50 protein-coding genes, 1 pseudogene and 1 riboswitch (1 of these 52 running past the window's edge) are annotated in these 56,957 nt (G+C 65.4%); of the genes and pseudogenes, 23 read left to right on the forward strand and 28 right to left on the reverse strand.

What is annotated here, in order from left to right; genetic code table 11:
* The first annotated feature begins 280 nt into the window (after positions 1–280).
* Positions 281–486: riboswitch (cobalamin riboswitch) on the forward strand.
* 124 nt (positions 487–610) lie between these two features.
* The 6 genes from IEV62_RS14950 to IEV62_RS14975 are packed head-to-tail and all read left to right on the forward strand — an operon-like array spanning position 611 to position 7,875.
* Complete coding sequence (locus IEV62_RS14950; protein WP_229733222.1) at positions 611–2,515, forward strand: TonB-dependent receptor plug domain-containing protein; 1,905 nt, start codon at positions 611–613, stop codon at positions 2,513–2,515.
* Positions 2,515–3,411 carry an ABC transporter substrate-binding protein gene (locus tag IEV62_RS14955; RefSeq protein ID WP_188448906.1) on the forward strand — a complete coding sequence of 299 codons (897 nt, stop codon included), beginning with the start codon at positions 2,515–2,517 and terminating at the stop codon, positions 3,409–3,411. The genes IEV62_RS14950 and IEV62_RS14955 overlap by 1 nt, the downstream gene beginning before the upstream one ends.
* Positions 3,408–4,370 (forward strand): FecCD family ABC transporter permease, encoded by a 963-nt coding sequence (locus IEV62_RS14960; RefSeq protein WP_268234245.1) that lies wholly within the window; start codon positions 3,408–3,410, stop codon positions 4,368–4,370. The genes IEV62_RS14955 and IEV62_RS14960 overlap by 4 nt, the downstream gene beginning before the upstream one ends.
* A complete protein-coding gene (locus IEV62_RS14965; protein ID WP_188448908.1) occupies positions 4,361–5,149 on the forward strand; it encodes an ABC transporter ATP-binding protein in 789 nt (262 codons plus the stop codon). The genes IEV62_RS14960 and IEV62_RS14965 overlap by 10 nt, the downstream gene beginning before the upstream one ends.
* 56 nt (positions 5,150–5,205) lie before the next feature.
* Entirely contained in the window at positions 5,206–6,819 is a 1,614-nt protein-coding gene (locus tag IEV62_RS14970) for an MFS transporter (protein ID WP_188448910.1), read from the forward strand.
* Between the two features lie 27 nt (positions 6,820–6,846).
* The gene (locus IEV62_RS14975; protein ID WP_188448911.1) at positions 6,847–7,875 is read left to right on the forward strand and encodes an alanine racemase; all 1,029 of its coding nucleotides are present in this window, start codon (positions 6,847–6,849) and stop codon (positions 7,873–7,875) included.
* Positions 7,876–7,971: 96 nt separating this feature from the next.
* Here the strand turns inward: IEV62_RS14975 and IEV62_RS14980 are convergent, their stop codons facing one another.
* From IEV62_RS14980 to IEV62_RS14990, 3 genes are all read right to left on the reverse strand, one after another.
* Positions 7,972–11,232 (reverse strand): TonB-dependent receptor domain-containing protein, encoded by a 3,261-nt coding sequence (locus IEV62_RS14980; RefSeq protein WP_188448913.1) that lies wholly within the window; start codon positions 11,230–11,232, stop codon positions 7,972–7,974.
* A gap of 187 nt (positions 11,233–11,419) precedes the next feature.
* On the reverse strand, positions 11,420–12,604 hold the full coding sequence (locus IEV62_RS14985) for an acetyl-CoA C-acetyltransferase (protein WP_188448915.1): 1,185 nt from the start codon (positions 12,602–12,604) through the stop codon (positions 11,420–11,422).
* Between the two features lie 27 nt (positions 12,605–12,631).
* Positions 12,632–13,636 carry an alpha/beta fold hydrolase gene (locus IEV62_RS14990; protein WP_229733224.1) on the reverse strand — a complete coding sequence of 335 codons (1,005 nt, stop codon included), beginning with the start codon at positions 13,634–13,636 and terminating at the stop codon, positions 12,632–12,634.
* Between the two features lie 94 nt (positions 13,637–13,730).
* Between IEV62_RS14990 and phaR the strand changes: the two genes are divergently transcribed.
* Positions 13,731–14,291: a polyhydroxyalkanoate synthesis repressor PhaR gene (gene phaR, locus IEV62_RS14995; RefSeq protein ID WP_188449010.1), complete on the forward strand. Its 561-nt coding sequence runs from the start codon at positions 13,731–13,733 to the stop codon at positions 14,289–14,291.
* Between the two features lie 939 nt (positions 14,292–15,230).
* Here phaR and IEV62_RS18270 read toward each other — a convergent pair.
* Together IEV62_RS18270 and IEV62_RS15005 are read right to left on the reverse strand one after the other, a co-directional pair.
* Positions 15,231–15,626 (reverse strand): annotated as a pseudogene (locus IEV62_RS18270) (retropepsin-like aspartic protease); the annotation flags it as partial.
* Between the two features lie 178 nt (positions 15,627–15,804).
* Positions 15,805–17,331: a TadA family conjugal transfer-associated ATPase gene (locus IEV62_RS15005; protein WP_188448919.1), complete on the reverse strand. Its 1,527-nt coding sequence runs from the start codon at positions 17,329–17,331 to the stop codon at positions 15,805–15,807.
* A gap of 144 nt (positions 17,332–17,475) precedes the next feature.
* Here IEV62_RS15005 and IEV62_RS15010 point away from each other — a divergent pair, with 144 nt between their 5' ends.
* Positions 17,476–18,651: a glycosyltransferase family protein gene (locus tag IEV62_RS15010; protein WP_188448921.1), complete on the forward strand. Its 1,176-nt coding sequence runs from the start codon at positions 17,476–17,478 to the stop codon at positions 18,649–18,651.
* A gap of 331 nt (positions 18,652–18,982) precedes the next feature.
* Here IEV62_RS15010 and IEV62_RS15015 read toward each other — a convergent pair whose 3' ends face one another.
* From IEV62_RS15015 to IEV62_RS15040, 6 genes are all read right to left on the reverse strand, one after another.
* A complete protein-coding gene (locus IEV62_RS15015) occupies positions 18,983–19,237 on the reverse strand; it encodes an ATP synthase F1 subunit epsilon (RefSeq protein WP_188448923.1) in 255 nt (84 codons plus the stop codon).
* A gap of 176 nt (positions 19,238–19,413) precedes the next feature.
* A complete protein-coding gene (atpD, locus tag IEV62_RS15020; RefSeq protein ID WP_229733226.1) occupies positions 19,414–20,943 on the reverse strand; it encodes a F0F1 ATP synthase subunit beta in 1,530 nt (509 codons plus the stop codon).
* Positions 20,944–20,946: 3 nt separating this feature from the next.
* A complete protein-coding gene (locus tag IEV62_RS15025; protein ID WP_188448925.1) occupies positions 20,947–21,630 on the reverse strand; it encodes a hypothetical protein in 684 nt (227 codons plus the stop codon).
* Positions 21,631–22,512 (reverse strand): F0F1 ATP synthase subunit gamma, encoded by an 882-nt coding sequence (locus IEV62_RS15030; protein ID WP_188448927.1) that lies wholly within the window; start codon positions 22,510–22,512, stop codon positions 21,631–21,633. It abuts the gene before it with no gap.
* 90 nt (positions 22,513–22,602) lie between these two features.
* Positions 22,603–24,132, reverse strand: a complete 1,530-nt coding sequence (atpA, locus tag IEV62_RS15035) for a F0F1 ATP synthase subunit alpha (protein WP_188448929.1) — start codon at positions 24,130–24,132, stop codon at positions 22,603–22,605.
* Positions 24,133–24,135: 3 nt separating this feature from the next.
* Entirely contained in the window at positions 24,136–24,690 is a 555-nt protein-coding gene (locus tag IEV62_RS15040; protein ID WP_188448931.1) for a F0F1 ATP synthase subunit delta, read from the reverse strand.
* Between the two features lie 298 nt (positions 24,691–24,988).
* Here IEV62_RS15040 and IEV62_RS15045 point away from each other — a divergent pair, with 298 nt between their 5' ends.
* Both IEV62_RS15045 and IEV62_RS15050 read left to right on the forward strand, forming a co-directional pair.
* Complete coding sequence (locus tag IEV62_RS15045) at positions 24,989–26,680, forward strand: methyl-accepting chemotaxis protein (protein WP_229733228.1); 1,692 nt, start codon at positions 24,989–24,991, stop codon at positions 26,678–26,680.
* 58 nt (positions 26,681–26,738) lie between these two features.
* Positions 26,739–27,422, forward strand: coding sequence for a dienelactone hydrolase family protein (locus IEV62_RS15050; protein ID WP_188448935.1), 684 nt, complete (start codon positions 26,739–26,741; stop codon positions 27,420–27,422).
* On the opposite strand, the gene IEV62_RS15055 is transcribed toward IEV62_RS15050, so the two are convergent.
* The 3 genes from IEV62_RS15055 to IEV62_RS15065 are packed head-to-tail and all read right to left on the reverse strand — an operon-like array spanning position 27,419 to position 28,323.
* Positions 27,419–27,637, reverse strand: coding sequence for a helix-turn-helix domain-containing protein (locus tag IEV62_RS15055; protein WP_188448937.1), 219 nt, complete (start codon positions 27,635–27,637; stop codon positions 27,419–27,421). The genes IEV62_RS15050 and IEV62_RS15055 overlap by 4 nt on opposite strands.
* A 3-nt stretch (positions 27,638–27,640) precedes the next feature.
* The gene (locus IEV62_RS15060) at positions 27,641–28,141 is read right to left on the reverse strand and encodes a DUF2975 domain-containing protein (protein WP_188448938.1); all 501 of its coding nucleotides are present in this window, start codon (positions 28,139–28,141) and stop codon (positions 27,641–27,643) included.
* Positions 28,138–28,323, reverse strand: a complete 186-nt coding sequence (locus IEV62_RS15065; RefSeq protein ID WP_188448940.1) for a hypothetical protein — start codon at positions 28,321–28,323, stop codon at positions 28,138–28,140. The genes IEV62_RS15060 and IEV62_RS15065 overlap by 4 nt, the downstream gene beginning before the upstream one ends.
* Before the next feature lie 291 nt (positions 28,324–28,614).
* Between IEV62_RS15065 and IEV62_RS15070 the strand changes: the two genes are divergently transcribed.
* From IEV62_RS15070 to IEV62_RS15085, 4 genes are all read left to right on the forward strand, one after another.
* The gene (locus IEV62_RS15070) at positions 28,615–29,526 is read left to right on the forward strand and encodes a hypothetical protein (RefSeq protein WP_188448942.1); all 912 of its coding nucleotides are present in this window, start codon (positions 28,615–28,617) and stop codon (positions 29,524–29,526) included.
* A gap of 67 nt (positions 29,527–29,593) precedes the next feature.
* Positions 29,594–30,637: a bifunctional DNA-binding transcriptional regulator/O6-methylguanine-DNA methyltransferase Ada gene (ada, locus tag IEV62_RS15075; RefSeq protein ID WP_188448944.1), complete on the forward strand. Its 1,044-nt coding sequence runs from the start codon at positions 29,594–29,596 to the stop codon at positions 30,635–30,637.
* Position 30,638: 1 nt separating this feature from the next.
* Positions 30,639–31,106 (forward strand): DUF1203 domain-containing protein, encoded by a 468-nt coding sequence (locus tag IEV62_RS15080; protein ID WP_188448946.1) that lies wholly within the window; start codon positions 30,639–30,641, stop codon positions 31,104–31,106.
* A gap of 52 nt (positions 31,107–31,158) precedes the next feature.
* The gene (locus tag IEV62_RS15085) at positions 31,159–32,037 is read left to right on the forward strand and encodes a CPBP family intramembrane glutamic endopeptidase (protein WP_229733230.1); all 879 of its coding nucleotides are present in this window, start codon (positions 31,159–31,161) and stop codon (positions 32,035–32,037) included.
* Between the two features lie 2 nt (positions 32,038–32,039).
* Here the strand turns inward: IEV62_RS15085 and IEV62_RS15090 are convergent, their stop codons facing one another.
* The 3 genes from IEV62_RS15090 to IEV62_RS15100 all read right to left on the reverse strand — a co-directional run bounded on the left by IEV62_RS15090 (position 32,040) and on the right by IEV62_RS15100 (position 37,381).
* A complete protein-coding gene (locus IEV62_RS15090) occupies positions 32,040–33,572 on the reverse strand; it encodes a S1C family serine protease (protein WP_188448948.1) in 1,533 nt (510 codons plus the stop codon).
* Positions 33,569–35,110, reverse strand: a complete 1,542-nt coding sequence (locus IEV62_RS15095; RefSeq protein ID WP_188448950.1) for a hypothetical protein — start codon at positions 35,108–35,110, stop codon at positions 33,569–33,571. Before IEV62_RS15095 ends, IEV62_RS15090 begins: the two co-directional genes overlap by 4 nt.
* Before the next feature lie 102 nt (positions 35,111–35,212).
* A complete protein-coding gene (locus IEV62_RS15100; RefSeq protein WP_188448952.1) occupies positions 35,213–37,381 on the reverse strand; it encodes a primosomal protein N' in 2,169 nt (722 codons plus the stop codon).
* 232 nt (positions 37,382–37,613) lie between these two features.
* Here IEV62_RS15100 and IEV62_RS15105 point away from each other — a divergent pair, with 232 nt between their 5' ends.
* Entirely contained in the window at positions 37,614–38,498 is an 885-nt protein-coding gene (locus tag IEV62_RS15105) for a tyrosine recombinase XerC (RefSeq protein WP_188448954.1), read from the forward strand.
* A gap of 39 nt (positions 38,499–38,537) precedes the next feature.
* Here the strand turns inward: IEV62_RS15105 and IEV62_RS15110 are convergent, their stop codons facing one another.
* The 6 genes from IEV62_RS15110 to rsmI all read right to left on the reverse strand — a co-directional run bounded on the left by IEV62_RS15110 (position 38,538) and on the right by rsmI (position 43,034).
* The gene (locus tag IEV62_RS15110; protein ID WP_188448956.1) at positions 38,538–39,215 is read right to left on the reverse strand and encodes a type 1 glutamine amidotransferase domain-containing protein; all 678 of its coding nucleotides are present in this window, start codon (positions 39,213–39,215) and stop codon (positions 38,538–38,540) included.
* 87 nt (positions 39,216–39,302) lie between these two features.
* Positions 39,303–39,902, reverse strand: coding sequence for a DedA family protein (locus tag IEV62_RS15115; protein WP_188448958.1), 600 nt, complete (start codon positions 39,900–39,902; stop codon positions 39,303–39,305).
* A 190-nt stretch (positions 39,903–40,092) separates the two neighbouring features.
* Positions 40,093–41,043, reverse strand: coding sequence for a glutathione synthase (gene gshB, locus IEV62_RS15120; RefSeq protein WP_188448960.1), 951 nt, complete (start codon positions 41,041–41,043; stop codon positions 40,093–40,095).
* 134 nt (positions 41,044–41,177) lie between these two features.
* A complete protein-coding gene (locus tag IEV62_RS15125; protein ID WP_188448962.1) occupies positions 41,178–41,582 on the reverse strand; it encodes a YraN family protein in 405 nt (134 codons plus the stop codon).
* Between the two features lie 199 nt (positions 41,583–41,781).
* Positions 41,782–42,096 carry a GIY-YIG nuclease family protein gene (locus IEV62_RS15130; RefSeq protein ID WP_188448964.1) on the reverse strand — a complete coding sequence of 105 codons (315 nt, stop codon included), beginning with the start codon at positions 42,094–42,096 and terminating at the stop codon, positions 41,782–41,784.
* A gap of 86 nt (positions 42,097–42,182) precedes the next feature.
* Positions 42,183–43,034: a 16S rRNA (cytidine(1402)-2'-O)-methyltransferase gene (gene rsmI / locus IEV62_RS15135; RefSeq protein WP_188448966.1), complete on the reverse strand. Its 852-nt coding sequence runs from the start codon at positions 43,032–43,034 to the stop codon at positions 42,183–42,185.
* Between the two features lie 11 nt (positions 43,035–43,045).
* Between rsmI and IEV62_RS15140 the strand changes: the two genes are divergently transcribed.
* Complete coding sequence (locus IEV62_RS15140) at positions 43,046–44,254, forward strand: penicillin-binding protein activator (RefSeq protein WP_188448967.1); 1,209 nt, start codon at positions 43,046–43,048, stop codon at positions 44,252–44,254.
* Between the two features lie 161 nt (positions 44,255–44,415).
* On the opposite strand, the gene hemW is transcribed toward IEV62_RS15140, so the two are convergent.
* Positions 44,416–45,570 carry a radical SAM family heme chaperone HemW gene (gene hemW, locus IEV62_RS15145; RefSeq protein ID WP_188448969.1) on the reverse strand — a complete coding sequence of 385 codons (1,155 nt, stop codon included), beginning with the start codon at positions 45,568–45,570 and terminating at the stop codon, positions 44,416–44,418.
* 38 nt (positions 45,571–45,608) lie between these two features.
* Between hemW and IEV62_RS15150 the strand changes: the two genes are divergently transcribed.
* Complete coding sequence (locus IEV62_RS15150; RefSeq protein ID WP_188448970.1) at positions 45,609–46,166, forward strand: CAP domain-containing protein; 558 nt, start codon at positions 45,609–45,611, stop codon at positions 46,164–46,166.
* A gap of 12 nt (positions 46,167–46,178) precedes the next feature.
* On the opposite strand, the gene rdgB is transcribed toward IEV62_RS15150, so the two are convergent.
* Entirely contained in the window at positions 46,179–46,829 is a 651-nt protein-coding gene (gene rdgB / locus IEV62_RS15155; protein WP_188448973.1) for an RdgB/HAM1 family non-canonical purine NTP pyrophosphatase, read from the reverse strand.
* Complete coding sequence (gene rph, locus IEV62_RS15160; RefSeq protein WP_188448975.1) at positions 46,826–47,542, reverse strand: ribonuclease PH; 717 nt, start codon at positions 47,540–47,542, stop codon at positions 46,826–46,828. The genes rdgB and rph overlap by 4 nt, the downstream gene beginning before the upstream one ends.
* Positions 47,543–47,669: 127 nt before the next feature.
* Here rph and IEV62_RS18365 point away from each other — a divergent pair, with 127 nt between their 5' ends.
* From IEV62_RS18365 to IEV62_RS15190, 6 genes are all read left to right on the forward strand, one after another.
* A complete protein-coding gene (locus IEV62_RS18365; RefSeq protein ID WP_188448977.1) occupies positions 47,670–48,422 on the forward strand; it encodes an energy transducer TonB in 753 nt (250 codons plus the stop codon).
* Between the two features lie 304 nt (positions 48,423–48,726).
* Positions 48,727–49,770 (forward strand): heat-inducible transcriptional repressor HrcA, encoded by a 1,044-nt coding sequence (gene hrcA, locus IEV62_RS15170; RefSeq protein WP_188448979.1) that lies wholly within the window; start codon positions 48,727–48,729, stop codon positions 49,768–49,770.
* Between the two features lie 17 nt (positions 49,771–49,787).
* Positions 49,788–50,339 (forward strand): nucleotide exchange factor GrpE, encoded by a 552-nt coding sequence (gene grpE / locus IEV62_RS15175; RefSeq protein ID WP_188448980.1) that lies wholly within the window; start codon positions 49,788–49,790, stop codon positions 50,337–50,339.
* A 50-nt stretch (positions 50,340–50,389) separates the two neighbouring features.
* Positions 50,390–50,569: a hypothetical protein gene (locus IEV62_RS15180; RefSeq protein ID WP_188448982.1), complete on the forward strand. Its 180-nt coding sequence runs from the start codon at positions 50,390–50,392 to the stop codon at positions 50,567–50,569.
* Positions 50,566–51,798, forward strand: coding sequence for a threonine synthase (locus IEV62_RS15185; RefSeq protein ID WP_188448984.1), 1,233 nt, complete (start codon positions 50,566–50,568; stop codon positions 51,796–51,798). Before IEV62_RS15180 ends, IEV62_RS15185 begins: the two co-directional genes overlap by 4 nt.
* Before the next feature lie 102 nt (positions 51,799–51,900).
* Positions 51,901–54,801, forward strand: coding sequence for a PAS domain-containing protein (locus IEV62_RS15190; RefSeq protein WP_229733235.1), 2,901 nt, complete (start codon positions 51,901–51,903; stop codon positions 54,799–54,801).
* 232 nt (positions 54,802–55,033) lie between these two features.
* Here IEV62_RS15190 and IEV62_RS15195 read toward each other — a convergent pair whose 3' ends face one another.
* Positions 55,034–56,179, reverse strand: coding sequence for an SET domain-containing protein (locus IEV62_RS15195; protein WP_188448988.1), 1,146 nt, complete (start codon positions 56,177–56,179; stop codon positions 55,034–55,036).
* 110 nt (positions 56,180–56,289) lie between these two features.
* On the reverse strand, positions 56,290–56,957 hold the 3' portion of the coding sequence (gene dapE, locus IEV62_RS15200; protein WP_188448990.1) for a succinyl-diaminopimelate desuccinylase. 451 nt of this gene lie beyond the right edge of the window; the window shows 668 of its 1,119 coding nt (coding positions 452–1,119); its start codon lies off the right edge, out of view; it ends in the stop codon at positions 56,290–56,292.

Below are 56,957 nucleotides of genomic sequence, written 5' to 3' on the forward strand. Positions count from 1 at the left end.
CTGAATCGCTTCTCCGAAATAGGAACACCGGTGACCGTCCGCCTCTCATAACATCTTCAAGTAAAAGCGCGGTTATGCTCTCGCGACGTTATGCAACAAAGCCCCGCGGATGCGGGGCAGAAACGTGATTTATCGATCGAACCCTCATCCCAATTGCTCCTGCCGAAGCGCGTCTTCTTGTTGTGACCACGCTGAGATTCTCAATTAATATAGAAGATGACAAGCATTGGTTACGCGCGGCGGTGCTTTTTTATTTCTTGCGCGTGCTGCGTCGCAACACTAACCAAGCCTGGTGAAGGGTTCCCGGAGACGGGATCAATAGGGAAATCGGTGCGCGGGGGTAACCTTGCAAGACCGGTGCTGCCCCCGCAACTGTGACCGGATAGCCGGCGCGCCATCATGCCACTGGGTCTGAACCGACCTGGGAAGGCGGCACGTCAGCAGCGACCCGGGAGCCAGGAGACCTGCCCCTCACGGTCGATCCACTGCGCGGGCGGGTGAACCGTGCGGACGAGGCGAAACCTCGAGCGAACGACGGAACCGGGGCCAAGGCTCCGGGCGTCGCCGTCCGGCAACGTCCGGCGTCGCGGCCCTCTTTGAGGGTAACGTCATGATACACTATCGAAAACTCCTTCCTACCGTGCTTGCCTTGGGCTTCGCTGGTGCCGCGCAGGCGCAGACAACGCCGCCGGTTACGCAAGACGACAGCAGCGCCAACGATATGGTCGTCGCCGACAGCCGGATCGAACCCGACATCGTCGTCGCGGCGCGTGTGCCACAGTACAGCTATCAGGTCGGCCAGGCCGTCACCGTCCTGACGCGGGCCGAGATCGAGCGTCGCCAGACCATCGTCCTGTCCGATTTGCTCGCCACAACGCCGGGCGTCACCGTCACGCGCAACGGCGGCATCGGGACCATCACCGCCGTTCGCATCCGCGGCGCGGAGGGTGAACAAACGTTGACGATTATCGACGGCATTCGCGTCAATGATCCGTCTTCGCCGGGCGGCGCGTTCGATTTCGGTACCTTGCTCGCCGGCTCGATCGACCGAATCGAAATTTTGCGGGGGCCAAATTCGGTACCGTGGGGCAGTCAGGCGATCGGCGGGGTGGTCAACATCGTCACCGCCACGCCGAGCCAGGGCGCACAGGCGCGCGGTCAGATCGAATATGGTGCGCATAACTCGCTGTACGCGAATGCTGGCCTCTCGGGCGGGACGGGCGCGCTGACCGCAGCGTTCAACGGCGGCTATCTGCGCACCGACGGCATTTCCGCGGCGGCCAATGGCACCGAGCGCGACGGATTCCGCCAATATGGCGCGACCGGCAAGGTGGGCGTGGAACTCGCCCCCGGGATCGGGATCGACTTGCGCGGTTATTATGCCGACAGCCGTACGCAATATGACTCGGCTTTCCCGCCACCAAATTACGTCGTTTCCGATAGTCCGGCCTATTCGACCGCAAAGGAAGCTTATGGCTATGCCGGCGCGCATGCCAATCTGTTCGACGACCGCTTCCGCAACCGTGTCGCCTTCACCATCGCCGACATAAAGCGCGACAATTTCGATGCGCCGAATACCCCCGTCTCCTTCTTTTCGCGTGGGCGGACCGAGCGGTTCGAATATCAGGGCGATTTCAAGGTCATCGATCAGCTCCGCATCGTCGGCGGGGCGGAGCATGAGGACAGCCGCTTCAACGACGGCAGCACCTTCGCCGCGACCGGCATCACTTCGGCTTACGGCGAGGCGATCGTCAATCCGGTGCGCCAGCTGACGATCACGGGCGGAGTGCGACACGACGATCACCGCACCTTCGGCGGCCACACGACCTTTGGTGCCGATGCCGCGCTCGCGCTCGACACCGGCACGACGCTGCGCGCGAGCTATGGCGAGGGGTTCAAGGCCCCCACGCTGTATCAGCTTTACAGCTTTTACGGCACGCGCAGTCTCGTCCCCGAAACTGCGCGCAGCTATGATGTCGGCATCCAGCAACGTCTGCTCGGCAATCAGGTGAGTGCGAGCGTCACCTATTTCCACCGCGATACGAAGAACCAGATCGATTTCGATCTCGGCACCTTCACTTACCAGAACATCGCCCAAACGCGGGCAGAGGGGGTCGAAGTCGAACTCGCGCTCCGTCCGGTCGAAGCGCTGACGGTGACGGGCAATTATTCGTATATCGATGCGAAGAACCGCTCGACGGGTACGAATTTCGGGAGGGATCTGGCGCGGCGGCCGAAGCAGACGCTGAGTGTGTCGGCCGATTACCGCTTTGCGTTCGGCCTCTCGGTCGGTGGCACGGTCAGCCATGTCGGTGACAGCTTCGACAATGCGGGCAATACCGTCCGGCTCGACGGCTATGTCTTGGCGGGCTTCCGCGCGGAAATGGCGATTGGGCATCGACTGTCGGTCTATGGCCGGATCGACAACGCCTTTAACGAGAAGTACCAAACCGTCGCCAATTACGGCACCGACGGGCGCGCGGCGTTTGGCGGCATTCGCGTGAAGCTCGATTGATGCGGCTGGTCCCGCTGCTTGCCGTTGTGCTCGTCGGGTGTGCTGCCCCGGCGCGCGGGCCGGTGAGCGGCGGGCCAAACTCTGGCGGGATCGTTTCGACCAATCCGTGCGCCGATGCGATGCTGGTCGACCTCGCGCCCGAACGCCTGACCGCGATCAGCTTCTACTCGCACGATCCGGCGGCGACCTCGCTGCCGCTCGACGTCGCGCGGCGCTTCCCGGCGACGGCGGGGACGGCGGAGGAAGTGATTGCCTTGCGTCCGGCGCTGGTCGTAACGTCGAGTTTCACGCCGCTCGCAACGCGCGCCGCCTACACCCGTGCCGGGCTGAAGACGTTGCTGCTCGATTCCCCTGCGACAGTGGCCGCGAGCGAGGCGCAAATCCGGATGCTGGCGGCAGCGGTGGGCGAGCCGGGCAGGGGCGAGGCGATGATCGCGCGGATCGAGAAGGCGCTCGTAAACGCCTTGCCCCCATCCGCGCTTCCCCGGCGAAGGCCGGGGCCCAGCCGCGAGCCGTCCGCAACTGGGCCCCGGCCTTCGCCGGGAAAGCGGATAGCGGAAACCTCTACCCTTCTCTTCATCTCCGGCACGCTCGCCAACGGTCCGGGGAATCTGCTCGACGAACTCATGGCGCGCGCCGGTCTCACCAATGCCGCGCCCGACTACGGTCTCGCTTACACCGGCCCGGTCGCGCTTGAGACGATTGCGGCGCATCCCCCGGCGCTGATCCTCACCCCCGGCCTATCGCGCAGCGCCGATTTGCGGGTGAAAGTGCTGGCCAGGATGCGCGCACCGACGCGCAGTGCGACCTTCGCCCGCAACCTCATCAATTGTGGCGGCCCGACGATCGTCCCGGCGATCACGCGGCTGGCCGAACTGCGCCGGGGTCAGCCGTGACGCGCAAGCTCGCGCTGCTGGCGCTCCTCGTTGTGGCTGCTTTCGCGCTATCGCTGATGGCGGGCAAGCTGTGGATCCCACCCGCTGCCTGGTTCGGGCATGACGCGAACGCCGCGATCCTGTTCGAACTGCGCTTGCCGCGTGCCGTGCTGGGCCTCGCGATCGGCGCGGTGCTCGGCTTATCGGGGGCGGTGCTGCAAGGCTATTTGCGCAACCCGCTCGCCGATCCGGGCGTCGTCGGCGTGTCGTCGAGCGCGGCGCTCGGCGCCGTGACGGCGATCGTGCTTGGCATCGCCAGCAACCCGTTGATCCTGTTTGGCTGCGCAATGGCGGCGGCGGGCGGATCGATGGCGTTGCTCGCGGCGCTGACCTGGCGGCAAGCGAGTGCCGTCCAGTTCATTCTGGCGGGCACCGTGCTCGCCAGCCTGTCAGGCGCGCTGACCGCCTTCGTTATCTCGATCGCGCCCAATCCCTATGCGGTGGCCGAGGTGATTGACTGGCTGATGGGCGCGCTGACCGATCGCGGGATGGACGATGTGCGGCTTGCTCTCCCGTTCCTTCTCCTTGGGACAGTCGTATTGGCGGCGACCGGCCCGTCGCTCGACGCGCTCAGCCTCGGCGAAGATACGGCGCGATCGCTCGGCATCCGGCTCGGGCGGTTGCAAGCGCTGGTCGTGTTCGGCACCGGCCTTACCGTCGGGGCCAGCGTCGCGGTGACCGGCGTGGTCGGTTTCGTGGGGCTGATCGTCCCGCATTTGCTCCGCCCTGTGTTCGGCGCGCGGCCGTCCGCCTTGCTGCTGCCCAGCGCGCTCGGCGGCGCGGCGCTGGTGTTGATCGCCGACAGCCTGTGTCGCCTGCTCCCCGGCGCAGGCGAGGTGCGGCTTGGCGTCGCGATGGCGCTGATTGGCGCACCGTTCTTCCTGTGGCTCTTGCTGAAGGGGCGCGTCGCATGGAATTGACCATCTCGAACCTACGCGTGATGCTCGACCGCCGCTGCGTGCTGGATGGTGTCGATGCGGTGCTGCGGCCGGGCCGAGTGACGGCCATTCTTGGTCCGAACGGGGCGGGGAAAAGTACGCTGCTGAAGGCGATGGCGGCGTTGCTGGTGCCCGGTGAAGGCACCGTATCGCTTGGCACCCGCGCGGTCGCCGCGCTCGACCCGCGCGAACGCGCGCGGCTGATCGGCTATCTGCCGCAAGAAGCGCGGGTCCATTGGGATTTGCGCGTGCGCGATGTGGTGGCGCTTGGCCGCGTTGCGCATCGTTCGCCCTTTGCCGCGCCCAGCCATGCCGACCATGCCGCGATCGATGCTGCGCTCCGCTTGACCGCCACCGCCGACTTCGCCGAGCGCGGGATCGCCACCTTATCGGGTGGCGAGCGTGCCCGCGTCCTGCTCGCGCGCGTGCTCGCCGGCGAGCCCGCGTGGCTGCTCGCCGATGAGCCGCTGGCGAGCCTCGATCCCGCGCATCAGCTTGATCTGCTCGATCAATTGCGCGCCGTCGCGGCGGTGGGGAGGGGGGTCGCCGTCGTGCTCCACGATCTGCTGCACGCCGGTCGCATCGCTGACGATGTCCTGCTGCTCCAGCACGGTCGCGTCGTGGCTTACGGTTCGACCGCGCAGGTGCTGACCGCAGAAATGCTGGGGCGCGTGTTCGATATTGCGGTGCGTGTATCGCATGATTTCGACCAGCGACCGGTCTGCGTGCCGATCGGACGGATCGGATCGTCCTTGCCGTAAGGCGTAAAGCCCGTATTCTTGCAGCCGCCGGAACAGCGGCAAGGGTGGGGGACGATATGGCGACGATCTTGGCGGGCGATGTGGGGCCGGAGGCGGACGCGACGCCCAGCCGTAAGGACATTCAGCTCGTCATCACCGCTTCGTCGCTCGGCACGATCTTCGAATGGTATGATTTCTTCATCTACGGCACGCTGGCCGCATCGGGGATCATCGGGCGGACCTTTTTCCCGGCACAGAACGAGCTGTTGCAGACGCTGTATGCCTGGGCGGGGTTTGCCGTCGGCTTTGGGTTCCGTCCCTTGGGCGCGATCCTGTTCGGCTTTCTCGGCGACAAGTTGGGACGCAAATATACCTTTTTGGTGACAATCACGGTGATGGGGCTGGCGACCGCTGCGGTCGGCATGGTGCCATCGGCGGCGGCGATCGGACTGGCGGCACCCTTCATCATCATTAGCCTGCGCGTGTTGCAGGGGCTCGCGCTCGGCGGGGAATATGGCGGGGCGGCGATTTACGTCGCGGAACACGCACCACCCGGCAAGAGCGGCTATTTCACCAGCTTCATCCAAGCAAGTGTGGCGGGCGGCTTCATTCTCAGCCTCGTCGTGGTGCTGCTGACCAAGGGGCTGATGCCGGCGGCGGTGTGGGACGCATGGGGCTGGCGCGTGCCGTTCCTGTTCTCGCTTGTCTTGCTCGCGGTGTCGCTGTGGATGCGGCTGAAACTGTCGGAAAGCCCGGTTTTCAAAAAGATGAAGGCGGCGGGGGATACCGCGAGGAATCCGTTCGTCGAAAGCTTCACCTATCCCGGCAATCTCAAACGGCTGTTCGTCGCCTTGTTCGGCATCGCGGCGGGGCTGACCGTCATCTGGTATACGGCGATGTTCACGGTGCTCTCGTTCCTGCAAGGCACGATGCGCGTGCAGGAAACCGCGGCACAGCTGATCGTCGGGTTCGGGGCGCTTGGCGGGCTCGGCTTCTTCGTCTTCTTTGGCTGGTTGTCGGATCGGGTCGGGCGCAAGGCGCCGATCGTGATCGGCTATGCGCTGACGCTGGTGCTGATCTTCCCGATCTTCTGGGTGATGGGGGCGGCCGCCAACCCCGAGCTTGCCCGCGCGGCAAAGCGTGCGCCGGTCGTCGTCTCGGGTCCTGCCTGCCAGTACGAACTGTTTCCCGCCAAGCCGAGCGAGTGTCGGCGGCTGCTCGATTATCTCTCGAAAAAGGGCGTGCCGTATACCAAGGCGCACACGCCGGTGACGTTGGTGATCGTCGGCGGGGTCGGGGTCGATGACATGACCAATGCCGGGGTCGAAACCGCGCTCACCCGGAGCGGCTATGATCTGAAACCCGTCATCCCCACGCCTGGAAACATCGTCCTGATTTTGCTTGCGATTCTCGCACTCAGCGCGCTGTCGGGGATTACCTATGGCCCGGTTGCGGCGTTGCTGGCGGAGCTGTTTCCGCCGCGCATCCGCTATAGCTCGATGTCGATCCCCTACCATATCGGCACCGGCTATTTTGGCGGATTTCTGCCGTTGATCAGCCAGGTGATCGTCGCGCGCACTGGGGATCCTTATGCCGGGCTGTGGTATACCGTCGCGGTCGTCGCCATGGCGCTGGTCGTTACCGTGTTCATGCTCGACGAAGACAAGCCCGGCACCGCGCACGTAGACTAGCGGGACGCCGGGCGCTAACCGCATGGGATGCCTGCGCCCCTTCGTCTTCGGCTCGATGCCGCCGCCCTGATTGCCAATTGGCGCGCGCTGGACCGGTTGAGCGGCACGGCGGCGTGCGGGGCCGCGGTCAAGGCCGATGGCTACGGCCTTGGCGCAGCCGGCGTGGTCGCGCGGTTGGCCGAGGCGGGGTGCCGTGACTTCTTTGTCGCGACCTGGGCGGAAGCGGCGACATTGGAGCATTTGGACGTCGAAGTTGCGGTTTTGCACGGTGTTCGCGCCGAGGATATGGCGGCGGCGCTGCGTGGCCATGCGCGCCCGGTGCTCAATACCGCCGCGCAGATCGCGCGGTGGCGCGAGGCCGGGGGCGGGCGCTGCGACGTGATGGTCGATACCGGCATGAACCGGCTCGGCGTGTCGGTCGAACAGGTGCAGCAGGGTCTGCTCGACGGGCTGCAGATCGACACGCTGATGAGCCACCTTGCTTGCGCCGACGAAGACGCACCCGCCAACGCCCGACAGTGCGCGGCGCTGCACGCGCTGCGGGGCCGTACCGCGGCGCGGCGGTTGAGCCTCGCCAGTTCGGCGGGGATCGCGCTCGGCGCGGACTATGCGTTCGACCTGACCAGGCCCGGCCTTGCGCTTTACGGCGGTGTGCCGCGCGAAGAACTGGCGGGCGTCGTGTGCCAAGTCGTCACGCCCGAGGCACAAATTCTGCAGCGCCGCACGCTCGCGAGCGGCGAGTCGATTGGCTATAACGCGCTCTACACCGCGACCGCGCCAACCGAGGTCGCGATCCTCAATGTCGGTTATGCCGACGGCTATTGGCGCGGCTTTTCGAACACGGGCTCCGCACGGATCGGCGACGCAGTGCTGCCCGTGCTCGGGCGCGTGTCGATGGATTTGACCGCGATCTGCGTCGATGCGGCACCGCTGCTCGCCGAGGGCGACTGGGTCGCGCTCGACTATTCGCTGCCGCACGCTGCCGCACTGTCGGGCATGTCGCAATATGAGCTGCTGACCGGACTTGGCGCGCGTGCCGAGCGGGTGTGGGGTTGATCTGAGGCTGCCGCCACATTTCGATACCAAGCCTGAAGATAAAAAAAGGGGCGAAGGAAAGTCCTTCGCCCCCAGTCGGTTCGTTCTGATGCCCGATTAGAACCGAGCGCGGAAGCCAGCGTGATAGGCACGACCGGTGTAACGGAAGATCGCGGTACCAGAACCATTCGCAAGCACGCCTAGCGGCGGAAGCTGGTTGAACACGTTGTCAACGCCCGCATAAAATTGGAAGGCGTCCTTCTTTCCGTTGTTGGCAACGTCCCACGTCATCTGAAGATCGGAGTAGGTGATCACCGGATACTTGATTGGGAATGTAGCATCGATATTTACGCCCCCCTGAGTGCCGTTGACGGAGTTGAAGTTTGCGTAGGAAGTAACGTACTGCGCCCCGATTAGGTGTAGACGATAACCGAATGTCACCGCGCCTACAGCCAGATCCGTGTCCCACTGGAACTCATCCATGGGGTTGCCGATGTTCTCGAGATTGTGTGTCTCGAAGTTTGGATTTGTGGGGTCCTGATAATCGCTATTTACCAACGTGTGAACGTAGATAACGTTTGTGTTGAGCTTGACGTCCGACGACAGTTTGGTGCGATATGAAAGGTTAAAGTCGATACCTTTGCGAATGCGCTTGGCGAAGTTGAGCGGTGCCTGGATCAGCGAGTTCGCAAGAACTGCGCCGGGCAATTCACCGGCCGGACCCGTACCCGCAGTCAGGTTACGCGCGAACGCCGAGCAGAACACATTATTTAACGTTGTTGAGTCATAGCATTGATTGACGATCGTCTGAGCTCCGACCGACACGATGATATTATTCACCCGGATGTTATAATAATCGACCGTGAGCGCCAAGCCGGGGATGAAACGTGGCTGGAAGACCCCGCCGAACGTCCATGAATCCGATGATTCTGGCTTCAGGTTCGGGTTGCTCCCGCTGACGATCGGGAGCGAAACGCCGTTAACGAGATTGGATCGCTGCGCGGCGGTCAAAGCCGCTGTGCAATTTGCAGTACGATTGGGGTTGGCTCCGATGTTATTCGCCTGGCACGGATCTTGAAAACCATTCGCGAAGTTCGGTACCAGCGGGAAGCCAGTTTCCGAGACGTTCGGAGCACGAACCGAGCGACCATAATTTGCGCGGAAGCGAATATCGCTGACCGGAGCCCATTGCACGCCGCCATTATAAGTCCAGGTAGATCCTAATTTGGTCCCGTAATCCGAATAACGGCCGGCACCGGTTACCGTCAGTTCCTTGAAGAACGGCATGTCACGCAAGATGGGGAGTTGAATTTCTCCAAAGGCTTCTTTCACTATGAACGCGGGGGGATCGAACAATGGTATCGACACGCCATTGGTATATCCGTCCGTAACAAATTGGTCCTGCTTATAGTATGCCTTCTCGCGGCGATATTCGCCGCCGATTGCGAAGCGAACGGGGCCTCCCGGCAAACTGAACAGCTGGCTCGAATCGCCGTTCACATAGCCCTGAATGTCGAGTTGGGTCAGCTTTGCCTTCGCGTCGAAAGCACGCGAGAAATAGGCGACGGATGCGCTGTTGTCCGAGCCGCCGAAGGGGTTGTATGGCTTACAGGCAGCGATGTCGGCTGCAAGACGCGCAGCATTGACCGCGGGATCACCCGAACTACCGCGCTGGATCGCGAAAGCCGATGCCGGATCATATTGCGCACGGCACTGGATCTGACTGGTGGCAGGATTGCGGCCGGCGTCCATTGCGAGCGAGAAACGCTGACGATCGATGAAACCGTTGGTGTTGGTTGTCTGATTGAACTCTCCGTAGTTTGCCGCAATTTCGTACGACCAATCGCCGTTAAACTTTCCACGGAAGCCGGCGACAACGCGGACCGTGTCGCGCGTGAACTTCTCGTCGCGTAGACCTACGTCGAGCAGGTTGCGGGCGAGTTGGAAGCGATACGTGCCGTTCGCAATCTGCGCTTGATTGGCCGCAGTGAGGTTGCCGCCAGCCGGACAAGCTGCCGTCAGGCTGGTGTTGCAGCCCGAGGCAAGGATTAAGTTGGACAGCGTAGTTGCGTCCGCCGGGTTAAGGAACGGATTGTCCAGCCGCGGACGCTCGCGCGAATCGCCGATGTTACCGGTGTTGCCCGAACCGGTCTGGATGAAAGATGGGCCGGCGTTGTTGCCGAGTGCCATCACGCGATCGAACTTCGCCTCGACGAACACCTCGAGGGCCGGCGCGAACTCATAGTGCGACAGTAGGTTGAAGTTGTACCGCTCAAGGAAAGGGAGGATCGATACCGTCTGTCCTTCACGACCCGTTGCGCCATTGCCGCCAGTGATGCTGCCAAACGGACCTGAGCCGAAGCGCGAACCAGTTTGGGGAACCAGACGGCCATCCTGCGTGAAGATGTAGCTGCAGTTAAATGGAATACCATTGCTGTTGGGGCCACCGTTATTGGCCAGCGTACCAGTGCCACACGCTGCAATGCCGGGCTGCTCCTGGATGGGGATCAGGCCATAGGGGTTTATCGTAGTGCTGTGAAGGTCCCGGATGAAAATCGCGTCCGGGAAGCCGTCGCTACCATTGGGCAACCCGCCTATGTCGGTGTCGACAGTGGCGATTGCATTGTTCTGACGAAAATAAGGAATGTCAGATGCGAAGACACGATCCTGGTGCGAAAACTGACCGCTGATCGTGACGTTGCCACGGCCATCGGCAAAGTTGTGTCCGGCGAGGACCGAAACAAACTGGTTCCCGCCGAAGCCGCCTTGGTTCAGGCCGGCCGAGCCACGGATTTGAACGCCCTGATACTCGCGCTTCAACACGAAGTTGACGACGCCCGCGATGGCGTCCGAGCCGTAGACGGCTGAGTTGCCGCCTGTCACGATGTCGACACGCTCGATCAGGTCGTTCGGGATGGAGTTTACGTCCGGCGATACCGCGTTGACGAGGATGTCTGCAGCGACGTGGCGGCGGCCATTAACCAGCACCAAAGTACGTGAGGTACCGAGGCCGCGCAGATCGAGCAGGTTGAGGCCGCCGATGCCGATGCCCGAGCCGGGATTCTGCTGGGAAAATGAGCTGGATAGCTGCGGAAGATCATTCAGAACCGAGCCAATGTTGGTTTGGCCCTGTGCCAGCAGAGTATCGCCCGCGATCGATGTGATAGGAAGATCGGATGCCAAATTGGGGCTGCGGATACGCGACCCGGTGACGACGATGTTCTCGTCCTTTTTCTCGTCGTCCGCGGTCGGTGCGACTGTCGCGGTTTGCAGTGCGACAGCGGCAGTCGGTGCCGGTTCGGCAGCAAAGGCAGCGGTCGGAAGGATAAACGACACGCTGGTCAGCGCAGTCGCGGACAATAGGATTCGGAGCTTCATGGTTTCCCCCATTTACGGTTCAACGCGGCAGATTCTGCTCGGTTGAGAGGGAATGAAGTGGAATTTGCGTCGCAGCGCAAGCGGAACCTGTCTGGTCGATGAACGAACTATGACAGATTGACGGAACTGTTGCGCTTATACAACACGCGCCTTGGCGCGCGCTGATGGCGGTGCCACGACGCCGCGCTCAGCGCTCAACGCACATCGCAATGCCCATCCCGCCGCCGATGCACAGCGTGGCGAGGCCCTTTTTCGCATCGCGCTTGGCCATTTCGTACAGCAAAGTCGTCAGGACGCGGGCACCGCTCGCGCCGATCGGGTGGCCGATCGCGATCGCGCCGCCATTGACGTTGACCCGCGCCGCATCCCAGCCGAGCTCCTTGCCGACCGACAACGCTTGCGCGGCAAAGGCTTCGTTGGCTTCGATCAGATCGAGCTCGGCGATGCTCCATCCGGCTTTTTCGAGCGCGCGGCGTGTGGCGGGGACGGGGCCGATGCCCATGATCGACGGATCGACGCCGGCCGACGCCCAACTGGCGATGCGCGCGATAATCGGGGATCCGCGGCGTTCGGCTTCGGCGCGAGTCATTACCACGAGTGCGGCGGCGCCGTCGTTGAGGCCCGAGGCGTTGGCGGCGGTGACGGTGCCGTCTTTCTTGAACGCGGGCCGGACGCTCGACACGCTGTCGATCGTGACGCCGGCGCGAATATATTCGTCATCGGCGACGATCGTGTCGCCCTTGCGCCCCTTGATCGTGACGGCGGCGATTTCATCGCGAAAGCGCCCCGCGCTCCGCGCCGCATCGGCCAAATTCTGCGATCGGACCGAAAACGTGTCCTGCGCTTCGCGGGTGATCTGATAGTGCTCGGCGAGATTTTCGGCGGTGATGCCCATATGATAGTGGTTGAAGGCGTCGGTCAGCCCGTCCTTGACCATCGTGTCGATCAGACTGAGGTCGCCCATCTTCTGCCCGGCGCGCAGCAGTTGCGCGTGCGCGCTCATCGACATCGACTCTTGTCCGCCGGCGACGACGATCGTGGCATCGCCGGTCGCGACCGCCTGTGCCGCGAGCGCAACCGCGCGCAGGCCCGATCCGCACACCTGGTTGACGCCCCAGGCCGGCACTTCCTTGGGGATGCCCGCCGCCATCGCGGCCTGGCGCGCCGGGTTCTGGCCTTGCGCCGCGGTGAGCACTTGGCCGAGAATCACTTCCGATACGTCCGCGCCCGCGACGCCTGCTTGGGCAAGGGCTGCTTCAATCGCGATGCGACCGAGTTCATGCGCTGGCGTCGCGGCAAAGGCACCGAGAAAACTGCCGACCGGCGTGCGCTTGGCGGCGGTGATCACGATATCGCGGCTGGCATCTTGCATGGAGTCTCTCCGGGAATGACGTGGTTGCTATCTAGGCGCGGGGAGCGCGTTTAACCAGCCCGACAGCGGTTCCCACACTTGCGCCCTTGCCCCGCGCCCGACGATCATCCCGACATGCCCCGCGCCGAGATCGTGCCGGTCGGGCAAGTCGGCGGCGCTAGCGGCGGGAACGATGCGGTCGTTCAGCGACACGAATTCGATCGCCGGGCAAGTGAGCGCGGCGGGCGCGATCGTCGTGCCCTTGATCTGCCAGTGCCCTGTGCCGGTCGCGTCTGCCCCGACGAAATCCTCGAACAGTTGCTGCCCGGTAGCGAAGGGCAAGGGCGCGCCGGCATTGGCCCAATCCTCCATCGCCACGAACAGCCGCGCGGCGGCGCTGCCCGGTTCCATTGCGGCGAACGCGTCATATTTGCCGATCGTCCGGGCCGGATCGAGCCGCCAGAAGCCCGCTTGCAGCACTTCCATCGGCACCAGCCCCAACGCCGTGCAGACCGGTTTCGCGGCGTGCCATAAGTCGGCAATCTCGCCGCGCGCGCCCGCGCCGAACCCCGCGAAGGTCCAAGGCGACGCGATCAGCGCCAGGCCGGCGATCGGCGTCAGGCACGCCGCCGCGAGCGCCATGGTGCCGCCGAGGCAATAGCCGACCAGCACCGGCGGATCGGCAAATTTGGCGATCAACGGGAGCAACACGCGCGTGACATGCGCGGTGACGTCCATATCGCGTGCTTTCGGGGGCGGCGTGCCCCAATCGAGCAGAAACGGGCGATGCCCATGCTGCGCGAGCCAGCGCAGCAACGACATTTCGGGCAGCAAGTCGAGGATGTGCGGCGGGTTGATCAGCGACGGGATGAACAGCACCGCCCGCCCCGCGGCCCCCTTCGCGCCATAGTCGCGCAACCGCGCGGTGCCTTTGCGGAAACGGGCAGGCATCGGTTTGCGTGCACGGCCGCGCGGGAAATCCTGATAGGCGCGCAACCCCGCCAGCGCCGCCGCGCGCCGCTCAGCCGACGCTACGGTCTGTTCGCGCAGCATGTCGAGGAACAAGGGCAGCGGGCGCGGTCCGTGTTGCGGTGCGGTATCAAATGGTGGTACTGCAACGGCAACCATAGGGCGGGGAGCCTTTTTCATGAAGAAGACCACGCCGGGCGATGGCCCGGTCACGATCAAGAAGTACGCCAACCGCCGCCTCTATAACACCGAGACGTCGTCTTACATCACGCTTGAACACCTCGCTGCGATGACGCGCGAGGGCCGCGATTTCAAGGTGCTCGACGCGAAGTCCGAAGAGGACATCACGCACAATATTCTGACGCAAATCATCATGGAGGAGGAACAGCGCGGCCAGACGATGCTGCCGGTCAATTTCCTGCGCCAGTTGATCGCGATGTATGGCGATTCGATGCAGAATATGGTGCCGGGGTATCTTGAGGCGTCGATGGACAGCTTCCGCCGCAATCAGCAGCAGTTCAAATCCGCGGTCGAAGGCGCGTTCGCCAATTCGCCTTTCGCTGAACTCGCCAAGCAGAACATGGCGATGTTCGAGGCCGCGACGCAAGCATTCAAGCCCGGTGCCAAGGGTGGCCTCGGCGCCGGGCCGCAGACCTCGGCGAGCAAGGACGACGAAATCGCTGCGCTGAAGGCCGAACTCGGCCGGCTGAACGAAAAGATCGAAAAGCTCGGCGACTGAGTAGCGCAACCCTGTGGTCGATCGCCGCGGCGGTCGCGGGTCTTGCTGCCGTCGCCGCGGGCGTCGGTGATTGGCGGCGGTCGAGGCGAGCCAATCTCGACCGGATCGGGATCGTCGATTGGCGGACGCTTCAGATGTTTGCGTTAATCGCTGCAGCCTGTTGCGCGATCGTGGCGACGCACGGTCAGTAAACGCGCGCAGCGTCAGCGTTCGGGTCGGGCCGTCGCACAGGCCGAGCCGGACCGTGCGGCCCGGGTGATCGACGGGCCAGATGAGTGGCGCATCTGGTGCGATCGCGCTGTCGTCAACGCGGCAAATCTGCTCGCCCGCGTGCCATCCGTCGGCATCGGCGGGACCACCGCGCATGACGTGGAGCACGGTCAGTCGGTCTGCCTCGACGCGCAGCATCAGCCCGCTCGTCGATCGCAGTGGCGGCGCATCTGCATGCTTGCCGGGGCTCAGCACCATGCGCCCGGCACCCGGATCAAGCAGCACGCGATAGCCTGCGAGGAAGCCCGACCCGATCCGCCCATTCATTCCGATTGCCTGGGTATAGCCGGTGTCGGGTTCGATCCGCATTTCGACATTGCGCGCGGTGAGCGTTCCGCTGCGCACGGCGGGAACGATCGCGAGATCGACCACCGCTGCCCCGCCGATGCCATAAGCGATCGTGCTGGTGGTCTGTGCGTTCGCTTCGGGCAGGACATGCCACACGCCGCGGCGCAACGTAACGGCGCCGCCGTCCCCCGTATCAATCACAACGCGCGAGAGATGCGCAGCGCCGACCGAAAGCTCCGTCACATAGCTCGGCCACGTCCCCGCGATGCGCAGTGGCGCGGTGCTCCCGCTAAACGGCAAGCGGCCGGAGGGCAGCAACCGGAAGCGTCGCGCATCATAATCGATGTCGAGCGCATAGCCCTGCGTGACATCGCGCCCGACGAGCAGATCGACCGGCGCTTCGCCGGTTGCTGCGTCGGGCAGCATGGAAGTGGCGAGTTGTGCGCGATGCCGGGTCAAAGCGCCGATCGCGAGCTCGCGCACAGCCACCCAGCCGCTCGCGACCGTCCCGCCGATCGCGACGGCGGCGGGGCCAGAGCGGGCGCGCAGCTTGGTCCGGTCGACGAAGCTGCGCGACAGTAGCGACGTGCTGACCCCGGTATCGAGAATGGCGCTTACGGGTTGCCCGTCGACGGTTGCCGAGAAGCGGATTTGGTTGGCGGGGGTGAGATCGAACGCAACCCAGCGCGCCTCCGCGTCGGGCGCGAGCGTGTCGAGCACGACCTGCTCGGGCGCGGCGGCGATCAGCAGCGGGAGGGCGAGGAAAAGCGCGCGCATCGGGGGGAGCTTAGACAATGCTGACGCAATCGTCGATTTGGGCAGCGGCTTTCTGTGGTCCGTCACCCCGGGCTTGTCCCGGGGTCCACCGCACCGCGTAATCAAGAAGCAATTTGTGCGCTGAGCCGTGGACCCCGGCACAGGACCGGGGTGACGAAGGCTTAGCGAAGGTCCACGCTTAGAGGCACGCCTCCAGATAGGCCTGGTCGAAACCGAAGGTCCGTGCCTTTTCGAGCGTATAAGGGCGCAGGCCCATCGAGCGGTATTCACCGATAATCTTGCCGTCGGCGCTCTCGTCGAGATATTCGAACTTGAACAGCTCCTGCGTCACAATCACCGGGCCTTCCATGCCGATCACTTCGGTCACGTTGGTCACGCGGCGCGAACCGTCGCGCAGGCGCTTGACCTGGATGATCATCTCGACCGAATCGGCAATCTGGCGCGAGATCGCTTCCTTGGGCACCTTGATGTCGGACATCATCACCATATTCTCCATACGCGCGAGCGCTTCGCGCGGGGAGTTGGCGTGGAGCGTACACATCGAGCCGTCGTGACCGGTGTTCATGGCGGCGAGCATGTCGAAACACTCGCTGCCGCGAATTTCGCCGAGGATGATGCGATCCGGGCGCATACGCAGCGCGTTCTTGACGAGATCGCGGATGCTGATTTCGCCCTGGCCTTCGAGGTTGGCGGGGCGCGTTTCGAGCGGCAGCCAGTGCGGCTGTTGCAAGCGCAGTTCGGCCGCGTCCTCGATCGTCAGCACGCGCTCGCCCGGGTCGATCATCTTCGACAGCGCGTTGAGCATCGTCGTCTTGCCCGAGCCGGTACCGCCGGAAATGACGACGTTGAAGCGGCACGCGCCGGCGATTTTCAGCGCGGTCGCCATTTTGGGACTCATCGAGCCGAACCCCGCCATCATGTCGAGCGTGATCGGCTTGGCGGAGAATTTACGAATCGAGATCGCGGTGCCGCGCAAGCTGAGCGGCGGCACGATGACGTTGACGCGGCTGCCGTCCTTGAGGCGGGCGTCGGCCAGCGGCGTGGTCTGATCGACGCGGCGGCCGACCGAGTTGCAGATGCGCTGCGCGATCTGGAACAAATGCTCCTCGTCGCGGAACTGGATCTGCGCGAGCTCGAGCTTGCCCTTGCGCTCGACATAGGTCTGGTCGGGGCCGTTAACCATGATGTCGGTGATGTTCGGATCGGCGAGCAATTCTTCGAGCGGGCCGAGGCCGAGCAATTCGTCGACCAGCACCTTTTCCAGCGCGAACTGTTCGCGGCGGTTGAGCGTCAGCTTCAGTTCGGCGAGCACTTCGCCGATGATCGGGCGGAATTCCTCGGCGAGTTCGTCCTTGTTGAGCGTTGCCGCCGCTTCGGGATCGACGCGTTCGAGCAAGCGCGGGAGCACCTGTTCCTTGATCTTGTGGATCGAGCTTTCGAAGCCCTCGACCTTCGAGCTGCCCGATTCGGCGGATGAGGCCTGGCGGTCGGCGAGGCGCTGCATCGCGTCCTGCTGCGAGCCGAGCATGTTTCCGTGCCCGTCGGAATCGGGCATCGTCGGAAGCGGAGGGAATTGTTCGCCGGCGCCGGGCCCGGCTTCGCCATCGGTCGGGCGGGCGCTGCCGCCGTGCATCGGGCGCGCGACACCGAAAGCAGGCCGCGTTCCAGCTCCAGTCGTTCCCGGTCGACGTCCAAATGCGCTCATGCCGTGCGGTTCCTCCGTTCCGAACCGCTGATCTAGGAGGCAAGCCTTTACATTTACCTAAATTGATGGCGGCCACAGGCGCGCCACATGTACCGTTAACGCTTTTCTCACGCTGTTGCTTCATCGTTGTCGGAGGCTGCTGCGATGAAAGAGATGCGCTTGGATATCGTCACGCTTGGCGCCGCGGCGCCCGCTTTGGACCCAAGGGCGCATCGCAGTCTGCTGTGGGACTGGCGCGCATGGATGCTGGCGGCAGCGTTCGTGCTCGGGGTCGCGGGTCGGCTTGCCTACAGCTGGAACGCGCCGTTTTGGTTCGACGAGACTTTCAGCGGGGTCATCGCGAGCCAGCGCGACGCTGCCTCCCTGTTATCGTGGTGCCTGCATGAATTGACCGGCCCGGCCTATTATATGCCGCTGTGGGCTTGGGAAAAGCTGGCAGGGAATAGCGACTTGGCGCTCCGCCTTCCGAGCCTGTTCTGTGCGCTGGCCGCGCCGATCTTGATCGCGGCCGGTGGTAGCCGGGACCGCGATCTGCGGGTCTTCTGGGCGACGTTGGTGTTGCTGTGGCTGCCGGCGCAGGTTGTCGCGTTCGAGGCTCGCCCCTATCCGCAACTGTTTCTCCTGGGGACGGCGCAAGCGATTGCCTTTCTGCGCCTGATGCAGCAGCCGGATCGCACGCGCGCCGCATGGTGGGCGGGGTGGGCCGCGTGTGCGATCCTCACCAATTACAATGCGGTGGTGATCGCAGGCGTTCAGGGACTTCTATATCTCGCGCATCACCGCAGGGCGGCCGTGGCAACGTGGCCGGCACTGTTGGCATTCGTCCCGGTTGCGGCCTGGATCGCGCTACATGTCGGATTTCTGATGACCCTCGCGGCGGTGCACGGGCAGGCCTATGCCCCCCTCCCACTGTCACAAGTGGCGACAATTCCGGCGTTGTTGTTCGGGCTGCCGTTCCATGGCACCCTGGTTCTCGGAACGATCGCGGCGTCGTCCTTCTTCGCGCGGCGGCGCTTGGCGGTGCCGATGACGCCCGAGGCCCTGCTTGCGCTGAGCGGCGTCATTGCTCTTGCGGTCGTATTGCTGCTCGCGTTCGTGCGACCGGGCTTTGCGCCGCGCTATCTTACGCCGACAATGCCCGCTGTGCTTTTCGCGGTGGCATGGTGGGCGCGCGCGATGTTGCGGATCGATGTGAAGCCGGTCGTGATCGTGGTAGCCGTATTGATGCTCGCGGCTGGCGGCGTGTTGCGATCGAGCCTGACCGAGCGAAGGGCGATGTGCGTCATCTGTTTAATCTTGAGCAACCTTCGGCCTGGCTGACTGAGCGTCCGCTGCGACGGCTGGTATTTTTTTGGGATGGGCCGGTCGGCGCTGCGGGGGACCCTGCGCGGATGGCTGAGGTAGGTGGCTTTTTCCTCCACCGTTCGGGCGTCCGGGTCGCTGTCAGCGTCCTGCATCTGCAACCCGGAGCGGATCCCAATCTGGCGCTTATCGCCGCCTCGGAAAGGCCAGGGACCGCTCTCTTGTGGATTGCCAACGACCGGCTCGGCGGGGTGCATCAGCCCCGCCTGGATCGGATCGACCCGACGCTCCTATGTCGCGATTTCGGGGAAGGGCAGGTGGTGGTGACCGCTTGCCGACCCCGTGTGGGTCAGGCGGTGCGCTCGGCCAGCACGGTGAGGCCGGCGGCCGAAACCTCGGCGAAACCGCCCTCGATCGCGATCGTCTCGGGCTCGCCCTTTTCGGTGCGATAGACCGACAGCGCGCCGTCGCGGATCGTCGACATCACCGGGGCATGGCCCTCCAGCACGCCGAAATCGCCCTCGGTGCCGGGGACGACGACCATATACACGTCCTCGTTGCGGACGAGACGTTCGGGGGTGACGAGTTCGAAGTGGAGGGGCATGGTTCTTATCCTATGCCCTCTCCCGCTGTCGCGGGAGAGGCTACGAAGACTTGGCAGCTTGCTGCCTAGTCGAAGTCGGTGAGGGTCTTCTTCTGTTTGCCCGACGCGGGAGACAGAAGAAGACCCTCACCCAACCCTCTCCCGCGAAGGCGGGAGAGGGCTAATAAGTAGAAGCCTTACGCTTCCTTGGCCATCTTCTCGGCCTTGGCGATCACTTCGTCGATGCCGCCGACCATGTAGAAGGCGCTCTCGGGCAAATGGTCATATTCGCCCTCGACCACGGCCTTGAACGACTTCACCGTATCCTCGACTTGCACGAACTTGCCTTCGATGCCGGTGAAAACCTGCGCCACGAAGAACGGCTGGCTGAGGAAACGCTGGATCTTCCGCGCGCGGCTGACGATCTGCTTATCTTCTTCGCTCAGCTCGTCCATGCCCAGAATGGCGATGATGTCCTGGAGCGACTTGTAGCGCTGCAGCGTCTCCTGGACGCGGCGCGCCGTGTCGTAATGCTCCTGGCCGACGATCGCCGGGGTCAGCACGCGCGACGTGGAGTCGAGCGGATCGACCGCCGGATAAATGCCCAGCTCCGAAATCGCGCGGTTGAGGTTGGTCGTTGCGTCCAAATGGGCGAACGAGGTGGCGGGGGCCGGATCAGTCAAATCGTCCGCCGGAACGTAGATCGCCTGCACCGAGGTGATCGAGCCCTTGTTCGTGGACGTGATGCGCTCCTGCAGCGCGCCCATGTCGGTCGACAGTGTCGGCTGATAGCCCACCGCCGATGGAATACGCCCCAACAGTGCCGACACTTCCGAACCCGCTTGCGTAAAGCGGAAGATGTTGTCGACGAAGAACAAAACGTCCTGGCCTTCGACATCGCGGAAATATTCGGCGATCGTCAGGCCCGACAGCGCGACGCGGGCGCGTGCGCCTGGCGGCTCGTTCATCTGGCCGAACACCAGCGCGACCTTTGAGCCCTCGGGGGTCGGGTTGCCATCGGCATCCTTGGCGATGACGCCTGCGTCGAGGAACTCGTGGTACAGATCGTTGCCCTCACGGGTCCGCTCGCCGACGCCGGCGAACACCGAGGTGCCGCCATGGCCCTTGGCGATGTTGTTGATCAGTTCCTGGATCAGCACGGTCTTGCCGACGCCGGCGCCGCCGAACAGGCCGATCTTGCCGCCCTTTGCGTACGGCGCGAGCAAATCGATGACCTTGATGCCGGTGACGAGAATCGCGCTCTCGGTCGACTGATCGACGAACAGCGGCGCGGGCGCGTGGATCGGCATCGTCTCGGTGTGGCCAACCGGGCCACGCTCGTCGATCGGCTCGCCGATCACGTTGAGGATGCGGCCCAACGTCATCGGGCCGACCGGCACGCGGATCTGCGACCCGGTGTCGGTGACCGACTGGCCGCGCGTCAGACCCTCGGTCGAATCCATCGCGATCGTGCGAACGGTGTTCTCTCCGAGATGCTGCGCGACTTCGAGCACGAGGCGGTTGCCGTTGTTCGAGGTCTCGAGCGCGTTGAGAATGGCGGGCAGGCGATCCTGCTCGAAGGTCACGTCGACGACGGCGCCGATGACCTGGCTGATGCGGCCGACGCTGTTGGTGGTTGCTACGGGTGCCGAAACCGTCGGGGCTGCGGCTTTAGGGGCGCGCGGCTTGCGGGCGGGCTTGTCTGCGGTCGGGGCTGCGGTGGCCATCTGTTACTTCCTTGTCGCTTTGTCTTGGGCGGCTTTTGCGGGGACGGTTTGATCTTGCGGAACGGTCGGGTTCTTCGCACCGGGGCGGATGATCGTGACGATCGCGCTGCGGTTGCGTTTGTGCTCGGGGTCGGCAATCGGGCCCGGATCGAACACGATCCGCGCGCCCGGCAGGCTGACATCGACGGGCAACAATGACTTGATGCCGGCCTTGATCGGATCGGTCGGCTGGACGTCGAAGCGGCCGAGGAAGCCCGACAATACGCGCAGCGGCGTCTTGTCGACATCGCTCGCGGATTTGCTGTCGCGCCCGTCATCGCCGGTCGCGGTGAAGGTGAAAACGTAGCGATCGACCAGAGCGGCCGTCGTCCCCGATGCTTCGAGCGTGCTGCGCGTCTTGATCGGCGAGCGTGGGAGCTGGATGACCTGTTCGTCGCTTTTCGCGGAGAAGGTGCCGGGTGCGCCCTCCGTCATCGGCGCGATCGTATAGCCCAAGTCCTTGGCCGCCTGCGTGCGAATGGAGGGATCGGTGAACACCGTGCCCCAACGCCGCGCCATTTCCTTGGCCGGATCGAGCAGATCGTTCGACATCATATTGGCGGCATCGACCGTATTCGAAACAGGCGCGCCAGCGCATGCGGCAAGAGCCGCACACAGCATCATCGGCAAGGCGCGCGCGATCTTCACTTACTTGAGCGCCTCGGCACCCGAGATGATCTCGACCAGCTCGGTGGTGATCGCGGCCTGACGGCTGCGATTGTACTGGATCGTCAGCCGGTTGATCATGTCGCCGGCGTTGCGCGTGGCATTGTCCATCGCGGTCATGCGGCTGCCCTGTTCCGATGCGGCGTTTTCGAGCAGCGCACGGAACAGCTGGATCGCGACGTTGCGCGGCAGCAGTTCGGCGAGGATCGTTTCCTCGTCGGGCTCATACTCGACCGCGGCGCCGCCATCCGACACGGGTGCCGCGTTCAGGTCGATTGCGACCGGGATGATCTGGCGACCGGTCGGCTCCTGCACCAGCGCCGATTGGAAGCGCGCGTAGAACAGATGCGCGATGTCGAACGCGCCTGCCTCGAAGCGGGCGATCACATCGTCGGCGATCGCGCGCGCATCGGCGAAAGCGACGGTCTTGATGTGGCTCATTTCATGATCGGCGGCGATCTGGTTCGGGAAGAAGCGCTTGATCACGCGACCCTTTTTGCCAGCGACGTAAAATTTCACGGTCTTGCCCGCTGCCTCAAGCTCCTCGGCCTTGCGGCGTGCGGCGCGAACGATGTTCGAGTTGAACGCACCCGCCAAGCCACGCTCGGAGGTTGCGATGATGATGAGGTGCGTCTGGTCCTTGCCCGTGCCCGCGAGCAGCTTGGGGCTGCTCTCGCTGACAGAGACCTTCGAGGCGAGCGATGCCATCACGGCTTCGAGCCGCTCGGCATAGGGACGCCCGGCGACTGCCGCTTCCTGCGCACGGCGCAGCTTTGCGGCGGCGACCATTTTCATCGCCTTGGTGATCTTCTGCGTCGACTTCACCGAGCCGATGCGGACCTTGAGGGCTTTAAGCGAGGCCATCGTTTTCCCAATCTCGTCATGCCAGCGCAGGCTGGCATCTCTCCGTAACCGGGAGACCCCAGCCTTCGCTGGGGTGACGGTTGATCCTAATTACGCAAACGTCTTCGAAAACGCACCGAGCGCGGTCTTCAGCGCTTCGGTCGTCTCCTTCGACAGGTCGCGCTTGTCGCGAATGTCGGTGAGGAGATCGGCATGATCGGTGCGCATCGCGGTCAGCATCGCTTGCTCGTAGCGCACAACGGCGTTGACCGGCACGGTATCGAGGAAGCCTTGGGTCCCTGCGAAGATCGACACGGTCTGCTCTTCGAACGGCATCGGTGCGAACTGCGCTTGCTTGAGCAATTCGGTCAGGCGCGCGCCGCGGTTGAGCAGCTTTTGCGTCGAGGCATCCAAGTCCGAGCCGAACTGCGCGAACGCCGCCATTTCGCGATATTGCGCGAGCTCGAGCTTGATCGAACCCGAGACCTTCTTCATCGCCTTGGTCTGTGCGGCCGAGCCGACGCGGCTGACCGACAGGCCGACGTTGATCGCCGGACGGATGCCCGCGAAGAACAGGTCGGTTTCGAGGAAGATCTGGCCATCGGTGATCGAGATCACGTTGGTCGGGATGTAGGCGGACACGTCGCCGGCCTGCGTTTCGATGATCGGCAATGCCGTCAGCGAGCCGCCGCCATTGTTGTCGTTCATCTTTGCCGCGCGCTCGAGCAAGCGGCTGTGGAGATAGAAGACGTCGCCGGGATAGGCTTCGCGGCCCGGCGGGCGGCGCAGCAGCAGCGACATCTGACGGTAGGCGACGGCCTGCTTGGACAGATCGTCATAGACGATGACGGCGTGCATGCCATTGTCGCGGAAATATTCGCCCATCGCGCAGCCGGTATAGGGCGCGAGGAACTGCAGCGGGGCAGGGTCCGACGCCGTTGCAGCGACGACGATCGAATAGTCCATTGCGCCTTGCTCGGTCAGCGTGCGGACGAGCTGGGCGACGGTCGAGCGCTTCTGGCCGACGGCTACGTAGATGCAATAGAGCTTCTTGCTCTCGTCATCGCCCTGATGCGCGGCCTTCTGGTTGATGAAGGTGTCGATCGCGACCGCCGACTTGCCGGTCTGGCGATCGCCAATGATCAGCTCGCGCTGGCCACGGCCGACCGGGACGAGCGCGTCGATCGCCTTGAGGCCGGTCTGGACCGGCTCATTGACGGAAGTACGCGGGATGATGCCCGGCGCCTTGACTTCGACGCGGCTGCGCTGATCGGAAACGATCGGGCCCTTGCCGTCGATCGGGTTGCCGAGACCATCGACGACGCGGCCGAGCAGGCCCTTGCCGACGGGGACGTCGACGATCGTGCCGGTGCGCTTGACGACGTCACCTTCCTTGATCTGCGAGTCCGACCCGAAGATCACGACGCCGACATTGTCGGCCTCGAGGTTGAGCGCCATGCCCTGCACGCCGTTCGAGAATTCGACCATCTCGCCCGCCTGGACGTTGTCGAGTCCGTGGATGCGGGCGATGCCGTCACCGACGCTGAGCACCTGGCCGGTTTCCGAGACCTGCGCGTCGGTGCCGAACGAAGCGATCTGGTCCTTGATGACCTTCGAAATTTCTGCGGCGCGGATGTCCATGATTTAGCCTTTCATCGCGAGCGCGAGTGAGTTCAAACGGGTACGGATCGACGAATCGATCCGTTGCGAGCCGATCTGGACGACCAGACCGCCGAGAAGTGCAGGATCGACTGAGAGATCGACCGAAACGTCGGTGCCGATGCGGGTGCTTAACTGCTGCTTCAGCGCATCGACCTGATCGTCGCTGAGCGGGTGCGCCGAGGTGACTTCCGCCGTCGTCTCGCCGCGATGGCGTGCGGCGAGATTGCGAAAGTCACGGATGATCGCCGGAAGCTTCGCCAAACGGCGATTCTCCGCCAACACGCCGAGAAACTTCGCCGTCGTGTCATCGACGTCGATCAGCTCGGCGGCGGCGGCAATCGCCTTGGCGGCGGCCCCGCGCGACACGATCGGGCTGGCGATGAGCGCTGCGAACTCGCTCGACTGCGCGATCGTCTCACGCACGCGGCCAAGGCTGGCCTCGACGGCGTCGATCGCCTTGCTGTCACGCGCAAGCTCGAACAATGCGGTCGCGTAGCGTCCGCTTAAGCTTGCTTGAATACCGCCGGATGTCTCCACGCGATTGGGGTCCTCTTGGGCACGAATGGTGGCCCCATGCGAATGGAAGGCGCGAGAGATTGCGCCTGCCGATGGGTTGGCGGGCGGTTAGCATCGGGTCGGGCGCGATGCAAGCCGCGCGGTGGAGCAATGTGCAGCGCTGGCGTTTCACGCAACTGTAACATTCGCTTAACCATTCGTTGGCGGCTTTGCGTGCAAAGCGAACGCCATGACTAGCATTGCTCGCTTACGCTCATTCCCGAATCTTCCAGCACCCGTCGCCCGCTGGGTCGAGCGGTGGGAGGCGGGGGGGCGTAACATGCGCGCGCAGTTACGCCGGATCGTCGTTGCCCTGCTCGCGATTCAGGCGTTGCTGGCGCTCGCGCTGATCGGCACCACGCTGGCGACGAGCCACCGCGTGACGGTGCTGGTGATGGATCGGCTTTATCCGATCGGTGAGCTGCAACGCGTCAATGCGAGCTACGCGACCGCGCTGCTCACTGCGCAAAAGGTCCGTAGCGGGAACCTGTCGGCGCTCGGCGCGGTCGCGACGATCGAGGGCGCCCGCGGCGAGATCGCGACAAGCTGGGCGGAATTCACGCGCCACAATCTCGATGCGCGGCGGACAGCCGAAGTCGCGCAAGTCGCGGCGGCGCGGCGCGATGCCGATGCGGCGCTCGATCGTCTGCTCGACCTGTTGCGCGCGGGCCGTACCGAGCAGCTCGATTTTTTCGTCAGCGGCGCGTTGTATGCCGCGATCGATCCGCTGACCGCGACGAGCAGCACGCTGATCGCGGATTTGCGTAGCGACGCATCGCAGGAACGCAGCGTGCTGGAGCAAAGCTTCGGTGAGGTCTATATTCTTGTCGCAGTCATCACGGTCGCCGCGATTATGGTCGCCTTTTGGGGAATGCAGATGTTGCGCCGCCGCGTCGAGCGCCCGCTTGCGCTCATCGCCGAGGCGACGCGCGACATCACGCTGGAGCGCGCCGATGCGCCGATCCCCGCGCTCGACCGTAGCGACGAGATTGGCGACATCGCCCGCGCCCTGGTTTTTGCGCGGCAACGCTCGGCCGATGCGCGCAGCTTGCGCGAAGACGCGCGCCGTACCGCCGATGCCGTCGGCGAGCGCGACCGCCGTGAACAGCACGCGCGCGCACGCCGCGCCGCGCATCTCGACGCGCTGTTCGAGGCGTTCGAGGTGGAAGCGGGGGCGTCGGTCCGGCAACTCGCCTCGGCTGGGCCAGCGTTGCGCGAGACCGCGGGTGCGATGTCGGCCGAGGCCGGCGCGACCGAACAGCAGGCGATGGCGACTGCCGCGATTACCGATCAAAGCGCCAACAACGCGCGCACCATTACGCATTCCGCCGCCGCGCTCGCCGGCGCGATCGAGCGGATCAGCCGCGAGGCCAATGAATCGCGCGCCAGCGTCGCCACCGTTCGCGCGCGCACGCTTGAAGGGCGCGACCGGGCCGAATCGCTTGGCGAGATGATCGCCGAGATCGCCGCCGTGCTCGATCTCATCGCCGCGGTCGCCGGGCAAACCAATTTGCTCGCGCTTAACGCCACGATCGAGGCGGCGCGCGGAGGCGAGGCGGGGCGCGGCTTCGCGGTCGTCGCCGATGAAGTGAAGGGTCTGGCACGCCAGACGCAATCCGCCGCCGGGCGGATCGAGGCGCGACTCGCCGCGGTGCGCACCGCCAGCGACACCGTGCTCGCGACGATCGAATCGGTCGATGCGCTGGTGGCGGAGCTCGATCAATCCTCGGCCAACGTCGCGAGCGCGGTCGATCAACAACGCGGCATGACGCAAGCGATCGCCCACGCCATCGCCGAAGTCGAGGACGGCACCGCTGATGCCGCCGCCAATATGCAGACCTTGCGCGAGCGCGCCGAACGATCGCGCCACACGGCCGATCAGGTGACGCGCACGGCGGGGGATGTGGCCGGCGGGGTCGAGCAATTGCGCGCCCAGATCAACCGCTTGATCGCCGACGTGCGCGCGGCGTAGCGCGACGCTGCGAACGGCGCTAGCGAGGGTCCGCAACCCTAGTCTGCGGAGCGATTCGATGATCGGCACGATGGAAAAGAAGACGATGTCCGACGACGCCGAGATCGCCGTCTATCACGTCCAGCCAACGGGCGTGCGCAAGGGCGGGCTCGTGCTCGTCCAGGAAATTTTCGGCATTACCGACCATATTCGCGATCTGTGCGACGAATATGCCGCTGACGGTTATGAAGTGCTCTCGCCCGCTCTGTTCGACCGCGAACATCCCGGGTTCGAAGCGGACTATTCGGGCGAGGGGTTCGCGCGAGCCGTTCAGCTCGCGCGCGAACTCCATCCCTTCGACCTGTCGCTCGCCGATGTGCAGACCTGCGTCGATGAATTGGCGCCGAAGGGGCCCGTGTTCGTCGTCGGCTATTGCTATGGCGGATCGGTCGCCTGGTTCGCCGCGACGCGGATGCACGGTGTCGCCGCCGCCTCGGGCTATTATGGCAGCTTGATCCCGGCCGCGGCGGATGAAGAGCCCAAGGTGCCCGTCATCCTCCACTTCGGCCGCCACGACACCGGCATCCCGATGGACGGCGTCGACAAGGTGATTGCCAAGGATTGGCCGAACGCGACGGTGCACGTGTACGAAGCGGGCCACGGCTTCAATTCGGATCGGCGCAAGGATTACCACGAACCCAGCGCCGATCTGGCGCGTGAACGCACGCTCGAACTGTTCGAGGCGAACGGGGCGGGGGGTTAGACGATCCCGCCCTCATCCGCGTAATCAAGCAGATCGCCGGGTTTGCAATCGAGTTCCTGGCACAGCTTTTCGAGCGTTTCGAAGCGGACGCCCTTTACCTTGCCCGATCGCAGCAGCGACAAATTGGTTTCGCTGATGTCGATCCGCTGCGCGAGATCCTTGGCGCGCATTTTCCGGCGCGCGAGCATGACATCCAGGGTGACGATGATCGGCATGGCTCAGACAATCTGCTCGTGATCGGCTTTGATCTGGGCGGCCAGGCCTTGCACCCGGCCAACCAGCCGGATCGCGACCCCGACGCAGATCAGCGCGACCTGCACCGTTGCGTAAGACCCTGTCAGCGCGTCCATCTTGGTGTTTGCCGGGCCAACGAGCACAGCAAGGATCCCGCTAGCGACCAGCCAGTCGCCCATGCGCCCGAGCAGTCGACCGCCCTCGGCCGACAGGATCGCGCCCTCGGCATAGGTTTTGAAAAGGTGCCGCGCGGTCCAGAGCGCCGCGAGCAAGGCAAGCGCGGGAAGGCATTCGATCGCCAAAAGGACGAGGCGTTCGCTTGCCGACCCGAGATCGGGTGTGCCGACCGCCTGAACAATACCCTTGAGCGGGATGTACAGCACTTCGCTGAACAGCAGGAAAGCCCCGATCCCGAACAGCCAGCCGAATACGCGCTTGAGCCTCGCGCTCTGCGCGGCGAGCGCGTCGATCGAAGGTAAGGTCATTGGTCGTCCTTTCCGATGACGATGCTGACGTTGAGGGCAAGGCCCGCAACGTCGATGGCGATGTGTGTGCGCAGGACGCTTTCATCCGAATGGGCGGTGCTTTGCCGCACCGTGAACGGTACCGCGCCGCTGCACGCCAAAACCAGCGCGGCCCCGCCGATCAGGCCAAGGCCCGTGGCCACGGATTTGCGAACCCTAGCTTTAATCTCCGGCTTCATCTCATTTCTCCATTTAATTTACGTAAAACATAAATAAAATGGAAAATCGGGTCAATATATTTCTTTACAGCGCAGGACCGTCGCGGATTTTTCGCTGCTGATCGCGGACAATTTGCTCAATTTAAAGGCCTTTTCCGCAGCTCCTGCGCGCGTCAAACGATGGCCACGGGTCCGATGCGCGGCGGAACACGCTTTGCCTGGCCATTGCATGGCGAACGGGCTGGTTTTATCCTCGCGCGGCGGGAGGGGATGGCCATGCGGAAATCGAGCGTTTTGGGGGCAGTTTTGCTGATGGCGATGGCGGCCGGCGGCGCGCGCGCGGAAGTGTTGCAAGTGACGGGCGAGTTCCCCGCAGCGAATCGCGAGGCAAGCTTCCTGCGATCGGTGTCTGTCGAGCGCTTCGGCGGCACCGACGGGCCGACGCTCGCCATCGCGATCGAACGCGCGCTGACCAACAGCCAGTTCGAAGTGATCGGCGGTCGCGTCGGGCGCGATACGGCCGAGGGGTCGATCTCGGGCGCGGTCTCGACCGGCGTCGACATGCAACGCTTCACGCGCAAGGAAAAAAAGTGCGCGGAAAAGGCGGACGACGGCAAATGCGTGCGGGAAGAGGAGATCGAGATCCCCTGCATGCGCCGTATCATCGACATGAATGCCGATATCCGGATCGTCCGCAACACCGACGGGAAAATCCTCTATTCCGAAGCCCAGCCGTTCCGCGACGAAACGACCTGGTGCGAGCGGCAAAGCCCCGATCGTACGGTCGAGGCGGTCGTGGCCGGCGCGATCCGCAATATCGCCGAAGCGATGCGCGGCGCGCTCGTGCCGCATGTCGACACCTATCAGGTCCGCGTGCGCGAAAGCACCAAGGGCCTGACCAAGGAAACCGCGCAGCGCTTCAAGGATCTGGTCAAACTGACCAAGCGCGATGCGCCTGCCGCTTGCGCCGGTTGGGACGCCCTGCAGGCCGAGGCGGCGGGCTATCCGTCGCTGGTGTTCAATCTCGGCGTGTGCGCCGAAGAGCGTGGCGATTATGAGGCTGCGGTGAAGCTCTACACCGACGCCGTGCGCGCCGGTGCGGGGGAGGGGAATGAAGCGGCGAACCGCGCCACGCGCTTGATCGCCGGACGTGCCGATGCGCGCGAGCGGGCGCGGCGGCGGGGCTGATATCACCGCTGCTTTGAGCGCAAGGCGTGGGATGTGAGGCCCGTGTTGATCGGCCTATAGCAGTGCCATGACGCAGACCCTCCCTTTCTCGCTCGATCCCGATGCCGCCTGGCGCGCGTTCGAAGCGCGTGACCGACATAGCGATGGCCGCTTCGTGGGTGCGGTGAAAACCACCGGCATCTATTGCAAGCCGAGCTGCCCGGCGCGCCACCCGAAGCGCGAGAATGTCGTGTTCTATCGTACGCCCGAAGAAGCGCGCGCGGCGGGATTTCGCGCGTGTCTGCGCTGCACGCCCGATCAGGTCGGGCGCGACCGGGTCGCCGTCGCGCGCGCGGTTACGCTGATCGAGGCGGCGGAGGAGACGCTGGGGCTCGACGAGCTGGCCGCGCTGGTCGGCTATGCCCCGCACCATTTCCACCGACTGTTCAAGCGCGCGACCGGGGTGACCCCGGCGGCCTATGCGCGCGGGCTGAAAGCGCGGGCCGCCGCGCACGCGCTCACCAGGGAGACCAGCGTGACCGATGCGATTTACGAAGCGGGCTATTCGGCACCGAGCCGGTTCTACGAAGGCGCGGGCAAACGGCTCGGCATGACGCCGAGCGCGTGGAAGCGCGGCGGGGCGGGGGTCACGATCCGTTGGACGGTTGCCGACACCAGTCTGGGCGACATGCTCGTCGCGGCGACCGACAAGGGGCTGTGCCGCGTGTCGTTCGACGAGAATGAGGCGGCGTTGCGCGCGCGTTTCCCGCACGCCGAGATCGTCCCCGGCGGAGCCGCGCTCGCCGATCTCGCGGCGCAAGTCGTCGCCAGCGTCGAATCGCCCGATCGTGATCAGGATTTGCCGCTCGACGTGCAGGGAACCGCCTTTCAGGAAGCGATCTGGCAAGCGCTGCGCGCGATCCCGCTCGGCGAAACGCGCAGCTATGCCGAGCTTGCAGCCGAGGTCGGCAATCCCAAGGCGGTGCGCGCGGCGGGAACGGCGTGCGGTGCGAACCCGGTGTCGATCATCGTGCCGTGCCACCGCGCACAGCGGACCGACGGCACGCTTGGCGGCTATGCGTACGGGATCGATCGCAAGGTCGCGCTGCGGACGCGGGAAGGGGTCAAATGACATGACGTATGTGATCCGCGGGCTCGACCCGACACCGTTTGCGGCGTTGTTCGGGCTCCCCGATGCGGCCCTCGCCGAGCGGCAGGTCGTCCGCCACTTCGCCGATACCAAGCCGGGCTTTCCGTGCCGCGTGACGCTGGAGGATGCCGAACCGGGTGAGGCGTTGCTGCTGCTCAATTACGAACATCTCCCCGTATCGTCGCCTTACCGATCGCGCCACGCGATCTACGTCCGCGAGGGCGCTTCGGCGGCGGCGGTGTATGACGATCGCGTTCCCGAACAGCTCCGCCGACGCTTGCTGTCGGTGCGCGCGTTCGACCTTGCCGGGATGATGGTTGAGGCCGATGTGGTCGACGGCACCGCGCTCGACACGCTGGCGCGCGACTGGATCGGTTGTCCGCAAGTCGCGTATCTCCACGTCCACAACGCCAAGCCCGGCTGCTTCGCGGCGCGGATCGAGCGCGACTGAGCGGTTGCCAAGCGACCCTCGCGTGTTACGTGTGTGGCACAGCAGGGGGAAGATGATGCTACCAACCGAACCGAACACGCCGCCGAACAGCACAGTCTGGCGCGTCATCCACTTCCCGTTGGTGCTGCTGGTGATCGGTTTCGTGTTCGTGATGGCGGGCAATGTGACCGCCGCTGTGCTCGCGCGCCTAGTCCCGCCGCTGCACAACAATCCGGTCGAGATGCTGCAAGCTGCCGCCTTTGCGGCGCTGGTCGCCGGTGCCTATGTCGCTTTCGTTCGCCTGATCGAACGGCGTCCGGTGTCGGAATTCGGCACGAAGGGCTGGGCGGGGGAGCTTGGGGTCGGGTTACTTTTCGGCCTCGTTCTGTTCAGCACCGTAATTGGGGTCATCGCCTTGCTCGGCGGCTATCGTGTGATCGGTTATGGATCGTTCGCGGTGCTGTACCCGTCGGTCGCGCTGTCGATCTTTTCGGGGGTGGGCGAGGAGATCGTGCTGCGTGGGCTGTTCTTCCGGCTGATCGAGCGCTGGCTCGGCAGCTGGATCGCGCTGGCGCTGTCGGCGGCGTTGTTCGGGGCGCTCCACCTTGGCAATCCCAACGCCACGCTGTTCGCCGGATTCGCGATCGCGCTTGAGGCCGGGGTGATGCTGGCGGCGCTGTATATGGTGACGCGGCGGCTATGGGCGGCGATCGGGCTGCACGCGGCGTGGAACTTCGCGCAAGGCGGGATTTACGGCGTCGCGGTCTCGGGTTTCGAGGAGAAGGGCTTGCTCCGCCCCGATATGCGCGGACCCGAATGGCTGACCGGCGGGGCGTTTGGCGCAGAGGCGTCGCTCGTCGCGCTGCTCGTCAACGTGGCGTTCGGCATCGCCTTGCTCGTCATTGCCTGCCGCCGCGGTAATTTCGTCGCGCCGTTCTGGGCGCGGCGCTGATGTTACTCCGCAGGGGTGCAGGCATAGACGATCCGCTCGTTCGGCCGCGCTGGTAGCGCGGTGCGGATCGCCGCCTGCTGCGTCGCGAGATTGGCGCGTCCCGCCTCGTCGGGCGAACAGGCCTTGAGCTTCACGGTCGAGCGGATCTTGCGCAAATCGTCCATTTGCTCCGCGCTGAGGAAATAGCGCGCATTGGTATAGCCGCGCGTTGCCGGATCGAATTGCAGCACCGACACGGTCTGCTCCTCCGACGGCACCAGGATGCGGTCCCATTTGCTGCCATTTTCGGCATATTGCGTGCGGCCATTCATGCAGCCCGCTTTGCCCCAGTCGATCGTGACGTCCTGTGTGGTGGAGGATACGACGCGGCTGCGTTCGGGCACGAAGCGGCACACCAGCTTGCCGAGCGGGGCGGTCGAGGAGACGGGGGGCGCGGACGGCTGGCTTGCGGCGGCAACGGCTTCGGGCAGGACAGGCGCGCCGGTCGGGCGGAGCACGAACAGCACAACCGCGCCCAACATGACCAGCGCGCCCAACGCCCATGCCCAAATCGCTTCGCGCCGCAGCGCCTGCGCGTCGAGCAAGCCGCCGGCCCCCACCGCCATCGCGCCGAGCACGAGGAGAAGCACCGCCAGCCCCATGATATTCTCCCGGTGCCGGTCGGCCGCGTCGCGCGCAGCGACGAGTGCTGCCTCGCGCGCCAGCACCGCCTTGCTGGCCGCGTCGCGTTTGGTTGCATCGACCAGCGCGGAGGCCTCCGTATTGGCAGCCTGATCGATCTTTTCGATGTCGGCGATGCTGGTGCACGGGGTGCCGATCGCGACATAGGGCTGTTTGGCCTTGTTCAGGAACGCGGCCACTTCGGTGTTGGCGATGGCGAAACCGAAACTCGAATCGCCCTCTTCACCGCGCGTGATCGCCGAATTGATCCCGATCACGCGCCCGCACGGATCAAGCAGCGGCCCGCCCGAATTGCCGCGCGCGATCTGTGCGGTGTGGAGCAAAACGTCGGTGCCGGTCATTTGCCGCCGCCCGGAAAACACGCCTTCGGACCGGATCGGCGCGAGCGGGCGGATGTAATCCGCCGCCGATTTCGCGGTCGCCAAATCCACATTGCCGGGATAGCCGAGCGCCGTCACCATGCTGCCCTCCTCGATCGGCCCGGTATAAAGCGCGACCGTCGGCAAGCGCGTGCCGGTGAATTCGATCAGCGCGAGATCGTGCGCGACATCGACCGCGATCACGCGGCCCTGATAGCTTTTTCTGCCCTCCGACGGGACGATTCCGACCACGACATTCCCGGGATATTTGGCGAGCAGTTCGACGACATGCGCGTTGGTGACGATTCGGTTGGGCGCGACCGCGACGCCGCTGCCATGGCCGAAGCCGACCACTTCATCATCGACGATCGCGATCGTGACGACGCGCACGACGCCGCGCCCAGTCGCCGAGATATCGTCGGCGCGGGCGGGGGCGGACAGGCCGACCGTGCAGGCCAGGATGAGCGCGAGCAGCCAGCGGACTATCGGGATCATGATTTTTTCGGTCCGGCAGGCCCATCGCTGGCACTCTTACCGCTTGCCGATCCAGCCTTCGCATCGCTTGGCGCGTCGGGTTTGTCGAGCACGGTAAGTGCTGCGGCCGAACCTTTCTGGTCGAGCATCGCGAGCACTTGCTGGATCCGGTCGCCGCCGCTGCCATGCGCACTGTACGCCAGCGGCACGATCGCGCGGCGCGCTTCCACCGCATTGCCCTGTTGCAGATAGACGCGTCCGGCCTGCATCCGCAGCCCGAGATCGTACGGTGCCAGCGCATAGGCGTAGAGCAAGGCGGCATCGGCATTCTTGGTCGGTGGCTGGTCGGCATCGCCGAAACTGTTGTAGAACAGCGTCAGCGGCAACGGATCCTCGGTATCGACCTTGTTCGCGACGAGGAACCAGTGGCGCACCGCGCTCCAGGTGGCCGCGTCGGTCTTCTTTGCGGTGCGCGCCGTGGCCGCCAGCGCCATGCCCTTGTAGAGCATCGCGTGCATCGATTTGGGCGCCGTCGCCAGCGCGCGGTCCGCCGCCGCCTCGGCCGCGGTATAATTACCCGCATCATATTCGGCCTCGGCCAGCACGTTCTGCGCTGCCGCATCTTGCGGATAGGGTGCGGCGAGGCGGCGCGCGAGCACGACCACCGCTTGCGCCTGCGTTGCCCCGACCCCTGCGGCCGAGCGGATGCGCGCGGGCATGACCGCTGCCTCCGCCGGGGTGAGCGCGCGCACCGTCGTTTCGCCCACCGCCAGCGCCGACCCGGTCAGTGTCCGCGCCGGGAGGCGTGACTGCTCGGCATATCGGTCGAGGACGCGATCGAGCTTGTCGACGTCCTTCAGTTGATGCTTGGCCTCGGTGACCGGCTTTCCAGCGTTGATCGCATCGATATAGGCATCGAGTTGCCCCGCGCGGCTCGGTTCAAACGTTAGGTAATGCGTCAGCAACCAGCCGCGTCCGTACAGCACATCGGTTTGTTCTTCGCTCATCCGACCCGGGTCGGGGCTGAGCACGCGGCTCATTGGCAACATGTCGGAATTGAAAACCCCGAAGGCGCGATATTGCGGCGCGGCACCCAGTGTGATCCCGCCGTCGTCGCGAAACATCGCGGTCGCGTTGAATTCGGCAAATCCCTCGACGAACCAGGCGGGAAATGCCGCATTGGTCCAATTGCTCAGCATGAAATGATGCGTGTATTCGTGGAGCAGGATTTGCTGGGCGTTGAGATCGGTCTTTTCGGTACCCGATTGGCGCGGCACGAACGCGACGGGATGCGCGCGCGGCGCGTAAAAGCCCGCGACGTTTTCCTGGCCCGGCACGAGCTTTTGCACGTCGTCAATAGTGTCGACGACGTAGACCGTCAGCCGCGTTTCGGGACTGATCGGCGCATCGGGCATCCCGCGCTGGACGCGTAGCGCCTTGTCGAAGCGCTCAAGCTTGGTCGTGAAGGCGCGGACACGCTCTGGCTTATCGTTCGAATAGAGCACGAAATGGCGCGAGCTCGCTTCCTGCCATTCAGCAAGCGCAGCACTCGGAATCAAGCAGGCGCAGAGAAGCAAGGCTTTGCGAAACATCGGTTTGAGTCTCCTCAAGCCAATCGTACGGGGGGCGGGGCCGGGTCGCAAGCGGGGTGGCTCCCCCGTTCACACGAAACTGTACGGATCGACATCGACCACCACGCGCACCTTGGCGGGCCAGACGAGCGCGCCCAGCCAGTCGCGGATCACGTCCTGCACGTCCAATCCGCGTTTGGCGTGGACCAGCAGGCGGTAGCGGTGCCGCCCGCGCAGCATCGCCAGCGGGGCAGGGGCCGGGCCATAGACTTCCATCGCGTCGTGATGCGGCGCGGCGCGGCCGATCAGGCGCGCGGTTTCCAGGGCTGCGGCTTGGTCCTCGCTCGACACGACGATGCCCGCGAAGCGCCCGAACGGCGGCGCGCCAGCCTCGCGGCGATGCTCGGTCTCGGCGGCGTAGAACGCCTCGGCGTCGCCCGACACCAGCGCCTTCATCACGCTCGCATCGGGGCTGTGCGTCTGGATATAGACGTGGCCGGGTTTCGCCCCGCGCCCGGCGCGGCCCGCGACTTGCATGATCTGCTGGAAGGTCCGCTCGCTCGCGCGCAGATCGCCGCCGTCGAGGCCGAGATCGGCGTCGATCACGCCGACCAGTGTGAGGTTGGGGAAGTGATAGCCCTTGGTGACGAGCTGCGTGCCGACGACGATGTCGATGTCGTGCGCCTCCATCCGTGCGACGAATTCGGCGGCCTTGGCGGGGGACCACATCGTGTCAGAAGTAACGACTGCGATCTTGGCATCGGGGAAGAGCGCGGTGACTTCATCGGCGATGCGCTCGACGCCGGGGCCGACCGCTGCCAGCGTATCCTCATTCTGGCATTCGGGGCAGACCTTGGGCACCGGCTCGGTATGCCCGCAATGGTGACAGGCGAGGCGGCGCACGAGGCGGTGCTCGACCATCCACGCGGTGCAATTGGGACATTGGAAGCGGTGGCCACAGGTACGGCATAGCGTGAGGGGCGCGTAACCGCGGCGGTTGAGGAACAGCAGGACTTGCTCGCGCCGCGCCAGCGTCTCAGTCATTGCGGTGAGCAAGCGCGGTGCGATCCAGCGGCCGCGTTCGGGCGGTTCGGCGATCAAGTCGATCGCGGTGATGCTCGGCATTTCGGCGGCGCCCCAGCGGCCGGGCAATTTGACCTCGGCATAGCGGCCGAGCGCGACTTGCTGGCGCGTCTCGATCGCGGGGGTGGCGGAGGCGAGGATCACTGGGATCTGCTCGAACTTGCCACGCATCACCGCGACGTCGCGGGCGTGATAATGCACGCCTTCTTCCTGCTTGAAGCTCGTCTCATGCGCTTCATCGACCACGATCAGGCCGAGATTGGCGTAGGGGAGGTACAGCGCCGAGCGCGCGCCGACCGTGACGAGCGCTTGCCCGCTGGCGATGCCGCGCCACGCGCGACGGCGCTGCGACTGGCGCAACCCCGAGTGCCACGCGACGGGGGCCACGCCGAAGCGCGCGGCGAAGCGTTTGAGGAACGGCTCGGTCAGCGCGATTTCGGGGAGCAGCACGAGGCATTGCCGGTTTTCGCGGATCGCGGCGGCGACGGCTTCGAAATAGACTTCGGTCTTGCCCGAGCCGGTAACGCCGTCGAGCAGCGTCGGCGCAAAAGCGCGCGCGGTCACGTCCGCAACGAGCGTGGCGGAGGCGGCGCGTTGGTCGGGGGAGAGCGCGGGGGCGGCGAAATCGGGGTCGGGGGCGGGGAAGGGGCTGTCGATATCGACTTCGATTGCTTCGAGCGCGCCGGTTTTGACAAGGCCCCGGATGACCGCGTCGGACACCTCGCCGAGCGCGGCGAGTTCGCGGATCAGCCCCTGGAAGCTGCCGATCTTTTCGAGCGCCTGCTCGCGTTGCGGCGTGAGTCGCGCGGGGACGTCGCCGGTCGCGCGATATTCGGTGATCGTCTTGCTGTCTTCGAGCGCCGAGGTCGAGGACAAGGCCATCCGCACCACCGCGGCGGGTGACGCCAGATAATAATCCGCGGTCCATTCGATCAAGCGGCGCAGCGGGGCCGCAAGCGGCGGGACCGGCAACACGCCGACGAGGTTGCGCAAGCGATTGTCGCCGACCTCGGCGTCCGACGGCATCCGCTCGGGCTCCCACACCACGCCGAGCAACTGGCGTGGGCCGAGCGGCGCGACGACGATCGAGCCCGGCTCGACACTCATGCCGTGCGGCACGCGGTAATCGAGCGGGCCGAGTGCCGAATTGAGGACGAGGACGCGGGCGCGGGACATGGGGTGCATATGGCGGGTTGGAGAGGCGGGGTGAAGGGGGGCAACAACCGTCACGCCACCTCTTCCGCGCTTCCCCGGCGGAGGCCGGGGCCCAGTCGCGAGCGGCTCTTTTGAGGGAACTGCCCGCAATTACATCCGGCATCGCAACTGGGCCCCGGCCTTCGCCGGGGAAGCGCTAGAAAGGAAAACGAAGCGATTCTCTTACGTTCGCGACTGCGCTACACCACCCGCAATGTCCGACCTCCCCCGCCTCTACGCCGAACACTTGGCGCGCGACCGGCGACGTTCGGCGCATACCGTGCGCGCCTATGAGGCGACCGCGACGCGGTTGTGCGGCTTTCTGAGCCAGCATTGGGGCGAAGCGATCGATCGTGCCGCGCTCGCCCGGACTGACACCGCCGACCTGCGCGCTTTCCTCGCGCTTCGTCGCGCCGACGGTCTCGGCAATGCCTCGGCCGCGCGCGAATTGTCGGCGGTGCGCGGGTTTCTGGCCTTTGCCGCTGGCGAGGGTGCGACGCCCCGCCTGAAGGGGCCGCGCGTGAAGAAGGGGGTGCCGCGTCCGGTCTCGCCCGATGAGGCGGTCGCGCTCGCCGAGGATGTCGCCGAGGATGCCAGCGAACCGTGGATCGGCGCGCGCGATCTGGCGGTGTTGCTGCTGCTGTACGGCGCGGGCTTGCGCGTCGCCGAGGCGCTGTCGCTGAGGGGCGCGGTGCTGCCGCTCGGCGCGACGCTGAGCGTGACGGGCAAGCGCGACAAGACGCGGATCGTGCCGCTGCTGCCGCAAGTGCGCGACGCATTTGAGGCCTATGTCCGATTGAGCCCTTACGGCACTGCGCGCGATGCGCCGATCTTTCGCGGGGCGAAGGGCGGACCGCTCAGCCCCCGACTTGTGCGCCGCGCGGTCCAGCAGGCGCGGGTGCGCTTGGGGCTACCCGATCGCACGACTCCGCACGCGTTGCGGCATTCGTTCGCGACGCATTTGCTGGGGCGCGGAGCGGACTTGCGTGCGCTGCAGGAGTTGCTCGGCCATGCGAGTCTGAGTTCGACGCAAATCTATACCCAGGTCGATGCGGCGCATTTGCTCGACGTGTACCGCAATGCGCATCCGCGCGCGTGACGGGTCGGCACCCGGAGGCGATCCGGGTGCCGAACGGTCTCAGGCCAGCGCCTCGACCAAGGCGGTCGCCGCCGCGCCCGACGATGCCGGGTTCTGCCCGGTGATGAGCAGGCCGTCACGCACGACGTTCACGCCCCAATCGCCGGTCTTCGAAAAGATGCCGCCATTTTGCGTCAGCATATCCTCGACCAGGAACGGCACGACATCGGTCAGCCCGACCGCCGCTTCCTCGGTGTTGGTGAAGCCGGTGACCTTCGTGCCGGAAACCAGCGGCGAGCCGTCGGCGGCTTGCACATGGCGCAGGACGCCCGGCGCATGGCAGACGAGTGCGACAGGCTTGCCCGCGGCGATCGCGCCTTCGATCAGCGCGCGCGAGGTGGCATCCTCGGCAAGATCCCACAGCGGGCCGTGCCCGCCGGGATAGAAGATCGCGTCGAAATCCGCGAGCTTGACCGAGTCGAGCCGGACGGTGTGCGCGAGCTGGGCGGTTGCCTCGGCATCGGCCTCGAAGCGGCGCGTATCGTCGGTCTTGGCGCTTTCGTCGGCGCTTTTGGGGTCGAGCGGTGGCTGTCCGCCCTTGGGCGAGGCGAGCGTCAGGTCGGCCCCGGCGGCCTTCAACACATAATAGGGTGCGGCCAACTCTTCGAGCCAGAAGCCGGTCTTGGCCCCGGTGTCCCCGAGTTGGTCGTGCGAGGTCAGGACGATCAGAATGTTCATGCGATTGGCTCCAGCGGTCACCCCCCGGCGAGGGTTGCCAGATAGGGGTGCACGCGCCCGGTTTCCACCGCAGCGCAGCAAATGACCTCAGCCGCGCGGTTTCCAGCGCAGCAGCCGCCAGACATAGCCGATTGCGATCGCGACGATCAGCGCGACCGCCGCCGGTCCGATAAACGCGTCGAGCTCGCGGAAATTGCTGCCGAGATAGTAACCGGCATAGGCAAGACCGGTGTTCCAGATCGCCGCGCCCGCTGCCGTCCACAGCAGAAATCGCCCCTGCGGCATCCGAGCCATGCCAGCGGGCAGCGACACCATCGTGCGGAAGGCGGGCATGAAGCGGAACACGAACACGACCCACTGCCCGTGGCGTTGGAAGAAGCGCTCCAATTGCAGCACATGCTCCCAATCGAGCGTCAGCCAACGGCCATAACGATCGACGAACGGGCGCAGTCGCTGATAGCCGAAGCGCCAGCCGATCGCATACCAGACATAATTGCCGACAACGGTGCCCGCCGTCCCGGCGACCACTAGCGGAACGATGCCCATTTGGCCGCGCGCGACCGCGATTCCACCGAGGCCCATGATGACTTCGGACGGGAAGGGCGGAAAGACGTTCTCCGCAACCATCAGCAGGAAGATGCCGAAATAGCCGCCCCAGGTGACAAGATCGATGATGATGTCGGTCATTCTTTCTTCCCCCCTCCCGCTTGCGAGTTCGCGGTCGACAGCGCCCCGCGCTGTCGAGGATGTGCAGGGGGCACATCCGACCCCGAACTGGGTTGGGGGAGGGGCTGTCGCTTAACGGACCTCTCGTCCGGCACTGCCCTCCCCCAGCCCCTCCCGCAAGCGGGAGGGGAGCAAGAAGAGGTCGGAGGGTTCACGCCGCGACTTTCCGTTCGATCGCGTCCCAGATCATCCCCGCAACATCGGTGCCGTCGAACGTCTCGATCGCGACGATGCCGGTCGGCGAGGTGACGTTGATCTCGGTCAGCCACTCGCCGCCGATCACGTCGATGCCGACGAACAGCAGCCCGCGCTTCTTGAGTTCCGGGCCGAGGACGGCGCAGATTTCGCACTCCTTCGCGGTCAGTTCGGTCGCGACCGCCGAGCCGCCGACCGCGAGGTTGGAGCGGATTTCGCCTTCGCCGGGCAAGCGGTTGATCGCGCCCGCCACTTCGCCATCGACCAGGACGATTCGCTTGTCGCCCTTCGCCACGGCGGGGAGGAACGCCTGCACCATATGCGGTTCGCGCCACATCGTGTTGAACACTTCGATCAGCGCCGACAGGTTCGCACCGTCCGATCCGACCTTGAAGATCGCCTTGCCGCCATTGCCGTGGAGCGGCTTCACCACGATCTCGCCATGCTTGGCGAGGAAGGCGCGCGCTTCGTCGAGGCTGCGCGTGACGAGCGTCGGCGGCATGAATTGGGGGTAGTCGAGCACGAACACCTTTTCGGGCGCGTTGCGGACGCTGGCGGGGTCGTTCACCACGAGCGTCTTGTGCGCGATGCGTTCGAGGAGATGCGTCGCGGTGATGTAGCCGAGGTCGAACGGCGGGTCCTGCCGCATCAGGATCACATCGGCCTCGTCGCCGAGATCGAGGCTGACGGGGTCGCCGAAGCTGTAGTGGTCGCCGACGACGCGCTGCACCGTCACCGGATCTGCCTTCGCCCAGACGCGACCGTCGGAATAATTCAAATCCTCGGCGGTGTAGTGGAACAGTCTATGCCCGCGTGCCTGCGCCGCCAGCATCAGCGCGAAGGTCGAATCGCCCGCGATGTTGATATGCGCGATCGGGTCCATCTGGACGGCGACGGTGAGGGACATGCACATTCTCCATTCCGCCCGTCACCTCGGCCTTGTGCCGGGGTCCACCGAGCGGCAAGCGGTGTCGCTTGATCGTTCAAGGGCGGGATGTGCGACACGGTGGACCCCGGCACAAGGCCGGGGTTACGATTTCCTTATGGCAGCCAAGCATTCTCGATATGCCGTGGCCGCGTGCCCGGCGCGATCAGGATCACGTCGACGCGGATGTCGTCGCCCGGATCGGCATAGCTCGGCATCAGATATTCCGCTGCGGCGGCGACGCGCGCGAGACGGCGTTCGTCGATCGCGAAATCGAGCTCGGCCGCGGTCTTGCGCGTTTTCACTTCGACGAAGGCGACGAGGTTGCCCTTCTTCGCGACCAAATCGACCTCTCCGGCGGGCGTGCGCACGCGCCGCGCGAGGATGCGCCAGCCCTTGAGGCGCAGCCACCACCCGGCGAGCCGCTCCCCGCGACGGCCGGAGGCTTCGGCGGCTTGGCGTGTAGGATTCCCCTCCCGCTTGCGGGAGGGGCTAGGGGAGGGGTTGTTGAGACGGGGCACAGCCCTGACATGCCCTCCCCCAACCCAGGGACGCAATCCCCTTGGTCGAAACTGCCCCCGGCAGTTTCTGAACCATGCCGGGGGCATGGTTCACCAAGGGGATTGCGTCACTCGCAAGCGGGAGGGAAGTAACAGGGGCTCACGCTTTCAACCTCAAACTCGTCACCCCGGCCTCGTGCCGGGGTCCACCGTGCCGAGATCACGCTGTCACGGGCGAAAGGCCAAGCCCAACCGCGAGATCATTCCACGCCGGATTTTCACGCTCGATGAGGTTGCGCTTCCAGTCTCGCCGATAGCGCTTCAATTGCTTTTCGCGCGCAATTGCGGCCTCCATGGTTTCGGCAATCTCGAAATAGACCAGGCGCTTGATCCTGTATTTCTTGGTATGCCCGTCGAATGTCCCGGCGCGATGTTGCAAGATCCTGCCGATCAGGTTTGACGTGACGCCGACGTACAGCGCTCCGTTGTATCCGCTTGCCACAATGTAGACGCAGGGGATGCGCTCGATCGTCATGCTTAGCATCGTGCTGCGCGGTGGACCTCGGCACAAGGCCGGGGTGACGGAGAAGGGGCTTACAGTCTAAGGCCGCAATCAGACCCTCACCCAACCCCCTTCAACTCAAGCGCCCGTGCGTACAGCGCCTTGCGATCCACCCCCAGCGCCTTGGCCACTTCGCTCGCCGCTTGGCCGGTTGAGAGGCGGGTCAGCGCTTCGGCGAGCGCCGCGTCGGCGTCCGCTGCGCTTGCCGCCTCGGGCGCGCCGGGTGGGGCGATGACCAGCACGATCTCGCCCTTGGGTGGGGCGTCGGCGTAGCGGGCGGCGAGGTCGGACAGGGTGCCCGTTACCGCTTCCTCGAAATGTTTGGTGATTTCGCGCGTGACCGCTGCCTCGCGGTCGCCGAGACCCTCGGCGAGCGCGCCAAGCGTCGCCGCCAGACGCGGACCCGATTCGTACAGCACCAGCGTCGCGCGAATCCCCGCGACTTCGGCGATCGCCGCGGCGCGGGCTTGCGCCTTGGATGGTAGGAAGCCGATAAACAGGAAACGGTCGGTCGGTAACCCGGCCAGCGTCAGCGCCGCGACCGCCGCGCACGGGCCGGGAATCGTCCAAACGGTATGCCCGGCCGCGCGCGCGTCGCGGACCAATTTATAGCCGGGATCGGAAATCAGCGGCGTGCCCGCGTCCGACACCAACGCCACCGCCTCCATGCCCATCCGCGCGATCAGGCCGGGGCGGACGTCCTCGGCATTATGGTCGTGATACGGTGTCATCGGGCGCTTGACGCCGATATGGTTGAGCAGCTTGCCCGTCACGCGGCTGTCTTCGACTGCGATTACAGCGGCATGGCTCAGGATATGCGCGGCGCGGGGCGACAGATCACCGAGATTGCCGATCGGGGTGGCAACGATGTAGAGGCCTGGAGCCAAGTGGGGCGCAAGTTCAGAGGTCATCAGGAGCGGTCATGGCAGAGCGGGTATCGATAGGGCAATCACCCAGTGCATGGCGGCGCTTCGCGGCGGCCGCGGTTGCGGCGGGCGCGCTCGTGCTCGGCGGCTGTCAAACGGTCGTTCCGCGCGGCCCGGCGCCGGTACGGCGTCCGCCGGTGGTGCGGCCGACGCAACCGCAGCAGCCGGTGGTGGAACAGGGCATTCCCAAGGATACGCAGCGGCACCGCGTCGCGTTGCTCGTCCCGCTGTCAGGCCCCAATGCCGGCGTCGGGCAGAGTCTGGCCAATGCGACTCAGTTGGCGCTGCTCGATTCGAGCAACGATCGCGTCCGCATCACCAGCTATGACACCGCGAGCGGTGCCGCACTCGCCGCGCAAAAGGCGCTGGCCGATGGTGCGCAACTGATTCTCGGGCCGTTGCTGGCTGAAGACGTGCGCGTGGTCACACCGATCGCGCGCCGCGCCGGGGTGCCGGTCGTCAGTTTCTCCAACGATTCGTCGGCGGCCGGGAACGGCGCCTATTTGATGGGCTATGTGCCAGCACAATCGGTTGCGCGGGTAGTGAATTACGCGACCGACAAGGGCGTGACGAGCTTCGGCGCGCTGGTACCGAATGGCACTTATGGCGAACGCGCTTCGACCGCATTCCTGCGCGCAGTCGAGGCGGCGGGCGGGCGAGTCGGGTCGCTGCAGACCTATGATCGTGCCGCAGGATCGATGACCGCGGCGATCATCCGCATGACCAAGAGCGCGCCCTATCAGGCGATTCTGATCGCCGATGGCGGCAGCATGGCGGCGGCGGGTGTGCCGGTGCTGCACAAGAACGGCATGGGCGGCGCGCGCGTGCTCGGTACCGAATTGTGGAATTCGGAAAGCGCGATTGCGAGCAAGCCTGCGCTGGAAGGCGCGTGGTTCGCGAGCGTCTCGGACGGGCTGTACCGCCAATATGCCACCAAATATCGGGCGCGCTTCGGCACCGCGCCGTTCCGTTTGTCGAGCCTTGGCTATGATGCGGTGCTGCTGACGATCCGCATCATGCGCGATTGGCCGATCGGCGCGCCGTTCCCGGAGGATCGTCTGCACGACCGCGGCGGCTTTGCCGGGATCGATGGCGCGTTCCGCTTCGGCCGCGACAATGTCGCCGAACGCGCGCTGGAAGTACAGGAGATCCGCGGCGGCACGACGGTGACGGTGTCGCCTGCGCCGGGTGGGTTTGAGGAGTAACGGGGGAGCCGCTCCCCTGCTTTCGCTACCTTTCCTTTTCGCTTCCCCGGCGAAGGCCGGGGCCCAGTTGCGAGCGCTTCGGGGTTCGAACGCTGTGCGCCGTTTCCGTCGACGTCACAACTGGGTCCCGGCCTTCGCCGGGGAAGGGTTAAGGTTCGGGTTTATCCCCGCACTACCAGCGGCAAGATCGCGTCGAGCAAGAGCATCCCCGCATCGGTGACCGTAAGCCGGTCCCCGTCGCGCGCGAGCAAACCTTGCGCCGCCAGCTTTGCCGCAGCGTCCCAGTCGATCAACGCCGTCACCGATGTCTCCCCCAAGCCCGCGATCCGCGCGAGATCGACGCCCTCGCGCAGCCGCAGCCCCATCAGCAACGCCTCGGTCGCGCGCTCGGACGCGATCAGCGGTTCCTCGATTTGCGCGCCATGGCCGTTGCGCGCGACGGCGGCGATCCAATTCTCCGGCTTCTTGTGCCGCGCCGTCGCGAGGCCGCTGCGCCGCCCGTGCGCGCCGGGGCCGATTCCGGCATAATCGCGGTAGCGCCAGTAAACGAGGTTGTGGCGGCTCTCGGCGCCCAACCGCGCATGATTGGAGATTTCATAGGCCGGCAGGCCCGCCGCCGCCGTCATCGCCCGCGTCAGTTCGAACAGATCGGCGGCATCGTCCCCGCTCGGGATCGTGATCCGTCCCGCGGCCGCTTCGGTCGCAAAGCGCGTGCCCGGCTCGATCGTGAGCTGGTAGAGCGAGAGATGCTCGGTCCCGAACGCCAGCGCGCGGGCCAGCTCGGCCTCCCATGCGGCGAGGCTCTGGTCGGGCCGGGCATAGATCAGGTCGAAGCTTACGCGGGCAAACGCGGCTTGCGCGGTGTCGAGCGCGGCGAGTCCCTCGGCCACGTCGTGCGCGCGCCCGAGGAAGGCGAGCGCGGCATCGTCGAGCGCCTGCAGCCCGAGCGACACGCGGTTGACCCCGGCCGCCGCGATATCGGCGAAGCGCGCCGCCTCGACCGAGGAGGGATTGGCCTCGAGCGTGATTTCGATATCGCGCTCGGCTGGCCAGTATCGGGTCGCGGCGTCGATCACCGCCGCCACAGTTGCGGGTGGCATCAGCGACGGGGTGCCGCCACCGAAGAAGATCGACCCGAGCCGCCGTCCGGGGAGTGCTGCCGCCTCATAGGCGAGATCGGCGAGCAGCGCGTCGCGCCACGCCGCCTGATCGACGCTTGCGCGGACATGGCTGTTGAAATCGCAATACGGACATTTCGACACGCAAAACGGCCAATGGACGTAGAGCGCGAGCGGGGGCATTTCGGCGGCGTTCATCGCGCGGTGCTATGCGCGTCGCGAGGAGATTGGGAAAGATGCGGTTTCTGGGCTTGGCTTTGCTGTTGATCGGGTGTTCCGCGCCATCGGACGACCGGCCGCCGCGGATCATCGAGCCGCGACCCGACGCTGCTTCGGCCCCGCGCGGCGAATCGCTGCTGCAGCGGGCGATGCTCGTTGAGCACAATGCCGCGCGCGCTGCGGTCGGGGTGCCGCCGCTGACCTGGAGCGACGATCTTGCGCGCGACGCAGCGCGCTATGCCGCGGTTCTCGCCGCGAGCGAGGATTTCAAGCATTCGACCGAACCACGCGGTGCGGTCCCAGAGGGCGAAAACCTCTTCATGGGTTCGCGCGGGGCGTATCGCTACGATGAGATGGCGCGGCTGTGGGTCGATGAGGGTCGCGCTTACACCGGCGGCGCGATCCCGAACATCAGCCGCACCGGGCGCTGGCAGGATGTCGGGCATTACACGCAGATCATCTGGCGGCGCACGACGCAGGTCGGCTGTGCGCTGGCAAGCAGCCGCCGCGACGATTATCTCGTGTGCCGCTACACGCCGCCGGGGAATGTCTGGGGTCGGCGCGCGGGGGATTAGCGTGCGAAGGCCTTAGAGCACCGCTGCGATCAACTGAGTGAAGGCCTTGGCGCGGTGGTTGTTCGCCTGCTTTTCCTCGAACGGCATTTCGGCGAAGGTCCGCGTGTCGCCTTCCGGCACGAACATCGGGTCATAGCCGAAGCCCATGCTCCCACGTGGCGGCCAGATCAGCGTGCCGTCGATGCGGCCTTCGAACCATTGGACATGGCCGTCGGGCCAGGCGAGCGCGAGCGTGCTGACGAAATGCGCCGAGCGGCTGGTGTCGGGGCCGAGCGCGGTGAGTTTGTCCTCGACCTTGCCCATCGCCAGCGCCCAGTCGCGCGTGCCGTCGGCCGTTTCGGCCCAATTGGCGGTGTAGACGCCGGGATCGCCGCCCAGCGCATCGACGCACAGGCCGCTATCGTCGGCGAGCGCGGGGAGGCCCGACAGGTCGGCGGCGTAGAGCGCCTTCAGCTCGGCATTGGCGACGAAGGTCGTGCCGGTTTCCTCAGGCTCGGGCAGATCGAGATCGCCCGCCGCAATCGCGTCGATGCCGAACGGCGCGAGCAGCGCGCGGATTTCCTTTACCTTGCCGGCATTGTGCGTGGCGATCACGAGCTTGCCGGGGGCGAGCTTGCGAATCGCTTGCGGTGCGACTTCGCCTTCTGGTTCGGGGGGCGTCATTTTGCGACAGCCCGGGCTTGTGCAGCGAAGATATCGGTGCAGCCGATGCGCGCCAAGCGAAGCAAGCGCAGCAGCGCTTCCTCGTCATAGGTCGCGCCCTCGGCGGTCGCCTGCACTTCGGCGATGTTGCCGTTTTCGAGCAGCACGAAATTGGCGTCAGCGTCGGCGTTCGAATCCTCGTCATAATCGAGATCGAGCACCGGCGTGCCCTTGAAAATGCCGCACGAAATCGCCCCGACTTTCTGTGTCAGCGGATCGGCGCTGAGCTTGCCGCTCGCCATCAGCCCGTCGATCGCGAGCCGCAGCGCGACCCACGCGCCCGAGATCGACGCGGTACGCGTGCCGCCATCGGCCTGGATCACGTCGCAATCGAGCACGATCTGGCGTTCACCGAGCAGTTTGAGGTCGGTGACGGCGCGGAGCGAACGGCCGATCAGCCGCTGGATTTCCTGCGTGCGGCCCGATTGCTTGCCCTTGGCGGCTTCGCGGCTGCCACGGGTGTGCGTGGCGCGCGGCAACATGCCATATTCGGCGGTGACCCAGCCTTCGCCCTTGCCGCGCAGGAACGGCGGGACCTTTTCCTCGATCGAGGCGGTGACGAGCACCTTGGTGTCGCCAAAACCGATCAGCACCGATCCCTCGGCATGTTTGGTGAAGCGCGGTTCGATGCTGATCGTGCGCATCTGGTCGGGGGTGCGGCCTGAGGGGCGCATGGGGAATCTCCTGGAAATGATCGTGTCGCCCTACCCGTGCGTTGGGTGAGTGTCACCCTTGGAAGTTCGGGTCTTGGCAGGGGGTGGCGACAGACCACATTCAGCGTGGAAGGTGCAGGCGGACGGTATGACGGGCTACGGATCAACGCAGGCAGACCGGGTCAAAAGCGCAGGCGCTGCGGCGGCGCTGGTCGCGCTGATCGGCTATGGCCTGATCGCTGGGCTTGGGGTCGGCGTTTCGCGGCGGATCGTCGAGCAATTGACCGTTGTGGCACTCCTGCCTGACAGCGCGCCGCCCAAGCCCGATCCGGTGCGTGCGCCCAAGCAAGCCGAAAAGCGCACGGAGGGGGCGGCGTCGCCGCGGAACATGCGATCGAAAGCGACCGAGCTCGTCGCGCCGTTGGTGCCGATCCTGATCCCGCAACCCGCGCCAGTGGTGGTTTCGCCGGTTGCCGGGTTGGGCAGCGATCGTTCGGCCGGGGCGGCGCCGGTCGTCGGTCCCGGAACCGGGAGCGGCGGGCAGGGCAATGGCTTGGGCAGCGGCGATCGCGGCGACGGCGATGGCGGCGGTGGCGGGACCGAGGCCGAACTGGTCAGTAACAAGCTGCGCTATAAGGATCTGCCGCGTGTCTTGTGGGATACGCATGCCGCCGGAATCGTTACCTATCGCGCGACGATCGGCATCAACGGGCGGCTGAGCGATTGCCGGGTGACACGGACGAGCGGCAATGCCGCGCTCGATGCCGCGACGTGTGCGCTGGCGCTGCGGCACGTCCGTTTCCGTCCGGCGCGTGACGAGAACGGCCGGAAAGTTACCGACGTCGCGCTGTTCGAACAGGAATGGACGGTGGAGCGGCGCGAGGGCGCAGAGGATCGATAGAAGATTTTCTCACACAAAGACGCGAAGGCGCGAAGAGAAGAAGGTTGGTTCGCGCAGAGGCGCAGAGGACGCGGAGGTGTTTCGCTTTCGGCTGGCGATCGGGAGACTTCGTTAGTGCGGGTTGAGCGCTGCCGCGCTCGTTTTTCATTTTTTCTTGCTTCTTCTCCGCGTCCTTCGCGCCTCTGCGCGAACCAACCTTCTTCCGCGCTTTCGCGCGGCGCTTCCGCTTCGCGTCTTCGCGTGAAAACCTGCCTACCCCGCACGCAGTTGAGCCTTGTCCCGATAAGCCCCATATATCCTCCCAATGGCCCTGCCCCCGATCACCGAACTGAACGACCGCGCGCGCGACGTGTTTCGCGTGGTGGTCGAGAGCTATCTCGATACCGGTGCGCCGATCGGGTCGCGCACCATCGCGCATCTTTCGGGTCTGAACCTCTCGCCTGCCTCGATCCGTAATGTGATGCAGGATCTTGAGGAACTGGGACTGCTCGCCGCACCGCATACCAGTGCCGGGCGAATGCCGACCGATATCGGCCTCAGGCTGTTCGTCGATGGGATGATGCAAGCGCTCGAACCTTCGGCCGAGGAACGCGCCGCGATTTCCGCGCAGATCGTGCAATCCGGCCCAGTCGAGCACGCCATCGCCGCGACCACCGCGGCGCTGTCCGGCCTGTCGGCCTGCGCGGGGATGGTGATGGTCGCCAAGCGCGAACTCGTGCTGCGCCAAATGAGCTTCGTGGCGTTATCGACCAACCAGGCGCTCGCGGTGCTGGTCGGCGAGGACGGGTCGGTCGAAAATCGCGTGATCGATTTGCCGTCGGGCTTGCCGCCCTCCGCCTTGGTCGAGGCGGGCAATTATATGAGCGCGATGTTCGGCGGGCTGACCCTGATCGAGGCACGCGCGCGGATCGAGCGCGAACTCGTCGCCGAACGCGCCGAGCTCGACGGTGCGGCGCGGACGCTGATCGAGCGCGGTCTCGCCATTTGGAGCGAGGATACCGACCGCCGCCCGGTGCTGATCGTGCGCGGGCAAGCGCGGCTGATCGACGATGCCGCCGCCGCCGATCTCGAACGCGTGCGCGATTTGCTCGACGATCTGGAGGGCAAGCAGGAAATCGCGCGGCTGCTCGATTATGCCAGCGCCGGGGATGCGACGCGGATCTTCATCGGTGCCGAAAACAAATTATTCTCACTGTCGGGATCGTCGGTCATCGCCAAACCGTTCCGGGGATTGGACGGTCGTGTGGTCGGTGTGGTCGGCGTGATTGGTCCGACTCGGTTGAACTATGCGCGCGTCGTGCCCATGGTGGATTATACCGCCGCGACACTCGCGCGGCTGATGCGATAATAGGATAGTTTGACGATATGATCGAAGACGAGAAGATCGACATCACCACCACCGCGGACCTGCGTGATGAGACGGCGGCCGAAGCTCCCGAGGTTGCGCAGCATGACGCAAGCGCGAAGCTGGCCGAGGAACTGGCCGAAGCAAAATCGGCTTTGCTCTACGCCCATGCCGAGGCGCAGAACATGCGCCGTCGCGCCGAAAAGGAAGCTGCCGACGCGCGCGCCTATGCCGCCACCGCCTTCGCGCGCGACCTGTTGTCGGTTGCCGATAATCTCGCGCGCGGGCTGGAAGCGATTCCGGCCGACCTGCGCGCCGATGAGAAGATGAAGGGCCTCGTCGCCGGTCTCGACGCGACGGGGCGCGAGATGGAAGCGGTGTTCCAGCGCCACGGCATCAAGAAGATGACGACGGTCGGCGAAAAGCTCGACCCCAATTTCCACCAGGCGATGTTCGAAATCCCGAGCGATCAGCCGGTCGGCACGATCGTGCAGGAAATGCAGTCGGGCTATATGATCAAGGACCGGCTGCTGCGGCCTGCGCTGGTGGGTGTGGCGAAGGCGGCCGGGTAAGCGTGGCGGCGGTACCCCGGTCAGAACCTCGGCCGGTCAATCCGGCGTTGATGTTTGGCCTGGTCGCCGTCCCGGCCTTTTTCGTCTGGTTCCTGTTTCTGCCCGGCTATGGCCGCAGCCTGCGCATCGTCGCCCTCGTTTATGCGTTCATGCCTTTAATCTTTGCGGGTGTCGGCATGGCGGTCTGGCTGGTGTTTTGGGCGTTTCTGAAGATCGCGAGTAGCTTATGACGATCAATTCCAACCTTACCGCCGACCGCGCGACCTTCGTCACGCATCTCGAATGTTCGATGACGGGCGAGCGCTACGACGCCGACACGCTCCAAGGCCTGTCGCGCGTCGGGCGGCCTTTGCTGGTACGCTACGATCTCGATGCGATCCGCGCGGCGATCCCCAAAGCGATGATCGCCGCACGGCAGACCGATCTGTGGCGCTGGCGCGAGCTGCTGCCGGTGCGACACACCGCCAACATTGTCAGCCTTGGCGAAATCGAAACGCCGCTCATCCCCATCCCGCGGTCTTCGGGCAGCCCCAACGTGCTGGTCAAGGACGAGGGGCGCTTGCCGACCGGCAGCTTCAAAGCGCGGGGCCTTGTCATGGCGGTGGCTATGGCGAAGGAGCTTGGCGTTACCAAAATCGCGATGCCGACCAATGGCAATGCCGGGGCGGCGCTCGCGGCGTATGCGACGCGTTGCGGGATCGAGACGATCGTCTTCTGTCCGGACGACACGCCCGAGATCAACGTCCGCGAAATCCAGGCGCAGGGCGCACGCGTGTACCGCGTCAACGGCTTGATCGACGATTGCGGCGCGATCGTCGGCAAGGGTGCCGCCGAGGGGCGCTGGTTCGATTTCTCGACGCTCAAGGAGCCGTATCGGATCGAGGGCAAGAAGACGATGGGGCTCGAACTCGCCGCGCAATTCGGCTGGAAGCTGCCCGATGCGATCTTCTACCCGACTGGCGGCGGTACCGGCATGATCGGCATGTGGAAGGCGTTCGACGAACTCGAACAGCTCGGCTGGATCGGGCCGGCGCGCCCGCGCATGTACGCCGTGCAAGCGAGCGGCTGCGCGCCGATCGTGCGCGCGTTCGAAGCGGGGCTGGAACATGCCGAACGCTGGGAAGACGCTGCCACCGTCGCCGCGGGCATCCGTGTCCCGAAAGCGGTTGGCGATTTCCTGATTCTCAGCGCGGTGCGGGAAAGCGGCGGCAAGGCGCTCGGCGTCGGCGATCCCGCGATCCTCAAGGCGGTCGACGATTGTGCGCGCAAGGACGGGCTGCTGCTCTGCCCCGAAGGCGGCGCGACATTGGCGGCCTATACGGAGGCGCTGCGCACCGGCGAGGTCGATGAGGAGGAGCGCGTCGTGCTGTTCAATTGCGCGACCGGGCTCAAATATCCGATGCCCGAGGCCAACGCCACGCTCGACCGGTTCGCGCCGATCGATCTCGCCGCGTTGTAGCTGGCGGAACATCGACGGTGCTGGCATGTTGGATCAGTGCGAGATGATGTTCCTATGACGCCCGATCCGACTACCACGACAGAACCGTCGCAGGAGACGGCGATGGGGTTTCTGGACGGCGGCGGCGAGGTCGGGGCGTTGCTGCGCGCATTCGATTGGGATGGGCATCCCTTGGGCCGGCCCGATCGCTGGCCCTCGGCCTTGAAGCTGAGCGTCAGCCACTGCCTGCATTCCAGCTTCCCGACCGCGATCTATTGGGGGCCGGAGTTTCGCTTGCTCTACAACGATGCGTGGACGGTGCTGGCGGAGAACCATCCGTGGGCGCTGGGCCGTCCGGCGGCGGAGGTTCGGCCCGATATCTGGCCCGTGCTTGGCCCGCAATTTGCCGCCGTGCTCGCGTCGCGGCGGGGTGTGGCGCATGTTGCGCAGCGTTTGATGATGCTGCGCGGTGGCGTCCCGACCGAGACGTTCTGGACCTATAACAGCTCGCCGATCCTCGATGAACATGGCGTTCCCTACGGTATCCTCAACCAAGGCCTCGAAGTCACCGGGCAAGTCGTCAACGAACGTGCTTTGCGCACAGCCAAGGAGGAACGCGAGTTCATTCTGACGCTGACAGAACAGCAGCGCGCGCAGGCCGATCCCGATGATGTGATGCAATTGACCGCCGATGCGGTGGGTAAGTATCTCGGCGTCGACCGTGCTGGTTTCTTCGAAATCCTGCCGGGCGATGTGCTGCGCTACGGTGCTTGCTGGGTGAGCGAGCGCCTGCCGCCGTTGACGGGGACCATGCCGTCGGCGGTGTTCGGCGCGCGGCTCGGCGCCACGATCCGCAGCGGGGGAACGCTGGTGTTTGCGGCCCCCGGCGATCCGGACGCGCCGGACCAGACCGCACTCGATCTGACCGGCACGCGCGCCGGGATCAGCGTGCCGCTGGTGCGCGGCGGCGCGTGGCAGGGCGCTTTCTACCTCAGCAACGCGGCCCCGCGCGACTGGACCCGCGGCGAGATTGCGCTGGTCGAGGAAGTGGCGGAGCTCAGCTGGGACGCGGTCGCCCGCGTGCGCGCGACCGCGCGGCTCCAGGCGATCAATGTCGGGCTGAAGGACGAAATCGCCGCGCGGACCGCCGAACGCGATAATCTGTGGGAGGTCAGCAACGATCTGCTTGGCATTGCCGATCATGACGGCGTGTGGATCGCGGTCAATCCGGCGTGGGAACGCTTGCTCGGCTGGAGCGCGGCGGAGATTATCGGGCGCGACACGCAATGGCTGCGGCATCCCGATGACCATAATGGCAGCGCGGCGGAGCAAGCCGCGATCGCCGCGCCGGGCACCGCCCAACGCCTCGAGAAACGCTTGCGGACGCGCGACGGCAGCTATCGCACGCTGGCGTGGCAGACGATCCTGTTTGACGACCGGCTCTACACCAACGCGCGCGACGTGACCGAGGAGCGGCGCCAGCAAGCCGCATTGATCGCTGCCGAAAAACGGACGCGGATGGTGCTGGAGGCGATGGATGGCATGGGGGTGTGGACCTATGATGCTGCCGCCGATCGTTTCTACAGCGACCCCGGTTTCGCGGCGTTGCACGGCTTTGCGCCACAGGAAGCCGGGCCGGGTCGGACGATGGCCGAGATCCTCCAGCGGATCCATCCCGATGACGTGCCGCGTACCCATGCCGCGATCGCGAAATCGCGCGAAACCGGCGAGGACAGCGAGAACGAGTATCGCGTTGTCCTGCCCGATGGCACGATCCGCCACATCCTGTCGCGCAGCCATGTCCTGCGCGACGCGCACGGGCGGCTCGAACAGGTGATCGGCGTGGGGGTCGATGTCAGCCGGCAACGCGAGCTCGAAGACCGTTTGCGCCAATCGCAGAAGATGGAGGCAGTCGGGCAACTCACCGGCGGATTGGCGCATGATTTCAACAATTTGTTGACGGGGATTTCGGGTGCGCTCGAATTGATGCAGCTTCGCCTCAAACAGGGGCGGATCGATGATTTGCCGCGCTATATCGGCGCGGCGCAGACCAGCGCCGGTCGCGCGGCGGCGCTGACGCACCGGCTGCTCGCTTTTTCGCGCCGTCAGCCGCTCGATCCGCGACCGGTCGACGTGGCGCAGCTGATCGCGGGGATGGCGGATCTGCTGCGCGGGACGCTGGGGCCGGGGATTGCGCTGGAAATGCAGGTCGATCCTGCCACCTGGCCGATCCTGGCCGATGGCAACCAGCTTGAGAATGCGTTGCTCAACCTGTGCATTAACGCGCGCGATGCGATGCCCGAGGGCGGCACGGTCACGATCGCGACGGGCGAGGAATGGCTCGACGCGGCGGGCGCGGCCGAGCGCGATTTGCCGCCGGGGCCTTATCTCACGCTGTGCGTGATCGACACGGGAACGGGGATGAGCGCCGACGTGATCGAACGCGCGTTCGATCCGTTCTTTACGACCAAGCCGATGGGGCAGGGGACCGGGCTTGGCCTGTCGATGATCTATGGCTTTGTCCGGCAATCGGGCGGCCACATCCAGATCCGCTCGATCCCGGGCGAAGGCACGACAATGTGCTTGTTGCTGCCGCGGCACTATGGGGCGGTGGCCGGAACCGCGATCGGCGTGGGCGTGGCGTTGGTGGCGGAGGGTGCGGGGGAGACGGTGCTCGTGGTCGATGACGAACCCGGCGTGCGGATGCTGGTCACCGAAGTGCTCGGCGAACTGGGCTATGCCACGCTGGAGGCGGAGACGGGCGCGGAGGCGCTGGAGCTGCTCGCCGCTGCCGCGCGAATCGATCTGCTGATCACCGATGTGGGGCTGCCCGGCGGGATGAACGGCCGGCAAGTGGCGGACGCCGCGCGCGTTGCGCGGGCCGGTCTACCGGTGCTGTTCATCACCGGCTTTGCGGAAAATGCGGTGGTGGGCGACGGGCCGCTGGAGCCGGGGATGGCGCTGATCGCGAAGCCGTTTGCGATGGAAACGCTTGCGGCGCGGGTGCGGGAGATGTTGGGGTAGGGGTGGGTAGCGCCCAAATTCAGACATCTTCACCGTCACCCCGGCGTTGTGCCGGGGCCCACCGTGCAGCGTCGCATGCCGCTTGAGGCGGAAGCATAGTCGTTGGCGCGGCTTGGTCCGCCAAACCCACTAATGCTGAGGGTGTGGCCGGGTGGACCTCGGCACGAGGCCGGGGTGACGATTGCAGGTGGTATGCGGCTTCAATCCCGGAAATCTCACCTTAAGCATGAAGCTAAGCCGCCCGATCCCGCGGCCCGGCCACCTCATCCCGCCGCCGCAGATACGGCGCGACCAGGTTCCGCGCGCGGAACCATTCCTGCCGCTCGGGCGACAGCGTCGCGAAATTGCCGATGACGCGGCGGCACTCAGGCGCGCGGCATTGGCAGATCATGTGCCAGTTCGATTCGGCCAAAGTGGTCGAGTAATCCCAGGCAATCTCCTCCCCCGGTGTGATGGTGCGGATCGCGACCAGCGTTACGCTGCCGCCCGCAAAACGCAGGCCCGCATTGGGCGCGCAGCTATGGTTGATCAGATCGTCGATCCGCCCCGACGGGCCCATATAATGCTGCGGTGTGACTTGGACGAAGCGGTCGCTGCTGCCGCGCATCAGGCTCGGCACGCGGTCGGCGCGGAAGCGGCGGCCGGTGAAGCGGATGATTTCGTCGCCCTCGGCAAAGCCTTGCGCGGCGTGGACCGCCTTGCCGAGATGCGTCTCGCCGACCGAGAACAGGCTGGCTGCCGGGCTATAGGCGTCGAGCACATAGAGCCGCCCGTTCTTGAAACCGAGCGAGCGAAGCGGGTTGATCGTGGCGAGGCCGACCATGAACCACACGGTCGCGTGGCACAGCAATTCGACCAGGATATAGGCATATTCGCCGACTTGTTGATTGCCGCCGCGCGTCGCGACCAGCAGCGTGGCGAGATCGCCCACCGCCCACAGCCCCCAGGCAGGCGAGCGTTCGCGGTTGCGGTCCTGCGCCACGCTTTGCCACGTTGGCCAGAAACTGATCGGCACGGCGGCGACCACCAGCATGTGCGCCCAGAAGGCGTTGCGCGAGACGATCCACAGCGTCAGCGCAGCGAGGCACGCGGCGGTGCAGAGCACTTCGCCTTGCGACGGCGCGCTCCACACCGATCGCCGCCAGATGCCGATGGTCACCGCGACGCACGCCAGCGCCGAAAACGCGAAGACCCAGCCTTGTAAAGCGCCGGGATTGACTGCGGCATAGGTGACCGCCTCGACCGCCGTCGCCGCGCTCCAGATCAGCCAGGATGCGCGATTGGGCTGCACCAATTGCCGCCGCAGCCCGGTCAGATACAGCGCGTATCCGGTCAGGCTGCATCCGACGGCAATGAAGAACCAGGGATCGATCGCCATGCCCGCTTAATCTTATGGTTAAGGCAAGGCTTACGCTCTTCGCCGACTCGCGTCCACAAAAACCGAGGAGTCAGCGCGAGTCGCGGGGAATCTTGAGTCGGTTGGGTCGGTTATAGGCGGTCCACCCGCGCGATGATGTCGCGGTAGATTTCGCCGAGGATGGCCAGATCCTCGATCTCCACCGCCTCGTCGACCTTGTGCATCGTCGCGTTGGTCAGCCCGAATTCGACCGTCGGACACAATGCCGAGAGGAAGCGCGCGTCGGAGGTCCCGCCAGTGGTGGAAAGATCGGGCCGGATGCCGGTGCGCGCTGCAATCGCGTCGCCGATCAGCGTTGAAAAGGTACCCGGCGGGGTTAGGAACGCCTCGCCCGAGATGCGCGCGGTCACGTGCGCGGCGGGGGCGTGGGCGCGGACTAATGCTTCAATTCGTTCGACCAGCGCCGTGCCGCGCTGCTCGTCATTGAAGCGGATGCTCAGCCGCGCGCTCGCTTGCGCCGGGATGACGTTGGTGGCGGGGTTGCCGACGGTGATGTCGGTCACTTCGATGTTCGACGGCTGGAACCAGGCATTGCCGGTGTCGAGCACGATGGCGTCGATCTCGGCGAGGATCGCGACCAGCCGCGGGATCGGATTATCGGCGAGCTGGGGGTAGGCGACATGGCCTTGCTTGCCGGGCACGCTGATCCAGAGATTGACCGATCCGCGCCGCCCGATCTTGATCATATCACCCAGCCGCGCCGAGGAGGTCGGCTCGCCGACGAGGCAGAGATCGGGCG

The organism is Sphingomonas psychrolutea, assembly GCF_014636175.1.
In the GTDB taxonomy this organism is placed as follows: Bacteria; Pseudomonadota; Alphaproteobacteria; order Sphingomonadales; family Sphingomonadaceae; genus Sphingomonas; species Sphingomonas psychrolutea.

What these genes read in the sequence shown, in the direction of transcription:
- IEV62_RS14950 (WP_229733222.1), top strand. Translation starts at nt 611, where the DNA reads ATGATACACTATCGAAAACTCCTTCCTACCGTGCTTGCCTTGGGCTTC.
- IEV62_RS14955 (WP_188448906.1), top strand. Translation starts at nt 2,515, where the DNA reads ATGCGGCTGGTCCCGCTGCTTGCCGTTGTGCTCGTCGGGTGTGCTGCC.
- IEV62_RS14965 (WP_188448908.1), top strand. Translation starts at nt 4,361, where the DNA reads ATGGAATTGACCATCTCGAACCTACGCGTGATGCTCGACCGCCGCTGC.
- IEV62_RS14970 (WP_188448910.1), top strand. Translation starts at nt 5,206, where the DNA reads ATGGCGACGATCTTGGCGGGCGATGTGGGGCCGGAGGCGGACGCGACG.
- IEV62_RS14975 (WP_188448911.1), top strand. Translation starts at nt 6,847, where the DNA reads ATGCCTGCGCCCCTTCGTCTTCGGCTCGATGCCGCCGCCCTGATTGCC.
- IEV62_RS14980 (WP_188448913.1), bottom strand. Translation starts at nt 11,232, where the DNA reads ATGAAGCTCCGAATCCTATTGTCCGCGACTGCGCTGACCAGCGTGTCG.
- IEV62_RS14985 (WP_188448915.1), bottom strand. Translation starts at nt 12,604, where the DNA reads ATGCAAGATGCCAGCCGCGATATCGTGATCACCGCCGCCAAGCGCACG.
- IEV62_RS14990 (WP_229733224.1), bottom strand. Translation starts at nt 13,636, where the DNA reads ATGCTGCGCGAACAGACCGTAGCGTCGGCTGAGCGGCGCGCGGCGGCG.
- phaR (WP_188449010.1), top strand. Translation starts at nt 13,731, where the DNA reads ATGAAGAAGACCACGCCGGGCGATGGCCCGGTCACGATCAAGAAGTAC.
- IEV62_RS15005 (WP_188448919.1), bottom strand. Translation starts at nt 17,331, where the DNA reads ATGAGCGCATTTGGACGTCGACCGGGAACGACTGGAGCTGGAACGCGG.
- IEV62_RS15010 (WP_188448921.1), top strand. Translation starts at nt 17,476, where the DNA reads ATGAAAGAGATGCGCTTGGATATCGTCACGCTTGGCGCCGCGGCGCCC.
- IEV62_RS15015 (WP_188448923.1), bottom strand. Translation starts at nt 19,237, where the DNA reads ATGCCCCTCCACTTCGAACTCGTCACCCCCGAACGTCTCGTCCGCAAC.
- atpD (WP_229733226.1), bottom strand. Translation starts at nt 20,943, where the DNA reads ATGGCCACCGCAGCCCCGACCGCAGACAAGCCCGCCCGCAAGCCGCGC.
- IEV62_RS15030 (WP_188448927.1), bottom strand. Translation starts at nt 22,512, where the DNA reads ATGGCCTCGCTTAAAGCCCTCAAGGTCCGCATCGGCTCGGTGAAGTCG.
- atpA (WP_188448929.1), bottom strand. Translation starts at nt 24,132, where the DNA reads ATGGACATCCGCGCCGCAGAAATTTCGAAGGTCATCAAGGACCAGATC.
- IEV62_RS15045 (WP_229733228.1), top strand. Translation starts at nt 24,989, where the DNA reads ATGCGCGCGCAGTTACGCCGGATCGTCGTTGCCCTGCTCGCGATTCAG.
- IEV62_RS15050 (WP_188448935.1), top strand. Translation starts at nt 26,739, where the DNA reads ATGATCGGCACGATGGAAAAGAAGACGATGTCCGACGACGCCGAGATC.
- IEV62_RS15055 (WP_188448937.1), bottom strand. Translation starts at nt 27,637, where the DNA reads ATGCCGATCATCGTCACCCTGGATGTCATGCTCGCGCGCCGGAAAATG.
- IEV62_RS15060 (WP_188448938.1), bottom strand. Translation starts at nt 28,141, where the DNA reads ATGACCTTACCTTCGATCGACGCGCTCGCCGCGCAGAGCGCGAGGCTC.
- IEV62_RS15070 (WP_188448942.1), top strand. Translation starts at nt 28,615, where the DNA reads ATGCGGAAATCGAGCGTTTTGGGGGCAGTTTTGCTGATGGCGATGGCG.
- ada (WP_188448944.1), top strand. Translation starts at nt 29,594, where the DNA reads ATGACGCAGACCCTCCCTTTCTCGCTCGATCCCGATGCCGCCTGGCGC.
- IEV62_RS15080 (WP_188448946.1), top strand. Translation starts at nt 30,639, where the DNA reads ATGACGTATGTGATCCGCGGGCTCGACCCGACACCGTTTGCGGCGTTG.
- IEV62_RS15085 (WP_229733230.1), top strand. Translation starts at nt 31,159, where the DNA reads ATGATGCTACCAACCGAACCGAACACGCCGCCGAACAGCACAGTCTGG.
- IEV62_RS15090 (WP_188448948.1), bottom strand. Translation starts at nt 33,572, where the DNA reads ATGATCCCGATAGTCCGCTGGCTGCTCGCGCTCATCCTGGCCTGCACG.
- IEV62_RS15100 (WP_188448952.1), bottom strand. Translation starts at nt 37,381, where the DNA reads ATGTCCCGCGCCCGCGTCCTCGTCCTCAATTCGGCACTCGGCCCGCTC.
- IEV62_RS15105 (WP_188448954.1), top strand. Translation starts at nt 37,614, where the DNA reads ATGTCCGACCTCCCCCGCCTCTACGCCGAACACTTGGCGCGCGACCGG.
- IEV62_RS15110 (WP_188448956.1), bottom strand. Translation starts at nt 39,215, where the DNA reads ATGAACATTCTGATCGTCCTGACCTCGCACGACCAACTCGGGGACACC.
- IEV62_RS15115 (WP_188448958.1), bottom strand. Translation starts at nt 39,902, where the DNA reads ATGACCGACATCATCATCGATCTTGTCACCTGGGGCGGCTATTTCGGC.
- gshB (WP_188448960.1), bottom strand. Translation starts at nt 41,043, where the DNA reads ATGTCCCTCACCGTCGCCGTCCAGATGGACCCGATCGCGCATATCAAC.
- IEV62_RS15130 (WP_188448964.1), bottom strand. Translation starts at nt 42,096, where the DNA reads ATGACGATCGAGCGCATCCCCTGCGTCTACATTGTGGCAAGCGGATAC.
- rsmI (WP_188448966.1), bottom strand. Translation starts at nt 43,034, where the DNA reads ATGACCTCTGAACTTGCGCCCCACTTGGCTCCAGGCCTCTACATCGTT.
- IEV62_RS15140 (WP_188448967.1), top strand. Translation starts at nt 43,046, where the DNA reads ATGGCAGAGCGGGTATCGATAGGGCAATCACCCAGTGCATGGCGGCGC.
- hemW (WP_188448969.1), bottom strand. Translation starts at nt 45,570, where the DNA reads ATGAACGCCGCCGAAATGCCCCCGCTCGCGCTCTACGTCCATTGGCCG.
- IEV62_RS15150 (WP_188448970.1), top strand. Translation starts at nt 45,609, where the DNA reads ATGCGGTTTCTGGGCTTGGCTTTGCTGTTGATCGGGTGTTCCGCGCCA.
- rdgB (WP_188448973.1), bottom strand. Translation starts at nt 46,829, where the DNA reads ATGACGCCCCCCGAACCAGAAGGCGAAGTCGCACCGCAAGCGATTCGC.
- rph (WP_188448975.1), bottom strand. Translation starts at nt 47,542, where the DNA reads ATGCGCCCCTCAGGCCGCACCCCCGACCAGATGCGCACGATCAGCATC.
- IEV62_RS18365 (WP_188448977.1), top strand. Translation starts at nt 47,670, where the DNA reads ATGACGGGCTACGGATCAACGCAGGCAGACCGGGTCAAAAGCGCAGGC.
- hrcA (WP_188448979.1), top strand. Translation starts at nt 48,727, where the DNA reads ATGGCCCTGCCCCCGATCACCGAACTGAACGACCGCGCGCGCGACGTG.
- grpE (WP_188448980.1), top strand. Translation starts at nt 49,788, where the DNA reads ATGATCGAAGACGAGAAGATCGACATCACCACCACCGCGGACCTGCGT.
- IEV62_RS15180 (WP_188448982.1), top strand. Translation starts at nt 50,390, where the DNA reads ATGTTTGGCCTGGTCGCCGTCCCGGCCTTTTTCGTCTGGTTCCTGTTT.
- IEV62_RS15185 (WP_188448984.1), top strand. Translation starts at nt 50,566, where the DNA reads ATGACGATCAATTCCAACCTTACCGCCGACCGCGCGACCTTCGTCACG.
- IEV62_RS15190 (WP_229733235.1), top strand. Translation starts at nt 51,901, where the DNA reads ATGGGGTTTCTGGACGGCGGCGGCGAGGTCGGGGCGTTGCTGCGCGCA.
- IEV62_RS15195 (WP_188448988.1), bottom strand. Translation starts at nt 56,179, where the DNA reads ATGGCGATCGATCCCTGGTTCTTCATTGCCGTCGGATGCAGCCTGACC.